49 protein-coding genes are annotated in these 48,161 nt (G+C 71.5%); 21 read left to right on the forward strand and 28 right to left on the reverse strand.

Translation table 11 applies throughout. From position 1 onward, the window contains the following. The first annotated feature begins 561 nt into the window (after positions 1 to 561). On the forward strand, positions 562 to 951 hold the full coding sequence (locus ABZS66_RS16285) for a hypothetical protein (RefSeq protein WP_354758242.1): 390 nt from the start codon (positions 562 to 564) through the stop codon (positions 949 to 951). A gap of 153 nt (positions 952 to 1,104) precedes the next feature. Here ABZS66_RS16285 and ABZS66_RS16290 read toward each other — a convergent pair whose 3' ends face one another. Together ABZS66_RS16290 and ABZS66_RS16295 are read right to left on the reverse strand one after the other, a co-directional pair. Continuing rightward, positions 1,105 to 1,686, reverse strand: a complete 582-nt coding sequence (locus ABZS66_RS16290; RefSeq protein ID WP_354758244.1) for a GtrA family protein — start codon at positions 1,684 to 1,686, stop codon at positions 1,105 to 1,107. Between the two features lie 113 nt (positions 1,687 to 1,799). Then, positions 1,800 to 2,318 (reverse strand): GtrA family protein, encoded by a 519-nt coding sequence (locus ABZS66_RS16295; protein WP_354758246.1) that lies wholly within the window; start codon positions 2,316 to 2,318, stop codon positions 1,800 to 1,802. Positions 2,319 to 2,608: 290 nt separating this feature from the next. On the opposite strand from ABZS66_RS16295, the gene ABZS66_RS16300 reads away from it, so the two are divergent. Both ABZS66_RS16300 and ABZS66_RS16305 read left to right on the forward strand, forming a co-directional pair. Continuing rightward, on the forward strand, positions 2,609 to 4,435 hold the full coding sequence (locus tag ABZS66_RS16300) for a phosphoenolpyruvate carboxykinase (GTP) (protein WP_354758248.1): 1,827 nt from the start codon (positions 2,609 to 2,611) through the stop codon (positions 4,433 to 4,435). Between the two features lie 111 nt (positions 4,436 to 4,546). Then, positions 4,547 to 5,317 carry an isoprenyl transferase gene (locus tag ABZS66_RS16305; RefSeq protein WP_354758249.1) on the forward strand — a complete coding sequence of 257 codons (771 nt, stop codon included), beginning with the start codon at positions 4,547 to 4,549 and terminating at the stop codon, positions 5,315 to 5,317. On the opposite strand, the gene otsB is transcribed toward ABZS66_RS16305, so the two are convergent. Continuing rightward, on the reverse strand, positions 5,305 to 6,087 hold the full coding sequence (gene otsB / locus ABZS66_RS16310) for a trehalose-phosphatase (protein ID WP_354758251.1): 783 nt from the start codon (positions 6,085 to 6,087) through the stop codon (positions 5,305 to 5,307). The genes ABZS66_RS16305 and otsB overlap by 13 nt on opposite strands. 264 nt (positions 6,088 to 6,351) lie before the next feature. Between otsB and ABZS66_RS16315 the strand changes: the two genes are divergently transcribed. From ABZS66_RS16315 to ABZS66_RS16330, 4 genes are all read left to right on the forward strand, one after another. Next, positions 6,352 to 7,788, forward strand: a complete 1,437-nt coding sequence (locus tag ABZS66_RS16315; protein ID WP_354758253.1) for a PhoH family protein — start codon at positions 6,352 to 6,354, stop codon at positions 7,786 to 7,788. Positions 7,789 to 8,003: 215 nt separating this feature from the next. Beyond that, entirely contained in the window at positions 8,004 to 8,687 is a 684-nt protein-coding gene (locus tag ABZS66_RS16320) for a lytic transglycosylase domain-containing protein (protein WP_238008088.1), read from the forward strand. 127 nt (positions 8,688 to 8,814) lie between these two features. Further along, a complete protein-coding gene (locus ABZS66_RS16325) occupies positions 8,815 to 9,441 on the forward strand; it encodes a rhomboid family intramembrane serine protease (RefSeq protein ID WP_354758350.1) in 627 nt (208 codons plus the stop codon). Between the two features lie 46 nt (positions 9,442 to 9,487). After that, on the forward strand, positions 9,488 to 10,456 hold the full coding sequence (locus tag ABZS66_RS16330) for an NAD(P)/FAD-dependent oxidoreductase (protein ID WP_354758255.1): 969 nt from the start codon (positions 9,488 to 9,490) through the stop codon (positions 10,454 to 10,456). A gap of 51 nt (positions 10,457 to 10,507) precedes the next feature. Here the strand turns inward: ABZS66_RS16330 and ABZS66_RS16335 are convergent, their stop codons facing one another. Further along, the gene (locus ABZS66_RS16335) at positions 10,508 to 11,062 is read right to left on the reverse strand and encodes a DUF4245 domain-containing protein (RefSeq protein ID WP_354758257.1); all 555 of its coding nucleotides are present in this window, start codon (positions 11,060 to 11,062) and stop codon (positions 10,508 to 10,510) included. Positions 11,063 to 11,225: 163 nt separating this feature from the next. Here ABZS66_RS16335 and glpX point away from each other — a divergent pair, with 163 nt between their 5' ends. Further along, the gene (gene glpX / locus ABZS66_RS16340) at positions 11,226 to 12,242 is read left to right on the forward strand and encodes a class II fructose-bisphosphatase (protein WP_354758259.1); all 1,017 of its coding nucleotides are present in this window, start codon (positions 11,226 to 11,228) and stop codon (positions 12,240 to 12,242) included. Here the strand turns inward: glpX and ABZS66_RS16345 are convergent. Then, on the reverse strand, positions 12,188 to 13,108 hold the full coding sequence (locus ABZS66_RS16345; RefSeq protein ID WP_354758261.1) for an NAD-dependent epimerase/dehydratase family protein: 921 nt from the start codon (positions 13,106 to 13,108) through the stop codon (positions 12,188 to 12,190). The two genes, glpX and ABZS66_RS16345, sit on opposite strands and share 55 nt — an antisense overlap. 92 nt (positions 13,109 to 13,200) lie before the next feature. Here ABZS66_RS16345 and ABZS66_RS16350 point away from each other — a divergent pair, with 92 nt between their 5' ends. Next, complete coding sequence (locus ABZS66_RS16350) at positions 13,201 to 13,917, forward strand: TetR/AcrR family transcriptional regulator (protein WP_354758263.1); 717 nt, start codon at positions 13,201 to 13,203, stop codon at positions 13,915 to 13,917. On the opposite strand, the gene ABZS66_RS16355 is transcribed toward ABZS66_RS16350, so the two are convergent. From ABZS66_RS16355 to ABZS66_RS16375, 5 genes are all read right to left on the reverse strand, one after another. Beyond that, positions 13,901 to 14,101: an exodeoxyribonuclease VII small subunit gene (locus tag ABZS66_RS16355; protein WP_354758265.1), complete on the reverse strand. Its 201-nt coding sequence runs from the start codon at positions 14,099 to 14,101 to the stop codon at positions 13,901 to 13,903. The two genes, ABZS66_RS16350 and ABZS66_RS16355, sit on opposite strands and share 17 nt — an antisense overlap. A 6-nt stretch (positions 14,102 to 14,107) precedes the next feature. Continuing rightward, complete coding sequence (locus tag ABZS66_RS16360; RefSeq protein WP_354758267.1) at positions 14,108 to 14,527, reverse strand: GNAT family N-acetyltransferase; 420 nt, start codon at positions 14,525 to 14,527, stop codon at positions 14,108 to 14,110. A gap of 20 nt (positions 14,528 to 14,547) precedes the next feature. Next, a complete protein-coding gene (gene xseA / locus ABZS66_RS16365) occupies positions 14,548 to 15,768 on the reverse strand; it encodes an exodeoxyribonuclease VII large subunit (protein WP_354758269.1) in 1,221 nt (406 codons plus the stop codon). Positions 15,769 to 15,926: 158 nt separating this feature from the next. After that, positions 15,927 to 16,571, reverse strand: a complete 645-nt coding sequence (locus ABZS66_RS16370) for a response regulator transcription factor (RefSeq protein WP_354758271.1) — start codon at positions 16,569 to 16,571, stop codon at positions 15,927 to 15,929. Further along, a complete protein-coding gene (locus ABZS66_RS16375) occupies positions 16,559 to 17,791 on the reverse strand; it encodes a sensor domain-containing protein (RefSeq protein ID WP_354758273.1) in 1,233 nt (410 codons plus the stop codon). The genes ABZS66_RS16370 and ABZS66_RS16375 overlap by 13 nt, the downstream gene beginning before the upstream one ends. 110 nt (positions 17,792 to 17,901) lie before the next feature. Between ABZS66_RS16375 and ABZS66_RS16380 the strand changes: the two genes are divergently transcribed. From ABZS66_RS16380 to ABZS66_RS16390, 3 genes are read left to right on the forward strand one after another with little or no spacing between them, the layout of a single operon-like run. Continuing rightward, positions 17,902 to 18,660 (forward strand): ABC transporter ATP-binding protein, encoded by a 759-nt coding sequence (locus ABZS66_RS16380; RefSeq protein WP_354758275.1) that lies wholly within the window; start codon positions 17,902 to 17,904, stop codon positions 18,658 to 18,660. Next, positions 18,657 to 21,023: an FtsX-like permease family protein gene (locus ABZS66_RS16385; RefSeq protein WP_354758277.1), complete on the forward strand. Its 2,367-nt coding sequence runs from the start codon at positions 18,657 to 18,659 to the stop codon at positions 21,021 to 21,023. The genes ABZS66_RS16380 and ABZS66_RS16385 overlap by 4 nt, the downstream gene beginning before the upstream one ends. Next, a complete protein-coding gene (locus ABZS66_RS16390; protein WP_354758279.1) occupies positions 21,020 to 22,012 on the forward strand; it encodes a 4-hydroxy-3-methylbut-2-enyl diphosphate reductase in 993 nt (330 codons plus the stop codon). The genes ABZS66_RS16385 and ABZS66_RS16390 overlap by 4 nt, the downstream gene beginning before the upstream one ends. A 183-nt stretch (positions 22,013 to 22,195) precedes the next feature. Here ABZS66_RS16390 and ABZS66_RS16395 read toward each other — a convergent pair whose 3' ends face one another. Further along, positions 22,196 to 22,741 carry a PH domain-containing protein gene (locus ABZS66_RS16395; RefSeq protein WP_354758281.1) on the reverse strand — a complete coding sequence of 182 codons (546 nt, stop codon included), beginning with the start codon at positions 22,739 to 22,741 and terminating at the stop codon, positions 22,196 to 22,198. Between the two features lie 66 nt (positions 22,742 to 22,807). Further along, entirely contained in the window at positions 22,808 to 23,638 is an 831-nt protein-coding gene (locus tag ABZS66_RS16400) for a biotin--[acetyl-CoA-carboxylase] ligase (RefSeq protein WP_354758283.1), read from the reverse strand. Between the two features lie 29 nt (positions 23,639 to 23,667). Here ABZS66_RS16400 and ABZS66_RS16405 point away from each other — a divergent pair, with 29 nt between their 5' ends. Next, the gene (locus tag ABZS66_RS16405) at positions 23,668 to 25,242 is read left to right on the forward strand and encodes an acyl-CoA carboxylase subunit beta (protein WP_354758285.1); all 1,575 of its coding nucleotides are present in this window, start codon (positions 23,668 to 23,670) and stop codon (positions 25,240 to 25,242) included. Here the strand turns inward: ABZS66_RS16405 and ABZS66_RS16410 are convergent. Continuing rightward, entirely contained in the window at positions 25,239 to 27,026 is a 1,788-nt protein-coding gene (locus ABZS66_RS16410; RefSeq protein ID WP_354758287.1) for a serine/threonine-protein kinase, read from the reverse strand. The genes ABZS66_RS16405 and ABZS66_RS16410 overlap by 4 nt on opposite strands. Positions 27,027 to 27,082: 56 nt before the next feature. Continuing rightward, a complete protein-coding gene (locus tag ABZS66_RS16415; protein ID WP_354758289.1) occupies positions 27,083 to 29,158 on the reverse strand; it encodes a hypothetical protein in 2,076 nt (691 codons plus the stop codon). Between ABZS66_RS16415 and ABZS66_RS16420 the strand changes: the two genes are divergently transcribed. After that, positions 29,135 to 29,554 carry an acyl-CoA carboxylase subunit epsilon gene (locus ABZS66_RS16420; protein ID WP_354758291.1) on the forward strand — a complete coding sequence of 140 codons (420 nt, stop codon included), beginning with the start codon at positions 29,135 to 29,137 and terminating at the stop codon, positions 29,552 to 29,554. The two genes, ABZS66_RS16415 and ABZS66_RS16420, sit on opposite strands and share 24 nt — an antisense overlap. On the opposite strand, the gene mscL is transcribed toward ABZS66_RS16420, so the two are convergent. Then, entirely contained in the window at positions 29,463 to 30,065 is a 603-nt protein-coding gene (gene mscL / locus ABZS66_RS16425) for a large conductance mechanosensitive channel protein MscL (protein WP_354758293.1), read from the reverse strand. The two genes, ABZS66_RS16420 and mscL, sit on opposite strands and share 92 nt — an antisense overlap. A 30-nt stretch (positions 30,066 to 30,095) precedes the next feature. Between mscL and ABZS66_RS16430 the strand changes: the two genes are divergently transcribed. Both ABZS66_RS16430 and ABZS66_RS16435 read left to right on the forward strand, forming a co-directional pair. Next, positions 30,096 to 30,692 (forward strand): nucleoside triphosphate pyrophosphatase, encoded by a 597-nt coding sequence (locus tag ABZS66_RS16430; RefSeq protein ID WP_354758295.1) that lies wholly within the window; start codon positions 30,096 to 30,098, stop codon positions 30,690 to 30,692. 10 nt (positions 30,693 to 30,702) lie between these two features. Then, entirely contained in the window at positions 30,703 to 31,362 is a 660-nt protein-coding gene (locus ABZS66_RS16435; protein ID WP_354758297.1) for an O-methyltransferase, read from the forward strand. On the opposite strand, the gene ABZS66_RS16440 is transcribed toward ABZS66_RS16435, so the two are convergent. The 4 genes from ABZS66_RS16440 to ABZS66_RS16455 form a co-directional block, all read right to left on the reverse strand. Then, entirely contained in the window at positions 31,277 to 32,509 is a 1,233-nt protein-coding gene (locus ABZS66_RS16440; protein WP_354758299.1) for an MFS transporter, read from the reverse strand. The genes ABZS66_RS16435 and ABZS66_RS16440 overlap by 86 nt on opposite strands. 110 nt (positions 32,510 to 32,619) lie before the next feature. Then, positions 32,620 to 33,375, reverse strand: a complete 756-nt coding sequence (locus tag ABZS66_RS16445) for an ABC transporter permease (RefSeq protein ID WP_354758301.1) — start codon at positions 33,373 to 33,375, stop codon at positions 32,620 to 32,622. A 1-nt stretch (position 33,376) separates the two neighbouring features. Further along, a complete protein-coding gene (locus ABZS66_RS16450) occupies positions 33,377 to 34,330 on the reverse strand; it encodes an ATP-binding cassette domain-containing protein (protein ID WP_354758303.1) in 954 nt (317 codons plus the stop codon). A 79-nt stretch (positions 34,331 to 34,409) separates the two neighbouring features. Beyond that, positions 34,410 to 35,039, reverse strand: coding sequence for a PadR family transcriptional regulator (locus tag ABZS66_RS16455; protein ID WP_354758305.1), 630 nt, complete (start codon positions 35,037 to 35,039; stop codon positions 34,410 to 34,412). A gap of 117 nt (positions 35,040 to 35,156) precedes the next feature. Between ABZS66_RS16455 and ABZS66_RS16460 the strand changes: the two genes are divergently transcribed. After that, a complete protein-coding gene (locus tag ABZS66_RS16460) occupies positions 35,157 to 36,908 on the forward strand; it encodes a biotin carboxylase N-terminal domain-containing protein (protein WP_354758307.1) in 1,752 nt (583 codons plus the stop codon). A 1-nt stretch (position 36,909) separates the two neighbouring features. Here the strand turns inward: ABZS66_RS16460 and ABZS66_RS16465 are convergent, their stop codons facing one another. The 5 genes from ABZS66_RS16465 to thrS form a co-directional block, all read right to left on the reverse strand. Further along, the gene (locus tag ABZS66_RS16465; protein ID WP_238008059.1) at positions 36,910 to 37,251 is read right to left on the reverse strand and encodes a heavy metal-binding domain-containing protein; all 342 of its coding nucleotides are present in this window, start codon (positions 37,249 to 37,251) and stop codon (positions 36,910 to 36,912) included. A gap of 85 nt (positions 37,252 to 37,336) precedes the next feature. Beyond that, positions 37,337 to 38,344, reverse strand: a complete 1,008-nt coding sequence (locus ABZS66_RS16470) for a hypothetical protein (protein WP_354758309.1) — start codon at positions 38,342 to 38,344, stop codon at positions 37,337 to 37,339. Then, on the reverse strand, positions 38,341 to 38,841 hold the full coding sequence (locus ABZS66_RS16475; protein ID WP_354758311.1) for a SigE family RNA polymerase sigma factor: 501 nt from the start codon (positions 38,839 to 38,841) through the stop codon (positions 38,341 to 38,343). The genes ABZS66_RS16470 and ABZS66_RS16475 overlap by 4 nt, the downstream gene beginning before the upstream one ends. A gap of 32 nt (positions 38,842 to 38,873) precedes the next feature. Then, a complete protein-coding gene (locus ABZS66_RS16480; protein ID WP_354758313.1) occupies positions 38,874 to 39,647 on the reverse strand; it encodes a DUF3152 domain-containing protein in 774 nt (257 codons plus the stop codon). 48 nt (positions 39,648 to 39,695) lie between these two features. Continuing rightward, positions 39,696 to 40,904 (reverse strand): threonine--tRNA ligase, encoded by a 1,209-nt coding sequence (gene thrS, locus ABZS66_RS16485; RefSeq protein ID WP_354758352.1) that lies wholly within the window; start codon positions 40,902 to 40,904, stop codon positions 39,696 to 39,698. A 179-nt stretch (positions 40,905 to 41,083) separates the two neighbouring features. Here thrS and ABZS66_RS16490 point away from each other — a divergent pair, with 179 nt between their 5' ends. After that, complete coding sequence (locus tag ABZS66_RS16490) at positions 41,084 to 41,896, forward strand: DNA-formamidopyrimidine glycosylase family protein (protein ID WP_354758315.1); 813 nt, start codon at positions 41,084 to 41,086, stop codon at positions 41,894 to 41,896. 1 nt (position 41,897) lies between these two features. Further along, positions 41,898 to 42,410 (forward strand): 2'-5' RNA ligase family protein, encoded by a 513-nt coding sequence (locus ABZS66_RS16495; RefSeq protein ID WP_354758317.1) that lies wholly within the window; start codon positions 41,898 to 41,900, stop codon positions 42,408 to 42,410. Here ABZS66_RS16495 and ABZS66_RS16500 read toward each other — a convergent pair whose 3' ends face one another. Beyond that, on the reverse strand, positions 42,411 to 43,814 hold the full coding sequence (locus ABZS66_RS16500) for an NAD(P)H-quinone dehydrogenase (RefSeq protein ID WP_354758319.1): 1,404 nt from the start codon (positions 43,812 to 43,814) through the stop codon (positions 42,411 to 42,413). It lies immediately after the preceding gene. Between the two features lie 154 nt (positions 43,815 to 43,968). Here ABZS66_RS16500 and ABZS66_RS16505 point away from each other — a divergent pair, with 154 nt between their 5' ends. After that, a complete protein-coding gene (locus tag ABZS66_RS16505) occupies positions 43,969 to 44,424 on the forward strand; it encodes a gamma-glutamylcyclotransferase family protein (protein ID WP_354758321.1) in 456 nt (151 codons plus the stop codon). Here ABZS66_RS16505 and ABZS66_RS16510 read toward each other — a convergent pair. The 3 genes from ABZS66_RS16510 to ABZS66_RS16520 all read right to left on the reverse strand — a co-directional run bounded on the left by ABZS66_RS16510 (position 44,390) and on the right by ABZS66_RS16520 (position 47,462). Beyond that, positions 44,390 to 45,334 (reverse strand): GNAT family N-acetyltransferase, encoded by a 945-nt coding sequence (locus ABZS66_RS16510; RefSeq protein ID WP_354758323.1) that lies wholly within the window; start codon positions 45,332 to 45,334, stop codon positions 44,390 to 44,392. The two genes, ABZS66_RS16505 and ABZS66_RS16510, sit on opposite strands and share 35 nt — an antisense overlap. Beyond that, the gene (locus ABZS66_RS16515) at positions 45,331 to 46,080 is read right to left on the reverse strand and encodes a hypothetical protein (protein WP_354758325.1); all 750 of its coding nucleotides are present in this window, start codon (positions 46,078 to 46,080) and stop codon (positions 45,331 to 45,333) included. The genes ABZS66_RS16510 and ABZS66_RS16515 overlap by 4 nt, the downstream gene beginning before the upstream one ends. Before the next feature lie 542 nt (positions 46,081 to 46,622). Next, entirely contained in the window at positions 46,623 to 47,462 is an 840-nt protein-coding gene (locus ABZS66_RS16520; protein WP_354758327.1) for a TolC family protein, read from the reverse strand. Between the two features lie 23 nt (positions 47,463 to 47,485). Here ABZS66_RS16520 and ABZS66_RS16525 point away from each other — a divergent pair, with 23 nt between their 5' ends. Beyond that, the gene (locus ABZS66_RS16525) at positions 47,486 to 48,055 is read left to right on the forward strand and encodes an exonuclease (protein ID WP_354758329.1); all 570 of its coding nucleotides are present in this window, start codon (positions 47,486 to 47,488) and stop codon (positions 48,053 to 48,055) included. Positions 48,056 to 48,161: the final 106 nt, after the last annotated feature.

A 48,161-nucleotide genomic window follows, 5' to 3' on the forward strand; every position in this document is an offset into this window, starting at 1 on the left:
CGTCGCGATTCCGGCCGTCGCGATTCCGGCCGTCGCGATTCCGGCCGTCGCGATTCCGGCCGTCGCGATTCCGGCTCGTCGCCCACCCAGGCTTTCGCCACCCTGGTCTTCGTCACCCCGGCCCTTCCCCAACCCGACCCTTCGCCACCCAGGCCTTCGCCGCTCCGGCCCTTCGCCAGCTCGACTCGATACCCGGCCATCCTCGGGTGCGGCGAATTGGCCAATTTTGCCCGTTTCTGCATCGCGTGGTGTGGGTGCGCGAGCGGTCCATGATCAAGGGAAACTTCTGGTCGCTATGACAGCCATATGTTTCCGTCGATCATGGAGCCGGCCTCGATGATCGCTGGTTGAGCGGCTGGACTGCCGGCCGGCGGCCCTGCGCCAGACGGTGCCGGCGGTCATCCTGCACGGGTTTGCGGCTCCGTGGACCAAAACGGCGGGAGCGCGCGGGGGTTACGGGTCGTTTGGGGGTTAATGACCGCGGGGCGTGTCGGTCGGTGTACGGGCGAGTGTCGGGGAGATGATCGTCCGCTTGGGGGCGCAGCGCATAGCGTCACGCGCATGTTTGGATTTGGCCGGAAGCCCGGCGCCAATGCGGTCAGCGCCCGCGGGGAGATCGCCCGCGTCGACTTCGGGCTGCAGAACGTCGATTCGCACGGGAACACCGTTGCTGCCCGGTACACCGTCGGCGTGCAGGTGTTTCCCGACAACGGGGCGCCGTTCATGGCCTCGATCAGTGTCAAGCTTCGCGGGACTGCGGGGCCCATGATCGGGGAGGAGACCTGGGTGCGGTACTCGCCCGACAAACCCGATCGGATCGATTTTGATCGGGAGCGGATCAAAGTGCGTGCCTACGACCGGGTGCGGGCCAATCCTGGGCTCAAGGTTGTCGTAGACACGTTGTACACGCACGGTGACCCGCCGATCAGCGTGATTGCCACGGCGCGCTGACCGCCGCCGGGATGGAACACGCGATCTTGGACCTGTGGTCCCGAATTTGTTCCCTTTATCGGATATTTCCGGGACCATGACTCCAAGATCGGCGAGCCTCGCGCGGCGCGGCGCGGGGCAATGCGCGGCGCGGCGAACGTGGTGGGCGCCGCGCTAGCGGCGGGCGGCGGCGTCCTCCAGGTCGTCCTCGTCGGCGTGGCGCGGGGTGGGAGCCACCGCGACGTCCGTGAGGGCCGCCTCCAGGGCCTCGACCTCGGCCTCCAGCTCCTCCTCCGGAGTGGCGGGGGTCGGGCGGAAGACGAACGTGCGGTACGCCCAGAAGCGGAAGACCATCGCCACCGCGATGCCCACCGCGTTGGCGATGTTGAACGCCAGGCGGTCGTCGCTGTTGTGCTCGCTGAAGTCGAGGCCGTACTTGGCGACCGCGAGCACCGCGCCCTGGATCAGTAGGCCTACGCCGTTCAGTGCGAAGAACAGCGTGTATTCGCGGCGGACCGTGCTGCGGTCGCGGGACTGGAAGGTCCACTGGCGGTTGAGCACGTAGGACGCCGTGGTCGCCACGACGGCGGCGACGATCTTGGCCTTGAGCGGGCCGATCGACAACAGCAGGTTGAGGACCGCGTAGTCGATGACCGTGTTCACGCCGCCGACGGCGGCGAACTTGAACAGCTCGGTCACGAGCGACTGGTAGCGCTCAGGCACGTACCGGTCGCGAAGATTGCTGGCAAGGCGCACCGTGCAACACTACGGGAGGTCGCCAAGCGACGCCCGCCCCACGCGTACCACTGCGGGCCAGGTCACCCATACCTTGTCACCTTCGCAATCACCCCGTTACCGCCCGGGGTCAATCACGCAGCGTCAGGCTCTTTCTTGCGGAAGACGATCTGACGGTACGACCAGAAGCGGAACATCGTGCCCAGCGCCATGCCGACGAGGTTCTTGGCGATGTTGTCGGCGAGCTTGCCCTCGAAGAACGGCCACGCCGCGCCGAGCACGTAGTGGCTGAACCACAGGCAGACCAGCGCGATGGCCAGGCCGACCAGGTTGAACAGGAAGTACAGCGTGTACTCGCGGCGGAGGTTGGTCCGCTCGCGGTCGCGCCAGGTCCAGAAGCGGTTGCCGATGAAAGCGATCGTCGCCGCGACCACCATCGAGATCGTGGCGGCGAGCAGCGGGTAGACGTCGGCGAAGAGCAGGACGTTGAAGATGCTGAAGTCGACGGCGAACGAGATCGCGCCGACCGTGCCGAACTTCCCCAGCTCGTGCACCAGGTGCTCGAACCGCGCGTAGAGGCCGCGCAGGCCGGTGGGCCGTGCCACCGGAACGGCCGTCGGCGAAGACGAGGACGAGGACTGCAACTCCGTCACCTCGCAGAGGGTACGGCACCAGTGACGCCAGCGGGACCGTCCTCGGCCGACCGGACAGTTTGCTCGATGGTGCGCAGTTGACGAAAAGTTCGCGCGAAATTCTGCGAGTGGCTGCGAGATTATCCGGGGTTTGTGCAGCGTTTCACAAGCTCTCACGGTGCCGCAGCCAGCGGGCTGTTTTAGTCTGAGGCAAATCAGCCGTGCAATTCACGACACGCTCGCCCCATCGCGTGTCGCCTTCCGGCATACCCCGGAACGGCTGGGTCAGTGCCGACCACGAGGAGTTCGCCATGTCAGCACCAGCCATAGTCCCCGGTCTCGACCAGGCACCGACGTCGCACCCTCGGCTGCTCGCCTGGATTCGCGAGGTCGCCGAGCTCACCAGACCCGAGCGGGTGGTCTGGTGCGACGGCTCCGAGCAGGAGTGGCGGCAGATCACCGACGAGCTCGTCGAGTCCGGCGCCCTGGTGCGCCTGGACCCGGAGAAGCGGCCGAACTCGTTCTGGGCGCGGACCGACCCCACCGACGTCGCCCGCGTCGAGGAGCGCACCTTCATCTGCTCGGTCGACGAGGCCGACGCCGGCCCGACGAACAACTGGATGGCGCCGGACGAGATGAAGCGGCACATGACGGCGCTGTACGACGGCTGCATGCGCGGCCGCACGATGTACGTCATCCCCTTCTGCATGGGACCGCTCACGGCCGAGCAGCCGATGTTCGGCGTCGAGCTGACCGACTCGCCTTACGTCGTGGCGTCGATGCGGATCATGACCCGGATGGGCAGCGCGGTGCTCACGAAGATGGGCTCCGACGCGCCGTTCGTGCCCTGCCTGCACTCGGTCGGCGCCCCGCTGGAGCGCGGCGCCGACGACGTTGCGTGGCCGTGCAATGACACGAAGTACATCTCCCACTTCCCGGAGACGCGGGAGATCTGGAGCTTCGGGTCCGGTTACGGCGGCAACTCGCTGCTCGGCAAGAAGTGTTTCTCGCTGCGCATCGCCAGCGTGATGGGGCGCGACGAGGGCTGGCTGGCCGAGCACATGCTCATCCTCAAGCTCACCTCGCCGACGGGCGTGGTCAAGTACATCGCCGCCGCCTTCCCGAGCGCGTGCGGCAAGACGAACCTGGCCATGGTCGAGCCGACGATCCCGGGCTGGAAGGTCGAGACGCTCGGCGACGACATCGCCTGGATGCGCTTCGGCGAGGACGGCCGCCTCTACGCGGTCAACCCCGAGTTCGGGCTGTTCGGCGTCGCCCCCGGTACCGACTGGAAGACCAACCCCAACGCGATGCGCACGCTGGCCCAGGGCAACTCGGTCTTCACCAACGTCGCGCTCACCGACGACGGCGACATCTGGTGGGAGGGCATGGGCGAGCCGCCCGCGCACCTCACCGACTGGAAGGGCCAGGACTGGACGCCGGCCGCCGACGGCCCGTCGTCGCACCCCAACTCGCGGTTCTGCACGCCGATCGAGCAGTGCCCGATCCTCGCCGACGAGTACGCCGACCCCAAGGGCGTGCCGATCGACGCCATCCTGTTCGGTGGGCGGCGCAAGACGACGATCCCGCTGGTGACCGAGGCCCGCGACTGGATCCACGGCGTCTACCTCGGCGCGACGCTGTCCAGCGAGACGACGGCGGCCGCGGTGGGCCAGGTCGGGGTGGTGCGCCGGGATCCCATGGCGATGCTGCCCTTCATCGGGTACCACGGGGGCGACTACTTCGCGCACTGGATCGCGATGGGCAAGGGCGTCGACGGCGACGCCAGCAAGCTGCCGCGGATCTTCTACGTCAACTGGTTCCGCCGCGGCGACGACGGCCGGTTCCTCTGGCCGGGCTTCGGCGAGAACTCCCGGGTGCTCAAGTGGGTCGTCGAGCGCATCGAGGGCACCGCGGCCGCGATCGAGACGCCGATCGGCCATGTGCCGACCCCGGACGCGCTCGACGTCGACGGCCTCGACCTGTCAGCCGACGACCTGGCGGCCGTCCTCCACGTCGATCTTGACGAGTGGCGGGCCGAGGTCCCCCAGGTGGCGGAATGGTTCACCAAGTTCGGCGACAAGCTGCCGGGCGTCCTGTGGGCCGAACTGGACGCACTGAAGGCCCGGCTGGGCTGACCGGACACGGAAGGGTGGCCGGTCCGGCAACGGGCCGGCCGCCGATTCGCAACTGTCCTGTGCACGGCTAACGGTGTTGTTTTGCCCGGTAGGTCGCTAGTCTTCTGTGCCGTGGGCTTGCGTGACCTGGTTTATTCGCTGTACGAGAAGCGTCTCGCCCGAAAGCTCGCCGGTAAAGCCAAGCCCGGCCACGTCGGCGTGATCGTCGACGGCAATCGCCGCTGGGCGCGCGAGATGGGTTACGTCGACCCGAACGACGGACATCGAGTCGGTGCGGAGCGGATCAAGGAGCTCCTGCGGTGGTGCGACGGCGCGGCCGTCAAGCACGTCACCCTCTGGTTACTGTCGACCGACAACCTGTCACGCCCGGCGCAGGAGCTCGATCCGCTGCTCCAGATCATCGAGAACCTCGCCGCCGAGCTGGCGGACGAGCGCAACCCGTGGCAGCTACGCATCGTCGGCGCGCTCGACCTGCTGCCCAGCGCCAGCGCCCACGCGCTCAAGGTGGCCCAGGAGAAGACCACCGACCGCAGCGGCGGCGCCCAGGTCAGCCTGGCGGTCGGCTACGGCGGCCGGCGGGAGATCGCCGACGCGGTCCGGTCGCTGCTGCACGAGCACGCCAAGGCGGGCACGACGATCGAGGAGCTCGCCGAGATCCTCGATGTCGACCACATCTCCGACCACCTGTACACGCGCGGCCTGCCGGACCCCGACCTGGTCATCCGCACCAGCGGTGAGCAGCGGCTGTCCGGCTTCCTGCTGTGGCAGAGCGCGCACTCGGAGTTCTACTTCTGCGACGTGCACTGGCCGAGCTTCCGCCGCACCGACTTCCTGCGCGCCCTGCGCTCCTACGCCAACCGCCAGCGCCGCTACGGCGCCTGAGCGAGCAGCTCCCGCAGCAGGCCGGGCACGTCCTCCGGCGAGTCGACGTGCAGGTCGGCCGCCTCGATGAGGGCGTGGCCGGTCTCCGCGTTGGCGACCGCGACGCGAACGGCCAGGAAGTCGGGGTCCTGCGCCGCCCGGGCGTCGAGGGCGGCGAACGCGCGCAGGTCGGCCAGGTCGTCCCCGAAGTACCAGGCGCAGGTCAGGCCCTCGGTCTCCTCGCGCAGGACGCTGCCCTTGTCGCGCTGGCCGGGCGGCTTCAGCTCGAGCACCATCCGGCCGCCCTGGAGGCGCAGCCCGAGCTCGCTCGCGCGCTCCTTGGCCCACTGCTCGATCTCGGGCCCCGTCTGCGGCGCGGTGCGCCAGTGGATGGCCACGGCGATCCGCTTGTACTCCACGAGCGTGCCCGCCGGCAGCTCCGCCCGGGCCCGGTCGGCCAGGTCGCGCATCACGGGGACGAAGGGCGCGGCGCTCGGGTCGGTCTCGACCGGACCGCCGGCCCGCTGCACCTCCAGCCCGTAGAGGCCGAAGACGGCGACGTCGGGCAGGTCGCGGAAGCGGTCCCGGAGGAACTCCGCGGGCCGGGCGGACACGATCACGACCTTGCCGAGCCGGCGGTTGAGCTCGCCCAGCGCCTCGACGATGCCGGGCGCGGGCTGCACGGAGCCTGGATCGTCGCGGATCGGGCCCAGCGTGCCGTCGAAGTCGAAGAAGAAGGCACAACGGCCGGCCCGCGCCGCCGTCGCTGCGAAGATCTCAGGGGCGCCCATGGTGTCCCAGAGTACTGATGAATTTTCGCTACGTGTGGGTAGCTTCGCGTACCTCACAGGACGGGGGTTCACCCTGATTTACCAAACCGATCTAGTGGATCCGGCAAGTACCGGTTAGCGTCAGTGCTGTGGCAGGGGGTTTCCCGGCCATCCGAGGCCCGGACCGCTCGATCACCAGTGAAGCCACGGGGCCCAGCACCCGACCCCGTGCGGGCGTCGGAGGACGCGAGTGCGGGCGGCGAGGTGCCTGCCCCCGGAGATCCCGTGACCGTTCGCCGTAGTCCCTCCGCAGCAGCCCCCTCTCCCCGCGGCCGGGCCCAGAAGGCCTCCGAAGCCAGTCTGGAGCCTGCGCCAGAGCCCGTGAAGGCCGTGCGGCGCAGCCGCAAGAAGGCCGAGCCCGGACCCTCCCGCCGCACGTTCGTGCTGGACACCTCGGTACTGCTGGCCGACCCCGGCGCTTTCCTGCGCTTCGGCGAGCACGACGTCGTGCTGCCGCTGGTCGTCATCTCCGAACTCGAAGGGAAACGGCACCACCCCGAGCTGGGCTACTTCGCGCGGCGCTCGCTGCGCTTCCTGGACGAGCTGCGGGCCAAGCACGGCCGGCTCGACGAGCCGCTGCCGCTGACCGACGCCGGGGGCACCCTGCGGGTCGAGCTCAACCACGCCGACCAGCACGTGCTGCCGGCCGGTTTCCGGGCCGACACCGACGACGCCCGCATCCTCGCGGTGGCGCTCGCGCTGCAGGCCGAGGGGCAGGACGTCCTGCTGGTCACCAAGGACATGCCGCTGCGGGTCAAGGCGGGCTCGGTCGGCCTGGCCGCCGACGAGTACCAGCCCGGGCCGGCCTCCGACGCGACCTGGACCGGCATGGTCGAGCTCGGCATCGGCGAGGACGACGTCAAGCGGCTCTACGCGGGCGAGGCGATCGACGTCGACGGCGCCGGCGACCTGCCGGTGCACACGGGCCTGGTGCTCACCTCTCCCAACGGCTCCGCGCTGGGGCGGGTGAGCACCGACAAGTCGGTGCGGCTGGTCCGCGGCGACCGGGAGGCGTTCGGCGTGCGCGGCCGCTCGGCCGAGCAGCGCGTCGCCCTCGACATCCTGCTCGACGAGTCGGTGGGGATCGTGTCGCTGGGCGGCCGGGCCGGCACCGGCAAGTCCGCGCTGGCCCTCTGCGCCGGCCTGGAGCAGGTCATGGAGCGCCGCCGGCACAAGAAGGTAATCGTCTTCCGACCGCTCTACGCCGTCGGCGGCCAGGAGCTGGGCTATCTGCCCGGCAACGAGTCCGAGAAGATGTCGCCGTGGGCCCAGGCGGTGTTCGACACGCTCGGCTCGCTCGTGCACGACAACGTCATGGAGGAGGTCGCGGCGCGCGGGATGCTCGAGGTGCTCCCGCTGACCCACATCCGCGGCCGTAGCCTCCATGACGCGTTCGTGATCGTCGACGAGGCGCAGTCCCTCGAACGGGGGGTCCTGCTGACCGTGCTGTCGCGCATCGGGACGAATTCTCGGGTGGTTTTGACCCACGACGTAGCACAGCGTGACAACCTCCGGGTGGGTCGGCATGACGGTATTGCCGCGGTGATCGAGGCGCTGAAGGGCCATCCCCTCTTCGCACACGTCACACTCACCCGTTCGGAGCGTTCGGCGATCGCTGAGGTCGTCACGGATCTGCTGGAAGACCTGCCATTCGAGCGTTGATCGATGCCCTAGTTGCGGGAAAGAGCCCGAATTATCACGTGATTAACATCACAGATGACATCGTTTGGGTTCTCACCCCGGAATGCACTAGGCGATGGTGGGTCTCGAGCGCATGACGCCAGGCATGTCGGCATCAGGCGCTCACGGTGCGTCACCGGTCCGGGCGAGTGTGGCTCGTCCGGACCCGGGCCGCACCGGGTCCCTGTCCCCGACGAATGGATATCTTCGTGATCCGGCTGTGGCACCGGGTCGGCATGGTTCGAGCAGGCAGTGCGTTGGGCGTCCTCATCGTGGCGCTCGTGGCCGGGCTCGTGATCGCCAACCGACAGACCCAGCATGAAGCGTCGGCCGATCCCGTTCACGCCGCCGACGCTGCCGCTCTCAAGGATTCGACGCCGTCGGCCACGCCCGCGCCGAGCAGCGCGCCGGCCGACGCTCAGAGCAAGGCGCAGGAGGCCGCGTCCGCGGCTGCCGCGCAGGCCAAGGCCGCCGAGGACGAGGCCCGCCGGAAGGCCGAGGAGGAGGCGAGCCGCAACAAGACGCGCGCGCCCTCGAACTCGCCGCCGAAGTACCCGGTGCCGTCCTCGTGCAACGTGTACTCGGGCAACAAGAAGATCGGCTGCGCTGTGCTGCAGGGCGTCGGCTTCGGGCTCGACCAGATGCCTTGCCTGGAGAAGCTCTGGGACAAGGAAAGCCACTGGACCACCACGGCGCAGAACAAGAGCAGCGGGGCCTACGGCATCCCGCAGGCCTTGCCCGGCAGCAAGATGGCCACCGTCGGCGCCGACTGGAAGACCAACCCGGAGACCCAGATCCGCTGGGGCCTCGGGTACATCAAGGGCCGCTACAAGACGCCCTGCGCGGCCTGGCAGCACAGCCAGAACACCGGCTGGTACTAGAAAAATCGCGCGAATCCCGGCCTTCGGTGCACATCACCGGGGCCGGGATTCTGCTTGAGTGGCGCCATCGGCGTGGACCTGTTACGACAGTGGCGTGAGCCTCGACGACGCCCGGCAGGACGACGCGATGCGCTTCGGCACCGAGGCCTTCTACGCCTCGATCGGCCGGGCGTTCGTCGTCATGTGTGCCTTCGTCCCGCTGCTGTTCGCGATCGAGTTCCTCGATCAGCTCAACAACCACCGCCTCGACCTGGACGGCGGCATCAAGCCGCACGAGATCGACGGCCTCGACGGGATCCTCTTCGCGCCGTTCCTGCACGACGGCTACGAGCACGTGCTGGCCAACAGCACCCCGCTGATCCTGCTCGGCACCTTCGTGCTGGCCGCCGGCACGGCCCGGTTCCTGCTGACGACCGCGTTCATCGCACTGGTCGCCGGGGTGGGCGTCTGGTTCATCGGCGACGCGGGCACCGTCGTGATCGGCGCGAGCGGCGTGATCTTCGGCTACCTCGGCGTCATCCTCATGCGGGGCGTGGTCGACCACAGCCTGTGGCACATCGCGGTCGGCGTGCTCATCGGCCTGCTGTACGGCTGGCAGATCATCGGCGTGCTGCCCGGCGAGGAGGGCATCAGCTGGCAGGGGCACCTGTGCGGGTTCATCGGCGGCCTGGTCGCCGCCGTGCTGTTCCGTCGCCGCAGGCCACGGGCGGTGGAGCAGGCCGACCCTCTGGAACTGGACCCCGAGCCCAGTTGATCGGGAGGGTTGTCGGTTGGTACGCGGCAGCCGTACCGTCACCGGCATGCGGGAAGTCGACCTCGCCATCGTCGGTGCGGGCCCGGCCGGACTGTTCGCGGCCTATTACGCGGGCTTCCGTGGGCTGTCCACCGCCGTCATCGACGCACTGCCCGAGCCCGGTGGGCAGGTCACGGCGATGTACCCGGAGAAAATGATCTTCGACGTCGCCGGCTTCCCGGGCATCCGCGGCCGCGATCTGGTCGCCAACCTCGTCGAGCAGGCCGCGCAGTTCAACCCGGAGTATTTCCTGGGTGTCCGGGCCGACGAGCTGTCCTATGTGGAGGAGCGGCCGGTGCTGGCGCTCTCCGACGGGCAGCGGTTGCGCTGCGGGGCGGTCCTCATCACCGGCGGGCTCGGCAGCTTCACCGCCCGCCCGCTGCCAGCCGCCGCGGAGTTCGGTGGCGCCGGCGTGATCTTCTTCGTGCCGCACCTCGCCGACCTCGCCGGCCACGACGTGGTCATCGTCGGCGGCGGCGACTCCGCGTTCGACTGGGCGCTCGCCCTGCAGCCGATCGCCAAGTCGGTCACCCTGGTGCACCGCCGCGACCGGTTCCGCGCGCACGCCTCGACGGTGGCCAAGGTGCAGACGCTGCCGATCGAGATCGTGGTCAACGCCGAGGTCAGCCGCATCCACGGCAACTCGCGCTGCGCCGGCGTCGAGGTGATCGTCCGCGGCGCCGAGCCCCGGATGCTGCCGGCCGACACGATCGTGGCCGCGCTCGGGTTCACCGCCGACCTCGGCCCGCTGGCCGGCTGGGGGCTGGAGCTCGACAAGCGGCACATCAAGGTCGACTCGACGACGGCGACCAACCTGCCGCGGGTCTTCGCCGCCGGGGACATCAGCGAGTATCCGGGGAAGGTCCGCCTGATCGCGGTCGGGTTCGGCGAGGCCGCCACCGCCGTCAACAACGCCGCGATCATCATCGACCCGTCGGCGCACCTGTTCCCAGGGCACTCGTCCGACAACGGGTAGGCAACCAGCTCACGACCGAGGGCGTGGGGCCGACGGCCGGCTTCGGCCTGCCTACGCCTTGAGGCTGCCGGCCAGCTGCTGGATCTGCTCCTCGCTCGCCCGGCCGACGACGACCACCGTCCGGTCGCCGCTCACCTGGACCAGGGCCCGCTCGCCGGGTCGCGCGTCGCTGTACCACTGCCACTGCACGCCGTTGACGGTCACCGTGCCGGCCTTCTTGGCCTCCTTGGCCACCACGTCGGCGACCAGCACGTCGGTGGGTTTGGCGCTCTCGACAATCTGCATGGCGCCGTCGTCGGGTGCGGTGACGCCGAGGCGGAGCACGTCGTCGGTGTAGGTCGCGGAGGCGATGCGCCAGTCCTTCGGGAGGCCCTCGGGCTTGAGCAGCTCGAACTGCCCGGCGCGCTGGACCGAACCGTAGACCTCGGTCGTGTCCACGGCCGGCGGCTCCTCGTGGCCGAGGAAGCGGTAGAAGACCACCAGGAGGAACACCGGGACCAGCAGGACGATCATGGACAGCGCCATGTCCCGCGGCCGGCGCCCGGCGCGCTGCGGGGGTGCTGCCGCGGTGTCGGTCTCAGCGTCGGTCTTGGTCTCGGCGTCCACCCTCCCATCGTGACCGATCGGGGTTCCACTGCAAACAGTGGGGAGTACAGCATGAAATGGCCCACGCATTGGCGAGCGAACGAGCGTTCAGACGCATGGCCTGACACCATGACGGATACAGCCGTGAACCACGCCCACGCAACGATGCGCGAGGAGTGCCGCAATGAGCCGTGAGATGGATCGCAACCTGGCCCTTGACCTGGTCCGGGTCACCGAGGCGGCGGCGATGGCCGCCGGTCGCTGGGTGGGGCGGGGTGACAAGAACGGCGGCGACGGAGCGGCCGTCGACGCGATGCGCCTGCTGATCAACTCGGTCCCCATGCAGGGGGTCGTGGTGATCGGCGAGGGCGAGAAGGACAACGCCCCGATGCTGTACAACGGCGAGCGCGTCGGCGACGGCACCGGCCCCGAGGTCGACGTGGCCGTGGACCCCGTCGACGGCACGACGCTGATGAGCAAGGGCATGCCCAACGCCCTGGCCGTGCTCGCCGTCGCCGAGCGGGGCGCGATGTTCGACCCGAGCGCCGTCTTCTACATGGAGAAGCTCGCCGTCGGCCCGGAGTGCGCCGACGTGATCGACATCGAGGCCGGCGTCGAGGAGAACCTCAAGCGCATCGCCCGGGTCAAGCGCTCCAGCGTCTCCGAGCTGACCGTCTGCATCCTCGACCGGCCGCGGCACGAGCAGCTGATCCAGGAGGTGCGCCGCACCGGGGCCCGCATCCGGTTCATCTCCGACGGCGACATCGCCGGCGCGATCAGCGCCGCCCGCGAGGGCAGCGAGACGGATGTCCTGATGGGCATCGGCGGTACACCTGAAGGCATCGTCGCCGCCGTCGCCCTCAAGTGCATGGGCGGCGCGATCCAGGCCAAGCTGTGGCCCCAGGACGACGCGGAGCGGGACAAGGCGATCGCCGCCGGCCACGACCTGTCGCGCGTGCTGTACACCGACGACCTCGTCGGCGGCGACAACATGTTCTTCTGCGCGACCGGTGTGACCAGCGGCGACCTGCTCAAGGGCGTCCGTTACCGCTCCGGCGGCGCGTACACCCAGTCCATCGTCATGCGCTCCCGCTCCGGCACGATCCGCTGGATCGACTCGTTCCACCGCCTGGAGAAGCTGCGCGCCTACTCGCTGGTGGACTTCGACGGGACCTTCTCCGAGCCCACCGCGGTGTTGTAGAGCGCCTCGTCGAGCGGCGTGTACGTCAGCCCGAACGTCTCCCTGACCCGCTCGGAGTCGAGCACGAACGGGCGGACGTGCTGGTAGCGCACCTCGAGGAACTCCTTGACGAACTTGTCGGTCAGCGCCGCGGCCCGCACCGCCAGCAGCGGATAGGAGCGCAGCCGCGGCGCCGGCAGCCCCGCCACCTTCGCCAGCCTGGTCAGGATCTCGCGGGCGGTGAGCGGCGGGGCGGTCGGCGCGTGCCAGGCCCGGCCCCAGGCCCGCTCGTCCGGTGCGAGCGCGACCAGCGTGTGGGCCACGTCGCCCACGTACGTGTAGGAGTGCGGAACGTCCAGCGCCCCCGGCACCCAGGCCGTCTTCCCGGCGCGCATCGCCGGCAGCGCCATCTCCATGATCGTGTACCGCGGGCCGATGTAGTCCGACGCCCGCACCTCGAGCGTCCGGATCGGCGCGGCCAGCGCCTCCTGCCACATGGCCACCCGCACGCGGCCCTTGACGCTGGTCGCCGCCAGGGGCATGTCCTCGGTCATCGGCCGGTCGACCGGGCCGTACCCGTACAGGTTCCCGGTGATCGCCAGCACCGCGTCGTTCTCCTCGGCCGCCACGATCATGGACCGCGAGATCGGCGGCCACTCCTTCGGCCACGCGTGGTACGGCGGGTTCACGCAGTTGTAGATCACCGTCGCCCCCTTGGCGACCCTCCGGAACGCCGCCGCGTCCGAGACGTCAGCCGCGACCCGCTTGACCAGCGGGTGCACCGGCCCGCTGCCGCTCCTGGTGACGACCGTCGACGGGGTCCCGCCCGCTGCCAGTTCTTCGGCGATGGCGGTACCGATGGATCCGGCTCCGACGATGACGTGCATTGCTGGCCTCCGATTTGTGTGAGCAGTGCTCTCGATTCAGAGCATAGGACCGAGAGCAGTGCTCACGCAAGAGAGCATGCGAAGATGGAGGCATGAAGGCGACCTCACTGCGGGCCCGGGTCCGGGCGGAGATGATCGACGAGATCAAGGAGATCGCGCGGCAGCATCTGGCGACGGACGGCGCGAACCTGTCGCTGCGCGCCGTGGCCCGCGACCTGGGGATGGTGTCGTCGGCCGTCTACCGGTACTTCGCCAGCCGGGACGACCTGCTGACGGCGCTGATCCTCGACGCGTACAACGCGCTGGGCTCGGCGGTGGAGGAGGCCGAGGGGCAGGTGCCGCGGGAGGCGCTGCACGACCGGTGGATGGCGATGTGCACGGCGGTGCGGACCTGGGCGGTGGCGCACCCCCACGAGTACGCCCTGATCTACGGCAGCCCGGTCCCCGGCTACCGGGCGCCGCAGGACACGGTGGCGGCCGCGACGCGGGCGGTGACGGTCCTGGGCACGATCGTCCAGGATGGTGCCGTGTCGGGCGCGATCCCGGACAACGACGACCCACTCCCCGGCGCGGAGGTGGAGCACGACATCCGCCGCATCAGCGGCGCGATCTCACCCGACGCCCCGCTGCGGGTCGTGGCCCGGGCGCTGTCGGCCTGGGTGATGCTGTTCGGCCAGGTGAGCTTCGAGATCTTCGGCCAGCTCCAGAACACCGTGACGACCCCGGCCGCGCTCTTCGACCACCAGATGCGGGCCCAGGCCCGCTACATCGGCATCCCGCCGGCCCCGCCCGCTACGAGGACGGAGTGAGGCGGGCGCGGGCGGCGTCCAGCCAGCGCTGGCAGACGACGGCGAGCTGCTCGCCGCGCTCCCATAAGGCCAGGGACTCCTCGAGCGTGGTGCCGCCCGACTCCAGCTTCTCGACGACGGTGGCGAGCTCGGCGCGGGCCTGCTCGTACGACAGCTCGGGGCCGTCCGTCTTCGGCTCGGTCATCTCCGCCTACTCCTTCGACAGCAACAGCACCGAATCGGTGCGCCGGTAGCCCACGCTCGAACAGACCCGCTCCTGCGCGTCACCGCCGGGGGTCAGGAACACCAGTGTCGCGCCCGCGGCGTGGGCAGCTCGGGTCAGGTGCGGGGTCAGCGCGCCGCCGATGCCGCGGCGCTCGTGTTTCGGCCGGGCCGCGATCCCCGCCACCTCGCTGATGCCGTCGCGCACGGCGATCGCGACGCCGCCGCCGACCGGCTCGCCCGACACGCCGGCTGGGTACTCCAGGCGGGGCTGCCGGTCCCGACTGCGGAACGCCTCGACGTCGCCGGGGTCGTGCCCGCTGATCGTCAGGGTGAACAGCCCGGCGCGCAGCACCTCGTGCCCGTGGCCGGCACTCGCCGCCAGATGCTCCTGGACGCGCTGCGACACGACGCCCTCTCCCCCCGGTGTCACTCGTTGACAGTTGCGGCCAGCTCGCCGTCGGCGAGCCGGATGCGGAGCTGGTCCTTGGCTGACACGGCGCCCGGCGCCCGGACCACGGCGCCGTCCTCGCGCTGGACGATCGCATAGCCGCGCTGGAGCGTCGCCGACGGCGACAGCGTGCGCAGGCGGGCGAGCGTGTGCCCGAGCTCGGCGCCGGCCCGGTCGAGGCGGTGGCTCAGGTTGCGGCTCGCCCGGTCGCGGAGCGCGGAGACCTCGGCGGCGCGGCTGTCCACCATGGTGAGCGGCCGGGCGATCGACGGCCGCGACCGGATCAGGTCGAGCCGGTGCTGCTCCCGGTCGAGCAGCCCGCGCAGCGCCCGGTCGAGCCGCTGCTTGGCCTGGCCGATCAGCCGCAGCTCATCGTTGAGGTCGGGCACGATCCGCTTGGCGGCGTCGGTCGGCGTCGACGCCCGCACGTCGGCGACGAAGTCGACGAGCGGGACGTCGGTCTCGTGCCCGACGGCGGACACGACCGGCGTCCGGCAGGCGAACACGGCCCGGCACAGCGCCTCGTCGGAGAACGGCAGCAGATCCTCGGTCGAGCCACCCCCGCGCGCGAGCACGATCACGTCGATCGTCTCGTCGCGGTCGAGCACCGCCAGCGCGTCGATGATCTGCGGCACCGCCGACGGCCCCTGCACGGCCACGTTGATCACCCGGAAGTCCACGGTTGGCCAGCGGCGCCGCGCGTTGGTCAGCACATCCCGCTCGGCCGCGCTGGCCCGCCCGGTGACCAGCCCGACCCGGGCCGGCAGGAACGGCAGCCGCCGCTTGCGCGCCCGGTCGAACAGCCCCTCGGCGGCCAGCAGCTTCTTCACCTGCTCGAGCCGGGCGAGCAGCTCACCCAGCCCGACCTGCCGGATCTCGTCGGCCCGCAGGCTCAGCGACCCGCGGGCCGCATAGAACTCCGGCCGCGCGTGCACGACGATCCGCGCCCCGTCGGTGAGGTTGGGCGCCCCGAGGTCGACCACGTCACGGTTGGTCGTCACGGTCAGGCTCAGGTCGGCGGACGGGTCGCGCAGGGTGAGGAACACGGTGTTGGTGCCCGGGCGCCGGGTGATCTGGGCGACCTGCCCGTCGACCCAGATCCAGCCGAGCTTGCCGATCCAGGCGCCGATCTTCTGGCTGACCACACGAACCGGCCACGGCTCGTCGCTCGTGGAGGCTGGCTGCTGCGGCGTGGTCATAGCGACACCCTACGCACCCGGTCTGACAGTTTCTGCTCAGGCGACTCCGTCCCACACCCGAACACAACGCTGTTCGCCCTCAGCCGCGGCCGCTGCCTACACGGCGCCCGTGCTCGGGCACGGTTTCCCTGCACGCGGCGCGACCGGCGCGGCGTCGGTCATCCGCGGAGATACTCCAGCACCGCCCGCACGCGGCGGTGCTGGTCGTCGTCGTTGGCCGGCAGGTCGAGCTTCGCGAACACGTTGCCGATGTGCTTGGCGACGGCCGCGTCGGTAACCGTGAGCGTGCGGGCGATGGCCGCGTTGGACCGGCCCTCGGCCATCAGCCCGAGCACCTCCCGCTCTTTGGGCGTCAACCGGGCCAGCGGGTCCCGCCGGCGCCCGAGCAGCTGCCCCACCACCTCCGGGTCCATCACCGTGCGCCCGGTGGCCACCTGCTCGACCGCGTCGGCGAACTCCGTGACGTCGCCGATGCGGTCCTTCAGCAGATAGCCGACGCCGCCGCGCCGCGCCGACTCCAGTAGTTCCTTCGCGTAGGTCTGTTCGATGTACTGACTGAGCACCAGCACCGCCAGCTGCGGATGCGCCTTCCGCAGCGCGATGGCCGCCTGCAGCCCCTCGTCGCTGAACGTCGGCGGCATGCGGACGTCGGTCACGACGAGATCGGGCCGGTGCTCCTCGACGGCGGCCGTCAACGCCGCGGCGTCGCCGACCGCGGCGGCCACCTCGTGGCCGAACCGGGTCAACAGTCCGGTGATGCCCTCCCGGATGAGCACGCCGTCCTCGGCGATCACAATTCGCACGGAATCTCCACATGCACCACCGTCGGCCCGCCTGGCGGACTGGCCAACGCCACCTTGCCGTCAATGGCCGCGACCCGGTCGACCAGCCCGGTGAGGCCGGTGCCACGCGCCGGATCCGCGCCGCCCTGCCCATCGTCGCGCACCTGCACGCTCAGCCGCCCGTAGCGCACCGACGCCGCCACCTTCGCCCGCTTGGCGCCGCTGTGCTTGGTGACGTTGGTCAGCGCCTCGACCACCGCGAAATACGCCGCGACCTCCACGTGCTGCGGCAGCCGGTCCGGCAGGCTCAGGTCCAGGTCGACCGGCAGCACCGCCCGGTCGGCGACCTCGTGCAGCGCGGCATCCAGCCCCCGGTCGGTGAGGATCTTCGGATGCACCCCGCGGATCAGCTCCCGCAGGTCGTCGAGCGCCTCCCTGGTCAGCCGGTGCGCGCGCTCGACCGACACGGCGGCCGGTGACCCCTCGGGCAGCTCGAGCCGGGCGAGCCCGAGCTCGATGTTGAGCGCGACCAGGCGCTGCTGCGCGCCGTCGTGCAGGTCGCGCTCGATCCGCCGCCGCTCGATCTCGAAGGCGTCGACCAGCCGCGCGCGCGACCGGTTGAGCTCGATCATCCGCGGGTCGTCGTCGCGCGGCCCGAGCACAGCGCGGGTGACCGCGGCCCGGGCGACGGCCCAGGCGATCAGCCCGTAGGCATACAGCACCGCGACGACGAACCCGAACGCCGACATCGACAGCGTCCAGACCAGCGGCACGTCATCGATGTAGAACGGCGCGAACCACAGCGCGAACAACGCATACACGCCCAGGGCGATGACGATCGAGTCGAGCCAGCACATGATCGAGACCAGCGCCATCGCGTAGCCGAGCTCGCGCCAGGTCGCCGCCTCCTTCAGCCGGAACCAGACCCACGTGCGGAAGCCCGGCTCGTCCGGCGCGCGGTGCGGGTCGGGCAGCTCCTCGCTCTCGACGAGGGTGATGCGCCACCGCTCGATCCGGGCGACGGCGACGCCGGACAGCGCGATCGCCACGAACGCCGCCAGCCCCACCACCACGACGCTGAACAGCGTGCCCAGCACGAGCAGCGCCGTGAGCACCCCCAGGGTGGCGAGCCCCAGCACGGCGCTCGTGGCGACATAGGCGAACCCGCGCCACGGCCATCGCGACGTGAGGAGCTTGGTGGGGCGCATATGCAGCGCTTCGAAGGCGGATCGGACTGGCACAGACGCGACGGTACCGCCGGTGCGGGGCGGGCACAGTAGAGCAGGGTCTACTGAAAAGAGTCGACTCTGCTCGACTGTGCCCGCGCCTCGGAACGGGTTTGCTCGAACCCGTGACAACGACACTGCAGACCCGCCAAGCCGTCGAGCTGTGGTCCGTGACCCGTCGCTTCGGCGCCGGCGAGCACACGGTGACCGCGCTCAACCACATCACCGTCGGGTTCGCCCCGGCGAGCTTCACCGCCGTGATGGGCCCGTCCGGTTCGGGCAAGTCGACGCTGCTGCACTGCGCCGCCGGGCTCGACCGGGTGACCGAGGGGCGGGTGCTGATCGACGGCGTCGACCTCACGCCCCTGTCCGAGAAGGCGCTGACGCGGGTGCGCCGCGAGCGGGTCGGGTTCGTGTTCCAGGCGTTCAACCTGGTCGGCGCGCTGACCGCCGAGCAGAATGTCGAGCTGCCGCTGCGCCTCGCCGGCCGGCGGGCCGCCGCCGGCCAGGTTCGCTCGATGCTGCGGGAGGTCGGCCTCGCCGACCGGGCGACGCACCGGCCGAGCGAGCTGTCGGGCGGCCAGCAGCAACGGGTGGCGATCGCCCGTGCGCTCGTCACCGAGCCGGCCGTGCTCTTCGCCGACGAGCCGACCGGAGCGCTCGACAACACCGCCTCGCGCGAGGTGCTGCGGCTGCTGCGATCGGCCGTCGACCGGCACGCGCAGACGGTCGTCATGGTGACCCATGACCCGCTCGCGGCGGCGCACGCCGACCGGGTGCTGTTCCTGGCCGACGGTGCGATCGTCGACGAGCTGCGGGAGCCCCGCGGCGCCGAGCAGATCGCGTCCCGGATGGCCCACCTGGAGACGAGGGGCCTCGGATGATCCTCGCCAAAGAAATGGTCCGGCACCGCTGGGCAAGCTTCCTCGGCACGTTCGCCGCCCTGGCCGTCGGCGTGGCGGTCATCTCCGGCAGCCTCGCGCTGTGGGCGTCCGCGCAGCCGCGCACGCCGAAGCCGTTGGCGGCGGCCGAGGTGCTGATCGCGTCGCCGAGCTACGACCCGCCGGAGGGCGGGTTCCCAACCTATCGCCCGTGGTCGCCCGAGGAGGTCGACGAGCTGGTCGCGCGGGCCGGCCGGGCGGCCGGGGTGGCGGCCGCGATCCCCGACCGGACGTTCTACGTGCAGCGGCTCGTCGACGGCAGACCGGTCGGCAACGCGCGCGACGCCGTCCACAGTGGACGGGGGTGGGCGTCGGCCGGCCTCAGCCCTTACCAACTGCTGCAAGGGAGCGCGCCGGACAGGCCCGGCGGGGTCGTGGTCGACGCCGCGCTCGGGGTGCCGGTCGGCGGGCAGCTGCCGGTCCTCACCGCCTCGGGACCGGCCACGTGGACGGTGACCGGGACGATCGACGGGCCGGGGCTGTATGTCGACGATGCGACCGCCCGGTCGCTGGCCGGCGGCGTCACCGTGATCGGGCTCCGGCTCACGCCCGGCGCCGATGCGGAGCGCGTGGCCGAAGGGCTGGGGCTCGGCGCGCTGGGCGAGCCGCTGACCGGCGCCGAGCGGTCTGCTGCCGAGCCGGCGCAGGATACGCGGACACGCTGGCTCGGGGCGCAGCTGATCATCGCGACGGTGCTCGTAGGCGGGTTCGTGGCGGTATTCGTCGTGGCCTCCACGTGCGCGTTCAGCGCGGCGCAGCGGCGGCGGGAGATCGGGCTGCTGCGGGCGATCGGGGCGACGCCGGGGCAGGTGCGGCGCCTGTTGCTGGCCGAGGTGCTGCTCGTCGCGCTGGGCGCGGGCGTGCTCGGCGCGGTCGGCGGGGCGCTGCTGGCCCCGCTGCTGGAGGGGCCGTTCGTGGCGGTCGGGCTGGAGCCGGCCGGGTTCCGGGTCGGGCTGTCGTGGTGGGCGATGGCGGCGGCGCTGGCCGCCGGGATGGTCGTGGCGGCGCTCGGGGTATGGATGTCGGCGCGGCGGGCGAGTCGCGTGCCGGCGCTGGACGCGCTGCGCGAGGCGGCTGCGGAGAAGCGGCCGATGACGCTGTCCCGCTGGATCTTCGGCGGCCTGGGCGTCGTGGCCGGCGGCGGGCTCGCGGCGCTGCTGCCGGGATCGACCGCGGAGCAGAAGCCGACGATCGTGCTCGGCTCGGCGATGGTGCTGCTGGTCGCGGCCGCGCTGCTGGCGCCGGCCGTGGTGGTTCCGCTGGTCCGGCTGGTGACCTGGCCGTTCCGGCGGGGCGCCACGGGCATGCTGGTCCGCGAGGGCACCACGGTGGCGGCGCGGCGGGTGGCGTCGACGGCCGCGCCGGTGCTGGCGGCGGTGGGGTTCGCCGTGTTGCTGGTGGGCACGTTCCAGACCGCCAACGAGGCCGTCGGCATCGAGGACACCGCGAAGATCCCCGAGCGGGCGGTCGCCGCGCCCGCGGCGGCGGCGCCGGGCCTGACCGAAGCGGCGGTGCATGCGCAGCGGGGGCGGTCGGAGCTGTCCAGCGTGGTGTACCTGGCGTCAGGCGAGCCGATCCGGGCGACGGGGTCGGCCGAGGTCGACGGGCTGGTCGTGGCACCGTCCCTGGGCTGGCGGGTCGGGGAGTCCGTGGCGCTGCGGTTCGTGGACGGCACGGTGCAGCCGGTGACGGTCGCTCAGGTGAGCGACGAGGTGTTCATCGACACGGTCGTGCTGCCCCGGGCGCTCGTGCGGACGCACGATCCGACGGCGCTGACCGAGGTGGTGTACCTGGCCGGGCCGTTCACGCCGGTGGCGGGGGCGGAGGAGCTGACGGCCAGGGCGTATGTCGAGCGTCAGGCGGCCGAGGAGGGCGACCTGATCAACCTGTTCCTGGCGGTGCTGCTCGGGATCTCCGTCGGGTATACCGGGCTGGCGGTGGCCAACACGCTGCTGATGGCGACGTATGGGCGGCGGCAGGAGTTCGTCACCCTCCACCGCACCGGTGCGACGACGGGGCAGACGTTACGGGTCGTCGTGGTCGAGGCAATGGTCGCGGTGGCGGCGGGGACGCTGCTGGGGCTCGCGGTGGCAGTGCCGGCGCTGTTCGAGGCGCGGGCCGGGCTGGCCGAGGAGATCGGGGCGGATGTGACCCTGGTCATGCCGTGGGGCACGCTCGCGGCGGTGGTCGGCGTGTGCGGTGGGCTGGCGGTGACGGCGAGCGCGCTGCCGTTCCTGCGGCGGGGCGGGCTGCCGCTCTTGCGGCGAGGCGGTTCGGCGGCGGGGGCACGTACCATGGCGGGGTGACTGGTTCGAAGCGTGTCCTGCTTGCCAAGCCGCGCGGCTACTGCGCCGGCGTGGACCGAGCGGTCCAGACCGTCGAGGAAGCGCTCAAGCTGTACGGCGCGCCGATCTACGTCCGCAAGGAGATCGTGCACAACAAGCACGTCGTGAGCACTCTGCAGGCGAAGGGCGCGATCTTCGTCGAGGAGAACGACGAGGTGCCGGAGGGGGCGATCGTGGTGTTCTCGGCCCACGGGGTCGCGCCCGAGGTACACGACCAGGCGAAGTCCCGTTCGCTGAAGGCCATCGACGCGACCTGCCCGCTGGTGACCAAGGTCCACCAGGAGGCTCGCCGGTTCGCCGCCGAGGACTACGACATTCTGCTCATCGGTCACGAAGGGCACGAAGAGGTCGTCGGCACGACCGGTGAGGCTCCGACGCACATCCAGCTCGTCGACGGGCCGGACAGCGTCGACAAGGTCACCGTCCGTGACCCGTCGAAGGTGGTCTGGCTGTCGCAGACGACGCTGTCGGTGGACGAGACGCTGGAGACGGTCGCGCGGCTCAAGACGAAGCTGCCGCTGCTGATGTCGCCGCCGAGCGACGACATCTGCTACGCGACGTCGAACCGGCAGGACGCGGTCAAGGCCATGGCGCCGAACTGCGACCTGGTGCTCGTCGTCGGCTCGCAGAACTCGTCGAACTCGCAGCGGCTGCGCGAGGTCGCGGTCGACGCGGGGGCCAAGGCGGGCTACCTGATCGACTACGCCAGCGAGATCCAGGACGAGTGGCTCACCGGCGCGACGACCGTCGGCGTCACGTCGGGCGCGTCGGTGCCGGACGAGCTGGTGATGGAGGTGCTCGACTTCCTCGCCGAGCGCGGGTTCGGCGACGTCGCCGAGATCACCACGGCGCAGGAGAAGCTGGTGTTCTCCCTGCCGCAGGAGCTCAAGCGCGACATGAAGGCCGGCGCCGCCGCCCGCGCGGCCGAGGTTGCCAAGACCCTGAGCTGACCGCCTCGGCCGGAGCGCCGTCGGGGACACGGAAGCCGGGAACACGCGGGCCGGCGCCCAGAGCGGGCCGGCGCCCAGAGCGAGCCGGCCGGGCAGGTGAGTGCGCCCGAAGCGAGCCGTGTCCAGACGCTGAAACCAATGCGAGCCGAACCCCTGTGCGGGTTCGGCTCGCGCCGGCTGTGGTTACGCGTTGTCGTTCTTGATTTCGTTGACCAGGGCCTCGCGGTCGTCGTCGCCGAAGGTGTGCTTCTGGCGGTCTGCGTCCACCAGCTCGTACAGGACGCTCTGGGTCTTCTCCACCTGGGGCAGGTCCGTCAGCTGGACCTGGCCGCGCTCGCCCGCCGACTCGATGGTCAGGGTGCCGCAGCCCAGCATGCGCTCGAAGAGCGTGTGCGAGAACGATACGTCGTTCACGCGGCCCAGCGGGATGTCACGGCCGCTGCGCGAGAACACGCCGCTGCGCATGATGACCCGTTCGTTCGTGAACACGTAATGCGTGGTGCGCCACTTGATCCAGGGCCACACCGTCACCACGATGACCAGGACCAACGCGACGGCCGCGATGATCAGGATGCCGATGCCGGCCAGGCTGGTGAAGATCGCGACCGCGGCGACCGCGGCCGCGGCCAGCACGAACCAGACCACCGGCAGGACCAGCGCCTTCCAGTGGGGGTGCAGGTGCAGCACCACCTGCTCGTCCTTGGTGAGGACGCTTTCCGGGAACCCCACGCCAACCTCCTCGTTCATGAATGTCGGCAGTGAGGCTAGACCCTCCGGGCACGGAGGGGCACTCCGCTACCCGGCCGGATCTGGCCTGACGTGCACGACGTCGCCGGCAGCGACCGCATGGATCACGCCGAAACCGTCCGTGACCTGCAGTCTTCCGTCATCGTCGATCCCGGTGGCGACTCCCGTCAACGAGACGCCGCCCGGGAGGGACGCCTGGACCCGGCGGCCGATGGTGCCGCAGTGGAAGAGGTAGGCCTCGCGGAGGCCCGACGCGGCGGGGTCGCCCCCGGCGTCGCGCCACTGGAGGTACAACTCCTGGAAAGAGCGCAGGAGCGCGCGGAGCAGTGGATCGCGGTCCGCGCTCGCCGCACCGGCCAGGGCCAGCGAGGTGGCGTCCGGGCGGGGCAGCTCGTGCTCGCGGAGCGTGGTGTTCAGGCCGATTCCGACGACGACGGCGCCGTCGGCGACGCCCTCGGCCAGGATGCCGGCGGTCTTGCGGTCGCCCTGGACGAGCAGGTCGTTGGGCCACTTCAGGTAGGCGTCGAGGCGCGCCACCCGGCGGACCGACTCGGCGAGGGCGACGCCGGCCAGGAGGGGCAGCCAGCCGAGGCGGGACGGCGGGACGGCGGGGCGCAGGAGGATGCTCAGCGCGAGGCCGGCCCGTGGGGGCGACTCCCACTGCCGGCCCAGGCGGCCGCGGCCGGCGGTCTGCTGCTCGGCCACGATCACCAGGCCCTCCGGGGCGCCTTTCAGCGCCAGGGCGGCCACGTCGGCGTTGGTCGAGCCGGTCGACGCCACCACGCGCAGGTCGGTCCAGAAACCGCCCGGGACGACCAGCGCGCGGCGTAGTGCGAGGGGCCGCAGCGGCGGGCGCTCCAGGTCGGTGTAAATGTTCACAGCCCGACCCTAGTTCGGCTGCGATTACGATGCCCAGGGTGACCATCAAGCACGCGGACATCCACACCACGGCCGGAAAGCTCGCCGATCTGGAGCGCCGCACCGAGGAGGCCGTGCACGCCGGCTCGGCGCGGGCGGTCGAGAAGCAGCACTCCCGGGGCAAGAAGACGGCCCGTGAGCGGATCGACCTGCTGCTCGACGAGGGGTCGTTCGTGGAGCTCGACGAGCTGGCGCGGCACCGGTCGACCAACTTCGGCCTGGAGGAGACCCGGCCGTACGGCGATGGTGTGGTCACCGGCTACGGCACCGTCGACGGCCGGCAGGTGTGCGTGTTCGCGCAGGACTTCACGGTCTTCGGCGGCAGTCTCGGCGAGGTGTTCGGCGAGAAGATCGTCAAGGTCATGGACCTCGCCATGAAGATCGGCTGCCCGGTCGTCGGGATCAACGACTCCGGCGGCGCGCGGATCCAGGAGGGCGTCGTCTCGCTGGGCCTCTACGGCGAGATCTTCTTCCGCAACGTGCGCGCGTCCGGCGTGATCCCGCAGATCTCGCTGATCATGGGGCCGTGCGCGGGCGGCGCGGTGTACTCGCCGGCGGTCACCGACTTCACCGTGATGGTCGACCAGACCTCGCACATGTTCATCACCGGCCCCGACGTGATCAAGACGGTGACCGGCGAGGACGTCGAGTTCGAGGAGCTGGGCGGGGCCCGGACGCACAACACGAAGTCGGGCAACGCGCACTACCTCGCCTCCGACGAGGACGACGCGATCGAGTACGTGAAGGCGCTGCTGTCGTACCTGCCGTCGAACAACCTCGACGACGCACCCCTGGCCGAGAAGCAGGAGCCCGAGCTGCCGGCCGACAAGCTCGACTCGATCATCCCCGACTCGGCGAACCAGCCGTACGACATGCACGGCGTCATCGAGGCGGTCGTCGAGGACTTCCTCGAGGTCCAGCCCCTGTTCGCGCAGAACATCATCGTCGGCTTCGGCCGCGTGGAGGGCCACCCGGTCGGGGTCGTCGCCAACCAGCCGATGCACTTCGCTGGCTGCCTGGACATCGACGCGTCGGAGAAGGCGGCGCGGTTCGTGCGCACCTGCGACGCGTTCAACATCCCGATCCTGACGTTCGTCGACGTGCCGGGCTTCCTCCCCGGTGCCAGCCAGGAGTGGGACGGGATCATCCGGCGGGGCGCCAAGCTCATCTACGCATATGCCGAGGCCACGGTACCGAAGGTCACCGTCATCACCCGGAAGGCGTACGGCGGTGCGTACGACGTCATGGGCTCCAAGCACCTCGGCGCCGACCTCAACTTCGCCTGGCCGACGGCGCAGATCGCGGTCATGGGCGCGCAGGGTGCGGTCAACATCCTCTACCGGCAGGAGCTGCGCGGCGCGGCCGACCCGGCGGCGCTGCGGGCCGAGCTGATCCAGCAGTACGAGGACACGCTGGCCAACCCGTACGTCGCGGCCGAGCGCGGCTACGTCGACGGGGTCATCGCGCCGTCGACGACGCGCGTGGAGATCGTGCGGGCGCTACGGCTGCTGCGCACCAAGCGGGAGACGCTGCCGCCGAAGAAGCACGGCAACATTCCCCTTTAAGCTGGCTTGGGGCGGAACGAGACCTTGATGATGCCGTACATCGTGGTCACCGGCTCGCTGTCCCACAGCGAGTCGGGAACCTCCCAGTAGAGGGCGTGCCCGAGGTTGGGCCGGACGCGGCAGCCCAGGTTGGACACGTGCATCCGGCCGCCCTGTGAGCTGTCGTACCGCCACTGCCAGTCGGCGCACTGCCCCTGGTAGTTGGTGACGGGCTCGATCCCGACCCGCTGGTAGTTCGCATACATGCCGCTGCGGAGGCGGGCCCGTTCCTGCTGCTCCCAGTCGGCCACCGCGTCGGCGGGCGGGGTGAACGTCGTGTCGACGCCCATGCGCATCCGCGGATCGGTGTTGCTCTGGAAGTACACCATCGATTTGGAGGTCTCATGGGGCCTCTTGATCCAGCCGTCCGGCACGGCCACCCGCCAGCCCCAGGTGGGATCGGTCTCATAGTGGTACCCCGGGGGCAGTTGCATGACGTCGTCGCCGAACGAGCCCTGGACCTGCGGCGACAGGGAGACCGACGGCGAGGGTGACGGCGCGGCACTGGTCGACCGGGCCGCCTGGCCGGTGACCGGAGCATCCGCAGGCGGCGCGCCGCCCTGGTCGGACAGGACGATCGCCGCCACGACGGCGATCACCAACACGCCGGCCGCGACCGCAATCCACTTCCAGCGCTGCCCGGCCGGGACGGTGCTGTCGTCGTCGTCCGGCCGGTCGAGCTCGACCGGTGCGGGCGCTCCCACGACCGCGCTCCCCCGGGCGCGGCCGGGAAACTCGACGCGGGCTTCGGGGCGAATGTCGAACGGCCCCGGCGAGTGCTCCGACAGCCCACCCGGCGGGGCGCTGACCTGCGCGACAGACTCGGCGCTGCGCGAGGCGCGGATCCCCGACGAGCCGGAGTGCCCCTCCCGGGAACGCCGCGGCCGCGGCAGGGCCGGCAGCGACCAGGAGAAGCCGCGCCCCTCGCCCGCGGCGGCCCGCCGCAGCAGCCGCTCCGTCTCCGCGACGCCCGCGCGGGCCCTCGGGTCCTTGCGCAGCAGGGCGTTGAGCACCGGCTTCATCACGCCGGCCCGGGCGGGCGGGTCCGGCTCCTCGGTCGCGAGCGCGGTCAGCGTCGCGTACGTCGTCGAGCGCGCGTAGGGCGAGCGCCCCTCGACCGCCGCGTAGAGCGTGGCGCCGAGCGACCACATGTCCGACTCCGGCCCCGAGGTGCCCTCGCGGGCGCGCTCGGGCGAGATGTACTGCGGGGAGCCGAGAATCAGCCCCGGCCGTGTCACGGCACCGTCGCCGCCCTCGAACACGGCCAGCCCGAAGTCGGTGAGCACGACCCGGCCGGTGTCGGCCAGCAGCACGTTGCCCGGCTTGACGTCGCGGTGCAGCACCCCGGCGGCGTGGGCCGCGCGCAGCGCGCTGAGCACCGCGAGGCCGATCTGCGCGACCCGCTCCGGGGGCAGCGGGCCCTCGTCGGTGATCACCTGGTGCAGGGACCGCGAGGGCACGTACTCCATCACGATCCAGGGCGCCTGCTCGGACTGGATCACGTCGTAGATCCGCACGACGTTGGGGTCGTTGAGCCGCGCCGCCGCCCGCGCCTCCCGCAGCGTGCGCAGGCGCAGCTCGTCGCGCTCCTCGGTGGTCAGCCCCTCGGGCGGGATGACCTCCTTGATCGCCACGTCACGGCGCAGCATCTCGTCGCGGGCCAGCCACACCCGGCCCATGCCGCCCGCACCGAGCGACTCGATCAGTCGGTATCGCTCGGCGATCAAGGCTTTGGGCTGGGTCATCACCTAGCAAGTTACCCAACGGTGGCACCTCTGAGACAGCCCGGTTCCACCCTCGATCACTCTTCCCGGTACGACCTGGATCGCAACACCATGATCAATAGGATGACCAGACCGATTCCGACCAGGCCGGCGCCGATCAGGGCCACCGGCAGGACCCGGAAAGTGTCCAGGACCTTCTGCTGGGTGGGCACCTCGCCGGTCGCGGCGAACGTGACGGTGACGACGACCGTGTACAGCTCGACGTCGCCGCCGATGTCGACGGTCGCCGGGACGGTGAGCGGCGCGTTGCCGGGCGCCGGGTCGAGCGAGGCGCTCACCGACGCCGCGGCGTCCTTGGCCACGGGTGTCTCCGGTCTGGCGATCGTGCACTTCGTCGGGGCCAGGAAGCCCAGCGGCTCGGGCAGCGCCGCCTCGCTGTTGTCGTCGCCGCCCAGCACCGCGCGGCCGGTCGAGCCGTCCTCGCAGCTGATGTCGATCACCACTGCCCCGGCGCGGCCGTCGACGTTGCCGGCGAAGCGGAGCATCACCTGCAGCCGCTGGGCGGACTCGAACAGGTAGGTCGCCGTGCATTTGGCGGCCGACTCGCCGGGCGTCAGCGGTACGACATCGGCACCCACGTTGGAAATCTCCTTGGACCTGCCCGGATCGCAGGCGAAGGAGCTGAGCTTCCAGCGGCCGTCCACAGTGGAGACGGGCGGGATCGGGGTCACCAGGTAGTCGCCGAACGGCAGTGCCTGCGGCACGTCGCCCTGCGCGATGGCGGCCACGCCGAGGCCGGTCGTCGTCGCCACGCCGGACCAGCCCGGCACGCCCTCGTCGGCCGGCGTGACTGTGAACGAGGCGGCGCCGGTGCCGCCGACGGTCACCCCGCGCAGCTCGAGGCCGCCGACCTTGCGGCTGACGCGCAGCGTGCAGTCGGTCGGGGCGCCCGCGGCGACCATCACCGTCACCGTCATGCCCTCCGGCTTGAGCTCGGTCTGGCCGCAGGCGGCGCCGGTCAGGCTCCACGACGACGCGTCACCGGCCGGGGCGGTGACCGTCACCGGGTAGGCCCCGGGCGGCAGCGCGCTGAGGTCGGCGCCGGTCGCCGCATCCGCGGAGCCGTCGCCCGCCGGGCTCGCGGTGAGCGCCCGCGGGCCGCCGTCGCCGCCGACCGACAGGCCGAACTGGCCGCCGGCGTGGTCGCTGAACACCCGCAGGGTCAGGCCGGGCGGCGAGGCGGGCGGCGCGTAGGTGAACGTGCAGGTCACCGTCTCCCCGGCGCTGAGCGTGACGGTGGCGGTGCCCGTGGGCAGGTCGGTCGTCGTCTGGCTGCGCCCGCCGCCGCTCGCCGTGCAGGCGGCGTCGTTCAGCGTCCAGCCGGCCGGGGTGCGCGACACGACCGTGTTCGGCGCGCCGCCCGCGCTGCGCACGAACGTGGCGTCGGTGACGGCGTCGACGGAGACCCGCTTGTCGGCGTTGTAGCTGGGGCTCGCGTCGAACGCGAAGCGCTGCGGGTAGCCCGGCGGCTGCGTCGCGCGGGCCCGGACCACGAGGGTGGCGGTCGGCTGGGCGCCCTTGACGTAGTACCCGTAGCAGAAGACGTGCCGGGTGCCGGCGGGGAAGCCGAGCCACTGCACGTTGCCGCCGCTGTGCCCGTCGACCGCGCAGCGCAGCGCCCCGAACCCGTAGCCGGGCAGCGACCCGGCGAGCAGCGGGTCGCCCGGCGTGCCGCCCTGCACCCAGAGCTGCCGGCGCGCGGCCGCCTTCGCCTGCTCGTCGCTGAGCTGGAGGGTCACCGCCCCGTCGATGGTCTTGTCGGTCTTCTGGCCCATGCCGTCGAGCAGCGGCAGCCCGGCCGCGGTGGCGCCGGAGCCCGCGGCCGCGCCGGTGACCGTGGAGTAGGCACCCTTCTTCTCGTGCCCGCCGCCGAGCGAGAACTGCCAGCCGTTCAGGGGCACGCACCCCCCGCCGTTGACGGCCTCGACGGCGGGGTCGACGGCCTCTCCGTCGCGGTAGGCGTTGTCGCGGCCGGGCAGCGCCGCCGCCTCCAGGTGGTCGTCGCGCACCCGGTTGCCCATGACGGAGGCGTAGTTGTCGCAGGCCCGCGCGACGAACGTGACGAGATAGTGCAGCGACGCGGAGATCGACACGGGCGACTCGCCTTCACGCGCATACGACGGCGTTTTCGGCAGCAGTACCGCGAGCAGCACAACCGCCGACGCCGCCGAGATGGCGCGAATCCGGACGTTTGCCGACGTCTTCCGCAAGCGTCCCCCAATTCGCCATCGACTCCCGTTCCATCCGAGTATGCGCTGCTGAGGTGTGCGTATGCTCGCAGGACGACAACGTTTCGTGAACTTGTCCGGGAGGATCACGTGTCGGAGGAACCGCTGTTCAAGGTCGTTCGCGGCACGCCGACGGCCGAGGAGGTCGCGGCGATCGTGGGGGCCCTGTTCAGCCTGACGCCGGCCGCTCCCCCGGCTCGTCCGGCCCGCTCCCGGTGGCGCGAGAGCGCGCTTCCGGGCGCTCGCCCTCGCTGGCGCTAGTCGCCGCGCCCGGACCGGTCCTCCGCCGCGGGATCGCGATCGGCGGCAGCGTGGGCCAGCGGCGGGCCTCGCGCTCGGCCAGCAGGCGCTCGGCGTCGGGCAGCGACGGCAGCTCGGCGACCAACTGCTGGCCGCACGAGCGGCACATCAGCGCGCCGGTCGGGACACGGTCGTAGCAGAACGGGCACGGCCGCGTGTCCAGCGACCGGCCACGCTCGACGCCGATCCAGGTCATGAACTTGATGATCACGAACAGCGCGAGCGCGAGCAGCACGAACTGGAGCAGGTCGTTGAGGAACACGCCGTACTTCAGCGGCGTGTTGTGGACGTTGACCTGAAGCTTCTGGAAGTCGGGCTCGCCGACCACGGCGGCGACGAGCTGCAGGAACAGGTTGGTCACGAACGACTGGATGAGCGTGGCGAAGGCCGACCCGATGATGAAACCGAGCGCCAGGTCCAGGACCGTGCCGCCGATCGCGATGGCCTTGAACTCCGCCCAGAGCTTCCGCATGGCCGCGATGCTACGACTAGGTTTCTACCCGTGAAGACACTCATTCTCGCCTCGGCAAGCCCGGCGCGCCGGCGTCTGCTCACCTCCGCCGGGCTGTCGCCGCAGGTCATCGTCAGCGGCGTCGACGAGTCGGCCGTCGAGGCGGGTGACGCGGCCACGCTCGCGGGCACGCTCGCCGGGCTGAAGGCCCGGGCCGTGGTGGCGACGCTGCCCTCCTCGGTCGAGGGCGCGCTGGTGCTCGGGTGCGACTCGGTGCTCGCGTTCGACGGCGAGATCCTCGGCAAGCCGGTCGACGCCGCCGACGCCACCCGCCGCTGGCAGAAGATGCGCGGGCGGTCCGGGGTGCTGTACACCGGGCACTGCCTGGTCGACACCGGCACCGGCAAGGAGGCGACGGCCACGGTCGGCACCACCGTCCACTTCGCCGAGGCGACGGACGAGGAGATCGCCGCCTACGTGGCGTCGGGCGAGCCGCTGGAGGTGGCCGGCGCGTTCACCATCGACGGGCTCGGCGGGCTGTTCGTCGAGCGCATCGAGGGCGATCACGGCAACGTCGTCGGCCTGTCCCTGCCCACGCTGCGGAACCTGCTCGCCTCGCTCGGCATCCCGGTCACCTCGCTCTGGTAGGGATGATCTCATGACGAAACAGACACTTCCGCTGACGGCGGAGCTCCAGGACTACGTGGTGGCCAACGGCAGCGAGCCGGACGAGCTGGTGCGGGACCTGATCGATGAGACGGAGCGCGTCCTGCCGCTGGACGCCGGCATGCAGGTGGCCCCGGAGCAGGCGGCCTTCCTCACCCTGCTGACCCGGATCGCTGGTGTACGGCAGGCGGTCGAGATCGGCACCTTCACCGGGCTGTCGTCGATCGCCATCGCGCGCGGCCTGGCCGACGGCGGCCGGCTGGTCTGCTTCGACGTCTCCGACGAGTACACGAGCATCGCCCGGCGCTACTGGCAGCGGGCCGGCCTGGCCGACCGGATCGAGCTGCGCCTGGGCCCGGCGGCCGAGACGCTGGCGACCCTGCCCGCGCAGCCACACCTCGACCTGGCCTTCGTCGACGCCGACAAGACCGGCTACCTCGGTTATTGGGAGGCGTTGGTACCGCGGATGCGCCCCGGCGGCCTGATCCTCGTCGACAACGTGCTGCGGCACGGGCACATCATCGACGCGTCGCCGGCCGACCCGGGCACCCGGGCGATGCAGGAGTTCAACCGTCGCGTGCTGGACGACGAGCGGGTGGAGTCGGTGCTGCTGCCGATCGCGGACGGTCTGACGATCGCGCGCCGGCTGTAGCCGGCCGGGTCACCACGTCCAGCCGGACGATGGCGACGGCGGCGACCGCGATGAACACCGGCACCAGCAGGAACGCGCTGTGCGGGCCGACCGCGTCGGCCAGCGCGCCGAGGGCGAAAGGGGCTACGGCGAACGAGATGCCGACGGCGAACGAGGCCCGGGCGGCGGCCAGGTCGGGCTGGCCGTCGGAGTGGGCGAGCGCGAGGCCGATGCCGAGCGGGTAGTGCAGCCCGACGCCCAGCCCGCAGGCGAACAGGCCGCCCATCGCCAGCCAGGGCACGGTCGCGCTCCAGAAGATCGCGAAGCCGGCCAGGCTGACCCCGAGCGCGGCCAGCAGCATGCGGGTCGGCCGGAAGACGAGCAGCAGCCGGCCGCCGATCAGGCGGCCGGCCACCATGCCGGCGATGAGCGTCGAGACCGCCGCGGTGGCCACGCCCGGCGAGACGTGGGCGTGTTCGCGCAGCACGTCGCTGCCCCAGAGGGTGAGGCAGACCTCGATCGAGCCGGTGGCGAAGAGGCTGGCGAAGGCGAGCCAGTAGGTGCGCGGGAGCGGCCGGTCCGGCCCGTGAGCGTCGGCCCGGGCCGCGATCGGCTCCGGAATCCGGATCTTCCCGAGGAAGGCCAGCAGGATCACCGGGCCGACCATGAGCACCAGGCCGGTCCGCCAGCCCAGGCCGGCGCTGAACGTGAGCCCGACGATCAGGGGCGCGATGAGGCCGACGCCGGCCGCGGCCGCGTTCGCCTCGCTGATCGCGGCCGGGGCGGAGGGGCCGTGGTGCTCGGTGAGCGCTGAGTTGATCCCGTTGACGGCGAGCGAGCCGCCGAACGAGCCGAGCGTGGCGAAGGTGAGCGTCAGCGCGAGGTGGTGGGCGGTGAACATGCCGACCGCGGCCACGCTGACCAGGGCGAGGCCGGTCCAGACCAGCCGGTGCCGGCCGAGGCGGCGGGTCAGGGCGGGAATGATCGCCCCGCCGACGATGCCGCCGACGGCGAACCCGGTGCCGTGCAGGCCGGCGAGGGTGCTGGAGATGTGCAGCTCGTCGCGCAGCAGCGGGGCCACCGGGCCGAAGCCGTAGAGGAAGTAGCACCACAGGGCCAGCTGGAGATAGATGACCCAGGTGATGCGGTCACGGACGAGACGAGGCACTGACTGACGGTGTCATGGCCCCTTCCGCGGTGGAAGGGGCCATGAGGGTGACGGTCGTTACCGGTACAGCCAAGCTGATTTTGGTCGGGGCCTATCGGCTCTGGACCCGACTAGCGGATGCCCTTGGCGAAGGCTCGGGACGCCCAGACCACCGTGATGACGGTCAGGCCGCCGATGACCACTGCGGCCTGCCACACCGAGTTGGCGCCCGGGTCGCCGGCGAAGAGGGCGCGCACCCCGTCGACGGCCCACGAGAACGGGTTCCAGTCGGCGACCGTCTTGAGCCACTTCGGCGCGAACGTCAGCGGCAGCAGGATGCCGGCAGTCAGCAGCAGCGGCTGGGAGATCGTGTTGAGCAGCGGGGCCAGCGCGTCCTCGCTGCGCAGCTTGAGCGAGATCGCGTAGGAGAACGCCGACAGCATGAGCGAGATGACCGCCATCAGCACGAACGCGGCGATCACGTCGAGCACCGCCACCTTCAGCCCGAACGCCACCGCGATGAGCACGATGAGCAGGGCCTGGAACAGCAGCGAGACGACGTCGCGCAGGGACCGGCCGACCAGCAGCGCGAGCCGGCTGACCGGGGTGACCCGGCTGCGCTCGATGACGCCGGCCCGCAGCTCGGCGATGAGGCCGAAGCCGGTGAACAGCGAGCCGAACATCGCGAGCAGCACCAGCAGGCCGGGGACGAAGAGCTTGTAGGCCTCGGCGTTGGTCTGCACGCCCAGCGCCGGCTTCAGCAGCGGCGCGAACAGCAGCAGGTAGAACAGCGGCTGGACGATCCCGACGATCAGCCACACCGGGTTGCGGAGCATGAGCTGCATCTGGCGCTGGAAGACCAGCCAGGTGTCGCGGAAGAACTTCACGTCAGGACTCCCTCAGGGAACGGCCGGTCTTGATCAGGAACACGTCGTCGAGGCTGGGGCGGTGCAGCTCCATCGAGCCCAGGGTGACCCCGGCGTGGTCCAGCAGGCGCAGGATGTGCGGGATCGCCACGGCGCCCTCGTCGACGTACAGCCGCAGCTCCCCGTGCTTCTGCTCGACGCTGCGCACGTAGTCCTGGTTCTGCAGCAGGTCGGCGGCGAAGCTCGCGGACCCGTTGACCCCGACGGTCACGACGTCGCCGGCGACCTCGCGCTTCAGCGCGTCGACGGTGCCCTCGGTGACGATCTCGCCGTGATCCATGATCGCGATGCGGTCGCAGAGCGCGTCGGCCTCGTCGAGATAGTGCGTGGTGATGAAGACGGTCATGCCCTCCTCGCGGAGGCGGCGGACCTCGTCCCACATGTGGGCCCGGCTCTGCGGGTCGAGCCCGGTGGTCGGCTCGTCGAGGAAGACGATCTTCGGCTCGTGGATGATGCCGAGCGCGATGTCGACCCGGCGGCGCTGGCCGCCCGAGTAGGTCTTGGTGCGGCGGTCGGCGTACTCGACCAGCTGGAACGCCTGGAGCGCCTTGTCCGCGCGGCGCTGCGCCTCCGCCTTGCCGATGCCGTAGAAGCGGGCCTGGAGCACCAGCTCCTCGCGGGCGGTGCTCTCGTCCCAGGTGCTGCCGCCCTGGGCGACGTAGCCGATCCGGCGGCGCACCTCGCCGGGGTCCTTCAGCAGGTCGACGCCCGCGATGGTGGCCTCGCCACCGTCGGGCGTGATGAGCGTCGCCAGCATGCGCAGTGTGGTGGTCTTGCCGGCGCCGTTGGGCCCGAGGAATCCGAAGATCTCTCCCTCCTTGACGGAGAGGTCCACCCCGCGAACTGCCTCGACCACCTTGGTCTCGCGCCCGGCTCGGGAGCGGAACGACTTCCGCAGGCCCTTCGTTTCGATCATGACGGTCCCCTGTCCTCGTCTCAGCACAGAGACCGTAACGCGATATAGTTCGCGCGGTCAAGCTTGAATATGTCGCGTCTTACTCGTCTTCGTCGACGGGCTCGCCGAACTGCTCGCGGATCTGCTTGCGCCACTCGTCGGCGCTGGAGTCGGGCCGCTCGTTGAAGTGGTCGCCCTCGCCGGCCTCGATGCGGCCGGCGACGTCGTGGCACCAGCGGGCCTCGGCCTCGCAGCGCAGCGTGGTCAGCTCGAACTGCCAGGAGACGTGCACCGGCTTGCTGGCGGCCCAGTCGTCACCGGACTCGCGATAGGTCGCGATCCAGCCCTCGAGGAGCCGGGCCCGGGCCCGCAGCGCGCCGGCCGCCTCCGCGCGCGGCAGGGAGGGCAGGAACGCGAACGCGGCCAGGAAGGGGTCGACCGGCTCCTGGTACTCCCACCAGTACTTGCGGAGCAGGGCCTGGTACTCGGCCTCACCCTCCTTGGTCATCCGGTACCGCGTGCGGGCCGGCCGGTTGTCCACCCGCCCGGTGTCGACCTCCTCCAGGAGGCCTTCCTCGGTCATCTTGCGCAGCGCGTGATAGATCGACCCGGGCTGGACGTTGGCCCAGCTCTCCACGTTCCAGCTGGTCAACTCCTTGCGGATGTCGTAGCCGTGGACAGGCTGGAGGTACGAGACCAGCCCCATGATCATCAGACGCGTAGTGGACACGACACAAGCGTAATAGGAAAACTTGACTAACGGCTCCGAGTGATTTTCTTGGCAACGGTGAGTGTTAGACCGTTGGCTTAGACTGCGCCGGAGGGTCCACCCAAGGGAGCGTTCAGCGTGCGCAAGGTTCTCATCGCCAACCGTGGCGAGATCGCCGTCCGCGTCATCCGGGCCTGCCGCGACGCTGGACTGGCGAGCGTGGCCGTCTACGCGGACTCGGATCGTGACGCGCTGCACGTGCGCCTGGCCGACGAGGCCTATGCCCTCGGCGGCGACACCGCCGCCGACTCCTACCTGCGCATCGACAAGCTCATCGACGTCTGCCGGCAGGCCGGGGCGGACGCGGTCCACCCGGGGTATGGCTTCCTCTCGGAGAACGCGGACTTCGCGCAGGCGGTCATCGACGCCGGCATCACCTGGATCGGGCCGACCCCGCAGGCGATCCGCGACCTCGGCGACAAGGTCACCGCGCGGCACATCGCGCAGCGCGCCGGCGCGCCGCTGGTGCCGGGCACGCCCGAGCCGGTGGGCGACGCCGCGGAGATCGTGGCCTTCGCCGAGCAGCACGGGCTGCCGGTGGCCATCAAGGCCGCGTTCGGCGGCGGCGGCCGCGGCCTCAAGGTCGCCCGCACGATCGAGGAGATCCCGGCCCTGTTCGAGTCGGCCACGCGCGAGGCCGTCGCGGCCTTCGGCCGCGGGGAGTGCTTCGTCGAGCGCTATCTCGACCAGCCCCGCCACGTCGAGGCCCAGGTGCTCGCCGACCAGCACGGCAACGTCGTGGTGATGGGCACCCGCGACTGCTCGCTCCAGCGCCGCCACCAGAAGCTGGTCGAGGAGGCGCCCGCCCCGTTCCTCACCGACGCCCAGCGCGCCCAGATCCACGAGTCGGCCAAGGCGATCTGCAAGGAGGCCGGCTACCACGGGGCCGGCACGGTGGAGTATCTCGTCGGCAACGACGGCACGATCTCCTTCCTCGAGGTCAACACGCGGCTCCAGGTCGAGCACCCGGTCACCGAGGAGACCGCCGGCGTCGACCTGGTCCGCGAGCAGTTCCGCATCGCCGACGGCGAGAAGCTGCGCTTCGACGCCGACCCCACCCCGCGCGGCCACGCCATCGAGTTCCGCATCAACGGTGAGGACCCGGGCCGCAACTTCCTGCCCGCGCCGGGCGCGGTGACCACCCTGACCCTGCCGACCGGGCCGGGCGTCCGGGTCGACACGGGCATCGAGTCGGGCAGCGTCATCGGCGGCAACTTCGACTCGCTGCTGGCCAAGGTGATCATCGTCGGCGAGACCCGGGAGCAGGCGATCGAGCGGGCCCGCCGCGCCCTCGACGAGATGGTCGTCGACGGCATGGCCACCGCGCTGCCCTTCCACCGCGCCGTGCTGCGCGACCCGGCCTTCACCGACGAGCCGTTCCGCGTGCACACCCGCTGGATCGAGACCGGGTGGGTCAACGAGGTCCCGCCGTTCACCGCCACGGCGGCACCGGCCGCCGACGCCCCGGCCCGCTCGACGGTCGTGGTCGAGGTCGGCGGCAAGCGCCTGGAGGTGGTGTTCCCCGGCGGCCTGCCGGCCGGCGGCGCCGCCCCGGCCGCTGCATCCACCGCCCCGCGCCGCCGCTCGGCGGGCAAGCAGCAGTCCGGCGCGGCGAGCGGCGACGCCCTGACCAGCCCCATGCAGGGCACGATCGTGAAGATCGCGGTCGCCGAGGGCGACACGGTCGCGGAGGGCGACCTGATCGTCGTCCTCGAGGCGATGAAGATGGAGCAGCCGCTCAATGCCCACAAGGCCGGCGTGGTGACCGGCCTGCAGGCCAAGGTCGGCGAGGTCGTCTCCGCGGGCGCCGTGATCGCCGAGCTGAAGTAGCTCAGGCGGCGGCGTGGGCGCCGGTGCGCTGGTGCAGTGCGACGGCGATGACGGCCGTGCCGTAGGCGCACAGCTCCACCCACGTGTTGGTCACGTCGCGGTGGTCGAAGCGCATGCCGACGATCGCGTTGGCGCCGCGGTGCTCGGCCGCGGCGACCATCTGACCGACCGCGCGTGAGCGCGTCTGCACCAGGAACTGCGACATGTCCTGCCCCGGCCCGCCCTCGGTGGACCGGATCCCGGCCGCGAACGGGTTGCGCGACGTGGCCACCACGCCCAGCACCTCGCCGAGGACGGTGGTGATCTCGTACCCCGGCAACCCTTCAGTGGTCACAACCAGCACAGCCAAACTGTATGCACATATGTACAGCTACGCGGCGTTCCACCGGTAACCACCCGATTCCTAACTCTGTTGCGGCACAGTCGACTCAGCCCTTGCCGACCTCGGCATCCGGGGTCGGCGTCGTGCCGGCGGCCAGGCGCACCAGGTCCTCGTCGCTCAGGGTGGTGGCGCGGCCCATGAGCTGGAACACCAGCGAGCGGCCGTCGCCCAGCGGGACCTCCAGCGTCGTCGAGTCCTCCTGGTGATGCAGCCAGCCGCCGCGGGCACCGACCTTCACCGCGGTGCCCGCAGGTTCGGCCGTCGTGCTCAGCATGACCGCGAGCTTGTCGGTGAAAGCCTGGTCGGGCCGCACGTCCGGCGGGCAGAAGGTCACCGAGGTCGGCGTGACGTTGTCCACGCTCCAGCCGGCCGGCATCAGCGCGAACGTGAACGGGACCGGGCCGTTCGAGGGCTGGGCCTGCAGCGCTTCGGCGTAGGCGCGGAGGCGGTCCGGATCCGCCGCGGCGGGTTCGGTGCGCAGCTCGATCCAGGTGGCCGGGTCCTCCTGCCAGACCAGCGAGCGTTGGACGCCGGTCTGGTCCGACCACTCGACCACCGTCGCCGGGCGGCCGCGGACCGTGGTCGGCGTCGACGGGCCGAGCGCCTCGGGGCGGGCCGGGTAGGCGGTCGCGCTGAACGCCATCACGCCGCCGGCGTCCGCGTCCTGGACGGTCTGGCGGAGGTACGGGCGGGCGGCCGCGCGCCAGACGGACGGCACGCCGTAGCCGGCCTTCGGCGGGGCGGTGAGCGGGAACGTCACCTTCCCCGGCGCGTCGGCGGGGACCAGCCCGGCCACCGGAGGCGAAACCGCCGGTGGCGCGGTGCTCGGTGGCGCGGCCACCGTCAGCGCGGGCGCCGGGGACAGCAGCGGTACCGCCACCGCCGCGCCGGCCAGGACGGCCGTCACCGCGGCCGCCGCCGACGCGACCACCGCGCGGCGCCGGCGGCGCCCGGACTCGGCCACCACCGTGGTCAGCATGGCGGCGCCGGCCGGCGCGTCCTCGGCGTGGTCCCGCAGCGCCGACCGCAGGCGCTCCTCGACCTCGTGCATCATGGCTGCCCTCCCGGCAGGCGGACCGGCGTGAGCGCCGTCCGGAGTCGTCGCAACGCATGGAACGCGTGGACCCGCACCGTCGCCGGGGAGCAGCCCAGCAGCCGGGCGATCTCCGCGTCGGGGAGATCCTCGTAGTACCGCAGCACCACCACCGCCCGCTGCGACCTCGGCAGCCGGCGCAGCAGCGACCACATCTCGTCGCTCACCGCGACCCGGTCGGCGAAGTCGTCGGGGATCGGCCGTTCGGGCAGCTCGGCGGCGGGCCGCTCGAAGAACGAGCGGCGCCGCCGCCAGGACAGGAACTGGCGCAGGACCGCCTGCCGCACGTACGGCTCGGGGCCCACGTCGGCGGTGATCGCCGACCACCGCCGGTGCGCGCGCACCAGCGCCTCCTGGGTGAGGTCCTCGGCGAGGTGCCGGTCACCCGTCAGCAGGTAGGCGAAGCGCAGCAGGGCCGGCGTTCGCGCCAGCACGAACTCCGCGAAGTCGACGTGCACACTCCCTAGACGGACCCGGGGCCGCCGGGCGTTTATGCGTCTTTCGGAGTCGGGTCGTCGTACTGCCCGGAGCGGCCGGCGTAGGGGCGGCCGTCGACGATCGGCCACGGGTTGGGCACGCAACCGTGCATGCCGAGCGTCTGCTGCTGCATGACGGGCGCCGGGCGGCCGGGCCCCGGGCACAGCTCGTGGCCGCGGCCGAGTCGATGGCCGGTCTCGTGGTTGACGACGTACTGCCGGTAGGACGCGAGATCGCCGCCGTAGTCGGGCACGCCGCGGACCCAGCGGGCGACGTTGATGACCACGCTGTTGCCGTTGCGGCAGGAGGTGTACCGGTCGTAGGAGCTGTCGCAGAGCTGGTCCCGCGTCGCGGGCGTGGCGAGGAACAGCGTGAAGTCGTACCGCTCGCCGGCGCCGGCCCGGCGCAGCCGCCACTGCCCGGTCGCGGTCCACCCGCGCGGGTCGGCGTACACGGCGGCCGCCTCGGCCGCGAAGTCGTCCACTGAAATTCCGGAAATATCGGTCTCTACGCCGACGCGGTAGGTCAGCAGCCGCCCGGCCGCGCCGGCGACCGGCCCGGGAGTGGCGGCGAAGGCGAACCGGCCGCCCCCGGCGGCGGGGTAGGTGGGAACGGCGGACGGGGACAGCGAGGGAGCAGGGCTCGGAGCCCGGGAGGTTGCCGCGGCAACTGGGGACGCAGGGGACGCAGGGGACGCAGGGGACGCAGGGGACGCAGGCAAGGAGGAGTAGGACGGCGGCGTGGAGCACGCGGCCAGCACCAGCACCGCGGCTGCCACGCCGCCCATCCGAAGTACGCTCACATCCCCCAGGACGACCCGAGCCGCCCCGGGTATTTAGTCCAGCGGCGGCCGGCACTGCGCGGCCAGGAACGCCAGGGCCTCCTCCACCGGGAGCGCCCGCACCTCCTCCGAGCCCCGGCAGCGCAGCGAGACGGTGCCGTCGGCGAGCTCCTGCGCACCGATCACGGCCACGAACGGGACCTTTCGTGAGGCTCGGATGCGGGCGCCGAGGCTCCCGCCGTACAACTCCTGAATCCGCAGATCGAGGGAGCGGCACCGGGCCGCGAACGCCTGCGCCGACGCCTCGCCGACCGGGAGGACCGCCAGCTGCACGGGCGCGAACCAGGCCGGGAACGCGCCGTCGTGCACCTCGATGAGGTGGGCGAACAGCCGCTCCATGCTGCCCGCGGCGCTGCGGTGCACCATGGCCGGGCGGCGCCGCTCGCCGTGCTCGTCCACATAGGACAGGTCGAAGCGGGCCGGCTGGAAGTAGTCGACCTGGACGGTCGCCAGGGTGCCCTCGCGGCCGGCGTGGTCGACCAGCTGCACGTCGATCTTCGGGCCGTAGAAGGCGGCCTCGCCGGGCGCCTCCACGTACGGCAGGCCGACCGCGGCGAGCGCCTCGCGCAGCACCTCGGTCGCCTTCGACCACATCGCCGGGTCGTCGACGAACTTGTCCGATTCGCCGCGCAGCGAGAGGCGGAAGTACGCGGGCTCGAAGCCCAGGGCCGCGTGCGCCACCTTCATCAGTGCGAGCGCGGCGACGACCTCCGAGAACACCTGGTCCTCGGCGCAGAACACGTGCCCGTCGTTGAGCGAGATCGCCCGCACCCGGGACAGCCCGCCCAGCACGCCGGAGCGCTCGGCGCGGTACATGCCGCCGATCTCGCCGATGCGCAGCGGGAGCTCGCGGTAGGAGCGGCCGCGGGCGTTGAACACCGCCGCGTGGTGCGGGCAGAGGCTCGGCCGCAGCACGAACTGGTCGTGCTCGCCGAGCGCCATCGGCGGGAACATGTCGTCGGCGAAGTGCGGCAGGTGGCCGGAGCGGTGGTACATCTCCACCTTGGCCATCGGCGGTGAGTACACGTGCTGGTAGCCGGCGCGTCTCTCCAGCGCGTACACGTAGTCCTCGACCGCGTGCCGGGCGGCGGCGCCGTCGGGCAGCCACAGCGGCAGCCCGGCGCCGACGAGCGGGTCGGAGTGGAAGAGCTCGAGCTCGCGGCCGAGCTTGCGGTGGTCCTGCATGACTGACTCCTTCTGGATGGGAGGAGCCGCGACCGCGGGCACAGAAAAAGCTCCGGGAGCGCGGCCCCGGAGCTTGCGAGAACAAACGTCGCGTCAGCGCCGCCGGGGAAGGCCCGGCGTCGTCGTGGACAGTGCGCTGCGACTCATGCCACGAGAATAGCGCGCCGCCGAACGAGGGCGGAGGGTATAAACGGTCGGTGCCCGAAGGTCACACCATCCACCGCCTCGCCGAGCGCCACCGGAAGCTGTTCGGCGGGCGCCCGGTCGCGGTCAGCAGCCCGCAGGGCCGGTTCGCGGCCGGCGCGCAGCGGCTCGACGGGCGGGTGCTCGAGGCCACCGAGGCGCACGGCAAGCACCTGCTGCACCACTACTCGGGCGGCGACACGCTGCACATCCACCTCGGGCTCTACGGCAAGTTCACCGACGGCGACGCTCCGGCGCCGGCCGAGGTCGGCGAGATCCGGCTGCGGATGGTCAACGCCGACCACTGGCTCGACCTGCGCGGCCCGACGGCCTGCGAGCTCCTCGACCCGGGCGAGGTCGAGGCGCTGCACGCCCGGCTCGGGCCGGATCCGCTGGCTGCGGACGACGACGGGGACGTGGCGTTCGCGCGCATCCGCGGGTCGGGGCGCGCGCTCATGGGGCTGCTGATGGACCAGTCCATCGTGGCCGGCGCGGGCCTCATCTACGTGACCGAGGCGCTCTTCCGGGCCGGGCTGCCGCCCACGACGACCGGGAAGCGGCTGCGGTACGGGCAGTGGCAGGAGATCTGGGCCGACCTGCGCACGCTGATGCGCAGCGGCGTGGCCGACGGGCGGATCGACACGGTCCACAGTGCACACACGCCGGAGGCGATGGGCCGCGCGCCGCGGGTCGACCGCCACGGCGGCGAGGTGTACGTGTACCGCCGCACCGGGCAGCCGTGCCTGGTCTGCGGCACGCCGGTGCGCACGGCGGTGCTCACCGCGCGCAACGCGTACTGGTGCCCGGTCTGCCAGCGGGAGCCGTGAGATGGTCGCCTCCATCGAGCTGCACCTCGACGAGCGGTCGACCCGGCGGATCCGGGTGCTCTGGGACCTGCTGGAGGAGCTGGGCGTGCAGACGCTGCGCACGCCGCACGACGGCAAGCACCGCCCGCACGTCTCCCTGGTCGCGGCGCGCGCCCTGGACCCCTCCGCGGTGACCGCGGCGCTGGCCGGCGTGGACGTCGCCGCGCCGCTGCGCCTGAACTTCCAGTTCGCCGGGGTGTTCGTCGGGCGGGTCGTGTTCCTCGGGCTGGCCCCGACGCCCGAGCTCATGCGCCACCAGGCGCTGGTGTGGCAGCGGTTGACCGACGCCGGCATCGCGAGCCTGCCGCTCTACAACCCGGGCGAGTGGGTGCCGCACTGCACCGTGTCGATGCGGGTGCCCCGGCCGATCCTGACCGAGGCGCTGCGCCGCTGCCTGGAGGTGCTGCCGATCGAGGCCACGGTGACCCGGGCGGCCGTCGCCGACTACGCCCGGGACATCTACCAGGAGCTGTGACTACTCCTCGTCGTGCTGCATGAGCTGGCGGGCGGCCTCGGCGATCGAGCCGGAGATCGACGGGTAGATCGTGATCGTGTGGGCGAGCTGGTCGACGCTCAGGTGGTTCTCCACCGCCATCGCGATCGGCATGATCAGCTCGCTCGCCCGCGGCGCGACCACGACGCCGCCGACGACCAGGCCCGACGCCGGGCGGCAGAAGATCTTCACGAAGCCGTCGTCGAGGCCGGCCATCTTGGCCCGCGCGTTGCCGGCCAGCGGGAGCATGACCGAGCGGGCCGGCACCTTGCCGCTGTCGATGTCGGACTGGGTGATGCCGACGCTCGCCAGCTCGGGGTCGGTGAACACGTTGGCGGCGACCGTGCGCAGCTTCAGCGGGGCGACCGCCTCGCCGAGCGCGTGCCACATGGCGATGCGGCCCTGCATGGCGGCGACGCTGGCCAGCGGGAGCAGGCCGGTGCAGTCGCCGGCGGCGTAGATGCCGGGGACGTTGGTGCGGGAGACCCGGTCGACGGTCACGTAGCCGCCGGGGGCGACCTCGACGCCGTACTCGGCCAGGCCCAGGGAGTGTGTCTGCGGTACCGAACCGACGGCCATCAGCACGTGGGAGCCCGCGACGCTGCGGCCGTCGGCCAGCTCGACCACGACGCCGTCGGGCGTGCGCCGCGCGGCCGCGGCCCGCGAGTTGTTGAGGATCGTCATGCCGCGGGTGCGGAAGACGCGCTCGATCGCCATGGCGGCGTCGGGGTCCTCGTGCGGCATGACCCGGTCGCGGCTGGAGACCAGGGTGACCTCGATGCCCATGGCGAGATAGGCCGAGGCGAACTCGGCGCCGGTGACACCCGAACCGACCACGATGAGGTGCTCGGGGAGCTTCGGCAGGTCGTACACCTGGCGCCAGGTGAGGATCCGCTCCCCGTCGGGGACGGCGGTCGGCAGGACCCGCGGGGTGGCGCCGGTGGCGATCAGGACGGTCGAGGCGTTGATGACATACGGAGCGTCACCGCCGACCGGGGTCACCTCGACCGCATGGGTGTGACCGAGCGTGTCCTCACCGAGGCGCGCCGTGCCCGTGACGAAGTCCACACCGGCCTTGACCAGTTTGGCGTGGATGTCGCCGGATTGGGCGGAGGCGAGCCGTTTGACCCGCTGATGCACCGCGGCCGCGTCGACCCGCACGTCCGGGCCCTCCGGGCCGATCACGCCGAACTGCTCGGTGTCGAGGTGCGCGGTGACGACATCCGAGCTCGCGATGAACGTCTTGGACGGCACGCAGTCGTGCAGCACGCACGCCCCACCTGCGCCTTCGGCCTCGATCACGGTGACCTCCGCGTCGAGCTGCGCGGCGACCAGTGCCGCCTCGTAGCCCGCCGGGCCCCCTCCGATGATCACGATCCGGCCCACGACTGCCCCACCCCTCGTCGACGATTCGGTCCTATTCTCCCACCCGCCCGCCGCGCACCAGCCGAACGGTGCACCTCGCGCCGACGAGTGGATCCGAATCCGACACGCTCTGCAGTATTCTCTCGCGTACCCGGTCGGGTTTATCGTCATCGCCGTGCGTCATTACGCCGCGTATGGCTCGAACTTAGACCCGGCCCGCATGCGGGCCTACTGTCCGTATTCGCCGATGATCGGCACCGGCTGGCTCGAGGGCTGGCGCCTCACGTTCGCCGGGGAGGACATCCTCGGCTGGGAGGGCTCGGTCACCACGATCGTCGAGTCGCCGGGCGACCGGGTCTTCGTCGCGCTCTACGACGTGCACCCCAACGACGAGAAGCAGCTCGACGAGGTCGAGGGCGCGCTCGCCGGCACCTACCAGAAGCTGCACCTGCGGGTCGCCACCCTCGACGGGGATGCGACCGCGTGGGTCTACGTCTTCAACGGCTACGAGGGCGGCCTGCCCACGGCGTGGTACCTGGCCGAGATCGCCAACGCGGCGGCGAAGGCCGGCGCGCCCGAGGACTACCTCCAGGAGCTCAGGTCGCGGCCGACGAAGACGGCGATGCCGTGACGGCCCGCTCCCACATGTCGGCGGCGAACGCCACCGTCATCCCGACGCCCTCGTAGAGCTGGTACGCCCCGGTCGGGTTGGTCAGGTCCACGCCCAGCCCGGCCGACGCGCGCCCCTTCGCCGCGTACGCCGCGAAGGCCGTGCGCAGCAGCGCCCCGCCGACGCCGTGCTTGCGGTGGCTGCGGAGGACCGCGAGGTTCTTGATCCAGCCCTCGTTGTGCTCGACGGCCTGGTCGGCGGACTGCAGGACACCGACGATCTCGTCCCCGTCGGTGTAGACGAACCACTCGTCGAAGCTGACCGAGGGCAGGCGGTCGATCGTCTCCCGCCACGTGTCGTACGGCGTCGGCTGGTAGTCGGGCGTGTCCGCGAACGCGCTCTCCAGCACCTCGTGGAAGCGTTCGAGCTCTTCGCTGTCGACCGGGCGGATGGGGTGGCCCTCGGGGGCGCGTTCCTCGCCGGTGAGGGCTCGGTTCATCCGAGCGTGCCGTTTGACGAACTTGAAGCCTTTTTCTGCCAGTACCGCCAGATACGCGGTTTCCGACGCGATGGCACCCGCCCGGAGGACGACCTCGGGATGCCCGTTCTCGCGGGCCCGCTCGGCGATCCGGGCGATGGCCAGGTCGAGCAGCGGGACGTAGGCCACGGCCCCCCGCCCGGGCACCGCGTACACCTCGACGTTGTCGCGGACGCCGCGCTGGGGGTTGTCGACGTACGCCCAGGCGAGCGGCTCGCCGTCGGCGTCGAACGCGAGCCAGGAGTCGACCGCCGGGTCGTGGTTGGGCGCGGTGAGCGTCTCGACGACCTCGGCCTCGGACCAGTCGGGCTCGCCGAGGGAGGCGATGTCGCTCGCGCGGGTGACGGTGAGGATCGCCGGCACGTCACGCAGGGTGCATCCACGGATCTTCACTGGGGGACCGCCTCCTTCACCGCGACGACGGCGGCGTCGAGCAGGTTGACGAGCTCGGCCCGTTCGGCCGGAGCCAATGCTTTGAACGCCTCGCCGGCGATCCGGTCGGTGAGCGCCTCGGCCCAGCTGCGGCGGCGGACCAGCGGCTCGAACGCCGGGTACGGCGGCTGCCAGCCGAACGCGGTGGCGCCGGCCTCCCCGTCGGGCCCCGAGATGATCGCCTCCAGGGGGCTGAGGCCGCTGGCCCGGATGGCCAGCAGGTGCGCGGCCCCGCGATGCTCGCGCAGCAGGTGGGCCAGCACGGCCGCCCGCGCGCCCGGGGAGTCGTCGGGCAGCGGCATGGCCCGCCAGGCCGCGAAGAGCGGCATCCCGGCCGCCTCGGCGCTGACCACGACCCGCTCGGCGAGCTCGACGAGGCGGGTGAGGGCGTAGAAACTCTCGAGGTGCTCGCGCCCCCAGCGGCAGCACTCGTCGAGGTTGTCGGCGGCGATCTGCTCGGGCGGCGCGACCTTCCGCGCCGCGTCCCACCCGTCCTGCACGGCCTCGGGCGCGATGAACCCGAGCGCCGCCGCGACGGTGTCGGCCCGCACGTCCCCGAGAGCCCCGCCCCGCCCGGCCACGTAGAAGGCCCAGCCGGTCAGCCCGATCTGGCGAGCCCTGCGCATGGTCTTGGGGTCGTCGCTGAAGGCGCCGCCCAGGACCAGCACAGCCTGCTTCGCCGCCGCGGCCGCCTGCTCGGGAGTCACGCGGGACATTCTGCCTCCCGCGCCGAACCCCGGTGAAGCCACACGTCCGTGTCCCGCCAACCGCCCGCCCCCGCGCCTGTTGTCTGGCCCGCGATCGCTTGCACCACTTACCGCCCGGCTGTCGCGGCCCCACCCGGCTTCCAAGATCGGCGTTCAGGGCGCCCAGCCGCCGATCTTGGGCCACCTTGATCGCAACCAGGAGCGCCGCCGACGCCGTGGGCGAGTTGCGCCATGATCAAGGGAAACAATTGGCTGTCATGGCAGCCAGATTCTTCCCATGATCATGGAGCCGGCCGGCCCCGTCGGTCCAGGGCCGGCCCGGGGCGCTCTCTTCATGCTCAAGACGCGCTCTCCATGCCCAAGATCGGTGTTTGGGGCGAACCAACCTAGGCGCGGGCGGCATGGGTGGTGCGAGGCTGTCGCTTGGGCCGGCCCAATCGGCGATCTCTTGCTGCGCCGCATGATCGATGGAAGCCTCTGGTCGCCATCACAGCCGGAACTCGCCGTCGATCATGGAGCGCACGGACCCGAGTCCCAAAGCATCAGCCCAGGTCGGACAGTGCGGCCTGGGCCAGCTTGACCCGCTTCTCGGCCTGGGCGATGGCCTTCGAAGCGGCCGCCAGTGCCCGTTCGGCCTCCTGCTTCGCGGTCTCCGCGTCGGAGAGCTGCTGCAGCGCCGTCATCAGCTCCTTGCGGGCCTGCTTCAGCGCGCGGGCGTGGTCCTCCTCGGCGCGGCGGCGCTCCTCCTCGTTGCGGCGGGACTCGGCTCGGCGGGCCCGCTCGTCCTCCGACGGGGTCGAGCGGACGGCGGTCACCTTGCCCGGCTCGGCGGGCGGCTCAGGAGCCGAATCCGGTGCCACAGCCGGCGCGGCCGAACCGCCGCCCTGCACCAACCGTAGCTGCGGGCGCGGGGTCTCGCCGAAGCCCGTGTACTCCAGGGCCTTCGTCAGGGTGCCCGCGCGGACCGCCACGGCCACCTCATCGTCGGCCAGGGCCGCGGCCAGCGTGTTCTCGACCTCCGTCGACGGGAGGGTGGTGCGGTCCGCTCCGGCCAGCCTGGTTGCCTCGCGGGTCAGGGTGGTCAGCAGCGTGCGCCGGCGGGTCGACAGCTCGCGCAGGTCGGCGCCGCGGAGCTCGCGTTGGGCGGTGCGGAGGTCCTCGGCCAGGGCCAGCAGCTCCTCGATCAGCTCGGGGCGCTCGTGGGACAGGCGGTTGACCAGCCAGGCGGCCAGCGTCGGCTTGCGCAGCTTGCCGATCGCGGCGGCCAGGGCCGTGTCCTTGGCCTTACGCGCGCGCGCCACCTCCTCCGTGCGCAGCGCGACGAAGTCCTCCGGCGGCGCGGCGTAGAGCCGGGCCGCGATCCCCGCGAGCGCATCGTCCACGATGCCGAGCGTAAGGTCACCGCATGCGTGCCGACGTCTATTTCTCGCTGGATGTTGAGGCCGACGGGCCGATTCCCGGACCGTATTCGATGGTCAGCGTCGGGCTCGCGGTCGCCGGGAGATTCGACGGCACCTTCCGGGGCGCCGATCCCGCCGAGCACACCTTCTACCGGGAGCTGCGGCCGATCAGCGACGACTTCGTGCCCGAGGCGCTCGCCGTGTCCGGGCTCGACCGCAACACGCTGCTGCGCGACGGGTCCGACCCGGCCACGGCCATGGCCGAGCTGAGCGCGTGGGTCACCCGCACCGCCGGGGACGACCGGCCCGTCATCGTCGCCTATCCGGCGGTGTTCGACTGGATGTTCCTGTACTGGTACCTGCTGCGGTTCACCGGCGCCAGCGTGTTCGGGCACTCGGGGTGCCTCGACATGAAGACGACGTACGCCGTGAAGGCCGGCGTGCCGCTCAGCGCCGCGGTCAAGGGGCGCATGCCGAAGCACCTGCTGTCGCAGCGGCGGCACACGCACCACGCGCTCGACGACGCGATCGAGCAGGCCGAGCTGTTCGCGAACCTGATGAACTGGGCGCCGTAGACAGCCCTGGATCGGGTCCAGAGCCGGTAGGCCCCGACCAAACCAGCTAGATCGGGTCCAGAGCCGGTAGGCCCCGACCAAACCAGCTAGATCGGGTCCAGAGCCG

The sequence above is a fragment of the Dactylosporangium sp. NPDC005572 genome, from assembly GCF_040605515.1.
Taxonomy (GTDB): domain Bacteria; phylum Actinomycetota; class Actinomycetes; order Mycobacteriales; family Micromonosporaceae; genus Dactylosporangium.

Coding starts and splice junctions, on each gene's coding strand:
- ABZS66_RS16480 (WP_354758313.1), bottom strand. CDS start 39,647: ATGGGCGGCGTGGCAGCCGCGGTGCTGGTGCTGGCCGCGTGCTCCACG.
- ABZS66_RS16525 (WP_354758329.1), top strand. CDS start 47,486: ATGCGTGCCGACGTCTATTTCTCGCTGGATGTTGAGGCCGACGGGCCG.
- mscL (WP_354758293.1), bottom strand. CDS start 30,065: ATGCGGAAGCTCTGGGCGGAGTTCAAGGCCATCGCGATCGGCGGCACG.
- ABZS66_RS16355 (WP_354758265.1), bottom strand. CDS start 14,101: ATGACCGAGCCGAAGACGGACGGCCCCGAGCTGTCGTACGAGCAGGCC.
- ABZS66_RS16320 (WP_238008088.1), top strand. CDS start 8,004: ATGGATATCTTCGTGATCCGGCTGTGGCACCGGGTCGGCATGGTTCGA.
- ABZS66_RS16405 (WP_354758285.1), top strand. CDS start 23,668: ATGCCCAGGGTGACCATCAAGCACGCGGACATCCACACCACGGCCGGA.
- ABZS66_RS16330 (WP_354758255.1), top strand. CDS start 9,488: ATGCGGGAAGTCGACCTCGCCATCGTCGGTGCGGGCCCGGCCGGACTG.
- ABZS66_RS16350 (WP_354758263.1), top strand. CDS start 13,201: ATGAAGGCGACCTCACTGCGGGCCCGGGTCCGGGCGGAGATGATCGAC.
- ABZS66_RS16300 (WP_354758248.1), top strand. CDS start 2,609: ATGTCAGCACCAGCCATAGTCCCCGGTCTCGACCAGGCACCGACGTCG.
- ABZS66_RS16435 (WP_354758297.1), top strand. CDS start 30,703: ATGACGAAACAGACACTTCCGCTGACGGCGGAGCTCCAGGACTACGTG.
- otsB (WP_354758251.1), bottom strand. CDS start 6,087: ATGGGCGCCCCTGAGATCTTCGCAGCGACGGCGGCGCGGGCCGGCCGT.
- ABZS66_RS16385 (WP_354758277.1), top strand. CDS start 18,657: ATGATCCTCGCCAAAGAAATGGTCCGGCACCGCTGGGCAAGCTTCCTC.
- ABZS66_RS16410 (WP_354758287.1), bottom strand. CDS start 27,026: ATGACCCAGCCCAAAGCCTTGATCGCCGAGCGATACCGACTGATCGAG.
- ABZS66_RS16285 (WP_354758242.1), top strand. CDS start 562: ATGTTTGGATTTGGCCGGAAGCCCGGCGCCAATGCGGTCAGCGCCCGC.
- ABZS66_RS16450 (WP_354758303.1), bottom strand. CDS start 34,330: ATGATCGAAACGAAGGGCCTGCGGAAGTCGTTCCGCTCCCGAGCCGGG.
- glpX (WP_354758259.1), top strand. CDS start 11,226: ATGAGCCGTGAGATGGATCGCAACCTGGCCCTTGACCTGGTCCGGGTC.
- ABZS66_RS16495 (WP_354758317.1), top strand. CDS start 41,898: ATGGTCGCCTCCATCGAGCTGCACCTCGACGAGCGGTCGACCCGGCGG.
- xseA (WP_354758269.1), bottom strand. CDS start 15,768: ATGACCACGCCGCAGCAGCCAGCCTCCACGAGCGACGAGCCGTGGCCG.
- ABZS66_RS16325 (WP_354758350.1), top strand. CDS start 8,815: ATGCGCTTCGGCACCGAGGCCTTCTACGCCTCGATCGGCCGGGCGTTC.
- ABZS66_RS16470 (WP_354758309.1), bottom strand. CDS start 38,344: ATGATGCACGAGGTCGAGGAGCGCCTGCGGTCGGCGCTGCGGGACCAC.
- ABZS66_RS16345 (WP_354758261.1), bottom strand. CDS start 13,108: ATGCACGTCATCGTCGGAGCCGGATCCATCGGTACCGCCATCGCCGAA.